The 57,671-nt window shown below is 58.8% G+C and carries 51 protein-coding genes and 1 tRNA gene (1 of these 52 running past the window's edge); 34 read left to right on the forward strand and 18 right to left on the reverse strand.

Annotation, left to right across the window (positions count from 1 at the left end):
• The first annotated feature begins 248 nt into the window (after positions 1–248).
• Entirely contained in the window at positions 249–2,933 is a 2,685-nt protein-coding gene (locus ENGE1_RS19370; RefSeq protein WP_048252842.1) for an AAA domain-containing protein, read from the forward strand.
• Positions 2,934–3,050: 117 nt separating this feature from the next.
• Here ENGE1_RS19370 and ENGE1_RS19375 read toward each other — a convergent pair whose 3' ends face one another.
• Both ENGE1_RS19375 and ENGE1_RS19380 read right to left on the reverse strand, forming a co-directional pair.
• On the reverse strand, positions 3,051–3,818 hold the full coding sequence (locus tag ENGE1_RS19375) for a sulfite exporter TauE/SafE family protein (protein WP_043083131.1): 768 nt from the start codon (positions 3,816–3,818) through the stop codon (positions 3,051–3,053).
• Between the two features lie 294 nt (positions 3,819–4,112).
• Entirely contained in the window at positions 4,113–5,090 is a 978-nt protein-coding gene (locus tag ENGE1_RS19380) for a hypothetical protein (RefSeq protein ID WP_048252969.1), read from the reverse strand.
• 215 nt (positions 5,091–5,305) lie between these two features.
• Here ENGE1_RS19380 and ENGE1_RS19385 point away from each other — a divergent pair, with 215 nt between their 5' ends.
• Entirely contained in the window at positions 5,306–6,196 is an 891-nt protein-coding gene (locus ENGE1_RS19385; protein WP_048252841.1) for a LysR family transcriptional regulator, read from the forward strand.
• 284 nt (positions 6,197–6,480) lie between these two features.
• Here ENGE1_RS19385 and ENGE1_RS19390 read toward each other — a convergent pair whose 3' ends face one another.
• On the reverse strand, positions 6,481–6,900 hold the full coding sequence (locus ENGE1_RS19390) for a hypothetical protein (protein ID WP_043083129.1): 420 nt from the start codon (positions 6,898–6,900) through the stop codon (positions 6,481–6,483).
• The gene (locus tag ENGE1_RS19395; protein WP_043083127.1) at positions 6,893–7,594 is read right to left on the reverse strand and encodes a hypothetical protein; all 702 of its coding nucleotides are present in this window, start codon (positions 7,592–7,594) and stop codon (positions 6,893–6,895) included. The genes ENGE1_RS19390 and ENGE1_RS19395 overlap by 8 nt, the downstream gene beginning before the upstream one ends.
• Positions 7,595–7,817: 223 nt before the next feature.
• On the opposite strand from ENGE1_RS19395, the gene ENGE1_RS19400 reads away from it, so the two are divergent.
• Together ENGE1_RS19400 and ENGE1_RS19405 are read left to right on the forward strand one after the other, a co-directional pair.
• The gene (locus ENGE1_RS19400; protein WP_043083126.1) at positions 7,818–8,207 is read left to right on the forward strand and encodes a DUF943 family protein; all 390 of its coding nucleotides are present in this window, start codon (positions 7,818–7,820) and stop codon (positions 8,205–8,207) included.
• Positions 8,208–8,443: 236 nt separating this feature from the next.
• Complete coding sequence (locus ENGE1_RS19405; RefSeq protein WP_048273040.1) at positions 8,444–10,159, forward strand: thiamine pyrophosphate-dependent enzyme; 1,716 nt, start codon at positions 8,444–8,446, stop codon at positions 10,157–10,159.
• A 64-nt stretch (positions 10,160–10,223) separates the two neighbouring features.
• Here the strand turns inward: ENGE1_RS19405 and ENGE1_RS19410 are convergent, their stop codons facing one another.
• From ENGE1_RS19410 to ENGE1_RS19420, 3 genes are all read right to left on the reverse strand, one after another.
• On the reverse strand, positions 10,224–11,180 hold the full coding sequence (locus tag ENGE1_RS19410; RefSeq protein ID WP_048252839.1) for an aldo/keto reductase: 957 nt from the start codon (positions 11,178–11,180) through the stop codon (positions 10,224–10,226).
• 27 nt (positions 11,181–11,207) lie between these two features.
• Positions 11,208–12,287: a malate/lactate/ureidoglycolate dehydrogenase gene (locus ENGE1_RS19415; protein WP_043083122.1), complete on the reverse strand. Its 1,080-nt coding sequence runs from the start codon at positions 12,285–12,287 to the stop codon at positions 11,208–11,210.
• Positions 12,288–12,359: 72 nt separating this feature from the next.
• Positions 12,360–13,385 (reverse strand): LLM class flavin-dependent oxidoreductase, encoded by a 1,026-nt coding sequence (locus tag ENGE1_RS19420; protein WP_048252838.1) that lies wholly within the window; start codon positions 13,383–13,385, stop codon positions 12,360–12,362.
• 205 nt (positions 13,386–13,590) lie between these two features.
• Here ENGE1_RS19420 and ENGE1_RS19425 point away from each other — a divergent pair, with 205 nt between their 5' ends.
• The 5 genes from ENGE1_RS19425 (at position 13,591) to ENGE1_RS19445 (ending at position 20,100) form a co-directional block, all read left to right on the forward strand.
• Positions 13,591–14,721, forward strand: a complete 1,131-nt coding sequence (locus ENGE1_RS19425; RefSeq protein ID WP_072065260.1) for an NAD(P)/FAD-dependent oxidoreductase — start codon at positions 13,591–13,593, stop codon at positions 14,719–14,721.
• Between the two features lie 9 nt (positions 14,722–14,730).
• A complete protein-coding gene (locus ENGE1_RS19430; protein WP_048273041.1) occupies positions 14,731–16,374 on the forward strand; it encodes a nucleoside recognition domain-containing protein in 1,644 nt (547 codons plus the stop codon).
• Entirely contained in the window at positions 16,371–16,592 is a 222-nt protein-coding gene (locus tag ENGE1_RS19435) for a hypothetical protein (RefSeq protein WP_048252836.1), read from the forward strand. Before ENGE1_RS19430 ends, ENGE1_RS19435 begins: the two co-directional genes overlap by 4 nt.
• Positions 16,593–16,829: 237 nt before the next feature.
• Positions 16,830–19,118, forward strand: a complete 2,289-nt coding sequence (locus tag ENGE1_RS19440; RefSeq protein ID WP_048252835.1) for an FdhF/YdeP family oxidoreductase — start codon at positions 16,830–16,832, stop codon at positions 19,116–19,118.
• A gap of 91 nt (positions 19,119–19,209) precedes the next feature.
• On the forward strand, positions 19,210–20,100 hold the full coding sequence (locus ENGE1_RS19445; protein WP_043083115.1) for a LysR family transcriptional regulator: 891 nt from the start codon (positions 19,210–19,212) through the stop codon (positions 20,098–20,100).
• Here the strand turns inward: ENGE1_RS19445 and ldtA are convergent.
• From ldtA to nac, 3 genes are all read right to left on the reverse strand, one after another.
• A complete protein-coding gene (gene ldtA, locus ENGE1_RS19450; protein ID WP_045287913.1) occupies positions 20,097–21,032 on the reverse strand; it encodes a L,D-transpeptidase in 936 nt (311 codons plus the stop codon). The two genes, ENGE1_RS19445 and ldtA, sit on opposite strands and share 4 nt — an antisense overlap.
• A 92-nt stretch (positions 21,033–21,124) precedes the next feature.
• Positions 21,125–22,075 (reverse strand): HTH-type transcriptional regulator Cbl, encoded by a 951-nt coding sequence (cbl, locus tag ENGE1_RS19455; RefSeq protein WP_043083111.1) that lies wholly within the window; start codon positions 22,073–22,075, stop codon positions 21,125–21,127.
• 102 nt (positions 22,076–22,177) lie between these two features.
• Entirely contained in the window at positions 22,178–23,095 is a 918-nt protein-coding gene (gene nac / locus ENGE1_RS19460) for a nitrogen assimilation transcriptional regulator NAC (RefSeq protein WP_043083109.1), read from the reverse strand.
• A 341-nt stretch (positions 23,096–23,436) separates the two neighbouring features.
• Between nac and ENGE1_RS19465 the strand changes: the two genes are divergently transcribed.
• A tRNA-Asn gene (locus tag ENGE1_RS19465) sits at positions 23,437–23,512 on the forward strand.
• Positions 23,513–23,580: 68 nt separating this feature from the next.
• Here the strand turns inward: ENGE1_RS19465 and ENGE1_RS19470 are convergent.
• Both ENGE1_RS19470 and ENGE1_RS19475 read right to left on the reverse strand, forming a co-directional pair.
• A complete protein-coding gene (locus ENGE1_RS19470) occupies positions 23,581–23,913 on the reverse strand; it encodes a type II toxin-antitoxin system PemK/MazF family toxin (protein WP_048252834.1) in 333 nt (110 codons plus the stop codon).
• A complete protein-coding gene (locus ENGE1_RS19475; RefSeq protein ID WP_048252967.1) occupies positions 23,914–24,171 on the reverse strand; it encodes an AbrB/MazE/SpoVT family DNA-binding domain-containing protein in 258 nt (85 codons plus the stop codon).
• Between the two features lie 747 nt (positions 24,172–24,918).
• On the opposite strand from ENGE1_RS19475, the gene ENGE1_RS19485 reads away from it, so the two are divergent.
• Together ENGE1_RS19485 and ENGE1_RS19490 are read left to right on the forward strand one after the other, a co-directional pair.
• Complete coding sequence (locus ENGE1_RS19485) at positions 24,919–26,322, forward strand: purine-cytosine permease family protein (protein WP_048252966.1); 1,404 nt, start codon at positions 24,919–24,921, stop codon at positions 26,320–26,322.
• 13 nt (positions 26,323–26,335) lie between these two features.
• Complete coding sequence (locus ENGE1_RS19490; protein WP_048252833.1) at positions 26,336–27,949, forward strand: GMC family oxidoreductase; 1,614 nt, start codon at positions 26,336–26,338, stop codon at positions 27,947–27,949.
• Positions 27,950–28,006: 57 nt separating this feature from the next.
• On the opposite strand, the gene ENGE1_RS19495 is transcribed toward ENGE1_RS19490, so the two are convergent.
• The gene (locus ENGE1_RS19495) at positions 28,007–28,909 is read right to left on the reverse strand and encodes a LysR family transcriptional regulator (RefSeq protein WP_048252832.1); all 903 of its coding nucleotides are present in this window, start codon (positions 28,907–28,909) and stop codon (positions 28,007–28,009) included.
• A 442-nt stretch (positions 28,910–29,351) separates the two neighbouring features.
• Here ENGE1_RS19495 and ENGE1_RS19500 point away from each other — a divergent pair, with 442 nt between their 5' ends.
• The 7 genes from ENGE1_RS19500 to ENGE1_RS19530 all read left to right on the forward strand — a co-directional run bounded on the left by ENGE1_RS19500 (position 29,352) and on the right by ENGE1_RS19530 (position 37,792).
• A complete protein-coding gene (locus ENGE1_RS19500; RefSeq protein ID WP_048252831.1) occupies positions 29,352–30,014 on the forward strand; it encodes an RraA family protein in 663 nt (220 codons plus the stop codon).
• Between the two features lies 1 nt (position 30,015).
• On the forward strand, positions 30,016–31,227 hold the full coding sequence (locus ENGE1_RS19505; RefSeq protein ID WP_048252830.1) for a pyridoxal phosphate-dependent aminotransferase: 1,212 nt from the start codon (positions 30,016–30,018) through the stop codon (positions 31,225–31,227).
• 34 nt (positions 31,228–31,261) lie between these two features.
• Positions 31,262–32,533, forward strand: coding sequence for a cation:dicarboxylate symporter family transporter (locus ENGE1_RS19510; protein WP_048252829.1), 1,272 nt, complete (start codon positions 31,262–31,264; stop codon positions 32,531–32,533).
• A gap of 408 nt (positions 32,534–32,941) precedes the next feature.
• On the forward strand, positions 32,942–34,396 hold the full coding sequence (locus tag ENGE1_RS19515; protein WP_048252828.1) for a DASS family sodium-coupled anion symporter: 1,455 nt from the start codon (positions 32,942–32,944) through the stop codon (positions 34,394–34,396).
• Positions 34,397–34,507: 111 nt separating this feature from the next.
• Complete coding sequence (locus tag ENGE1_RS19520) at positions 34,508–34,756, forward strand: hypothetical protein (protein ID WP_048252827.1); 249 nt, start codon at positions 34,508–34,510, stop codon at positions 34,754–34,756.
• A gap of 311 nt (positions 34,757–35,067) precedes the next feature.
• Complete coding sequence (locus tag ENGE1_RS19525; RefSeq protein ID WP_045287899.1) at positions 35,068–36,015, forward strand: AEC family transporter; 948 nt, start codon at positions 35,068–35,070, stop codon at positions 36,013–36,015.
• A 91-nt stretch (positions 36,016–36,106) separates the two neighbouring features.
• A complete protein-coding gene (locus ENGE1_RS19530) occupies positions 36,107–37,792 on the forward strand; it encodes an NAD-dependent malic enzyme (protein ID WP_048252826.1) in 1,686 nt (561 codons plus the stop codon).
• 55 nt (positions 37,793–37,847) lie between these two features.
• Here ENGE1_RS19530 and ENGE1_RS19535 read toward each other — a convergent pair whose 3' ends face one another.
• Both ENGE1_RS19535 and ENGE1_RS19540 read right to left on the reverse strand, forming a co-directional pair.
• Entirely contained in the window at positions 37,848–38,990 is a 1,143-nt protein-coding gene (locus tag ENGE1_RS19535) for an FUSC family protein (protein ID WP_053075563.1), read from the reverse strand.
• A 110-nt stretch (positions 38,991–39,100) separates the two neighbouring features.
• Positions 39,101–39,436 (reverse strand): ArsR/SmtB family transcription factor, encoded by a 336-nt coding sequence (locus ENGE1_RS19540; RefSeq protein ID WP_048252825.1) that lies wholly within the window; start codon positions 39,434–39,436, stop codon positions 39,101–39,103.
• Positions 39,437–39,520: 84 nt separating this feature from the next.
• Here ENGE1_RS19540 and ENGE1_RS19545 point away from each other — a divergent pair, with 84 nt between their 5' ends.
• From ENGE1_RS19545 to ENGE1_RS19585, 9 genes are all read left to right on the forward strand, one after another.
• A complete protein-coding gene (locus tag ENGE1_RS19545) occupies positions 39,521–40,243 on the forward strand; it encodes an NAD(P)H-dependent oxidoreductase (protein WP_053075562.1) in 723 nt (240 codons plus the stop codon).
• 304 nt (positions 40,244–40,547) lie between these two features.
• A complete protein-coding gene (locus tag ENGE1_RS19550; protein ID WP_052097903.1) occupies positions 40,548–41,342 on the forward strand; it encodes an HpcH/HpaI aldolase/citrate lyase family protein in 795 nt (264 codons plus the stop codon).
• Positions 41,343–41,362: 20 nt separating this feature from the next.
• Positions 41,363–42,112, forward strand: a complete 750-nt coding sequence (locus ENGE1_RS19555) for an electron transfer flavoprotein subunit beta/FixA family protein (protein ID WP_048252824.1) — start codon at positions 41,363–41,365, stop codon at positions 42,110–42,112.
• Between the two features lie 10 nt (positions 42,113–42,122).
• The gene (locus tag ENGE1_RS19560; protein WP_048252823.1) at positions 42,123–43,064 is read left to right on the forward strand and encodes an electron transfer flavoprotein subunit alpha/FixB family protein; all 942 of its coding nucleotides are present in this window, start codon (positions 42,123–42,125) and stop codon (positions 43,062–43,064) included.
• An 18-nt stretch (positions 43,065–43,082) separates the two neighbouring features.
• Positions 43,083–43,940 (forward strand): HTD2 family dehydratase, encoded by an 858-nt coding sequence (locus ENGE1_RS19565; RefSeq protein ID WP_080964501.1) that lies wholly within the window; start codon positions 43,083–43,085, stop codon positions 43,938–43,940.
• A 9-nt stretch (positions 43,941–43,949) separates the two neighbouring features.
• Complete coding sequence (locus ENGE1_RS19570; protein WP_048252822.1) at positions 43,950–45,113, forward strand: acyl-CoA dehydrogenase family protein; 1,164 nt, start codon at positions 43,950–43,952, stop codon at positions 45,111–45,113.
• A gap of 22 nt (positions 45,114–45,135) precedes the next feature.
• On the forward strand, positions 45,136–46,332 hold the full coding sequence (locus ENGE1_RS19575) for a CaiB/BaiF CoA transferase family protein (RefSeq protein ID WP_064360673.1): 1,197 nt from the start codon (positions 45,136–45,138) through the stop codon (positions 46,330–46,332).
• A gap of 52 nt (positions 46,333–46,384) precedes the next feature.
• Positions 46,385–47,755 (forward strand): MFS transporter, encoded by a 1,371-nt coding sequence (locus tag ENGE1_RS19580; RefSeq protein WP_048252821.1) that lies wholly within the window; start codon positions 46,385–46,387, stop codon positions 47,753–47,755.
• A gap of 36 nt (positions 47,756–47,791) precedes the next feature.
• Complete coding sequence (locus ENGE1_RS19585; protein WP_048252820.1) at positions 47,792–49,471, forward strand: electron transfer flavoprotein-ubiquinone oxidoreductase; 1,680 nt, start codon at positions 47,792–47,794, stop codon at positions 49,469–49,471.
• On the opposite strand, the gene ENGE1_RS19590 is transcribed toward ENGE1_RS19585, so the two are convergent.
• The 3 genes from ENGE1_RS19590 to ENGE1_RS19600 form a co-directional block, all read right to left on the reverse strand.
• Positions 49,456–50,367 (reverse strand): LysR substrate-binding domain-containing protein, encoded by a 912-nt coding sequence (locus tag ENGE1_RS19590; RefSeq protein ID WP_048252819.1) that lies wholly within the window; start codon positions 50,365–50,367, stop codon positions 49,456–49,458. The genes ENGE1_RS19585 and ENGE1_RS19590 overlap by 16 nt on opposite strands.
• Positions 50,368–50,488: 121 nt before the next feature.
• A complete protein-coding gene (locus ENGE1_RS19595) occupies positions 50,489–51,067 on the reverse strand; it encodes a thiamine pyrophosphate-dependent enzyme (RefSeq protein ID WP_197737245.1) in 579 nt (192 codons plus the stop codon).
• Between the two features lie 11 nt (positions 51,068–51,078).
• On the reverse strand, positions 51,079–51,612 hold the full coding sequence (locus ENGE1_RS19600) for a thiamine pyrophosphate-binding protein (protein WP_043083075.1): 534 nt from the start codon (positions 51,610–51,612) through the stop codon (positions 51,079–51,081).
• A 123-nt stretch (positions 51,613–51,735) separates the two neighbouring features.
• On the opposite strand from ENGE1_RS19600, the gene ENGE1_RS19605 reads away from it, so the two are divergent.
• From ENGE1_RS19605 to ENGE1_RS19630, 6 genes are all read left to right on the forward strand, one after another.
• Complete coding sequence (locus tag ENGE1_RS19605; RefSeq protein ID WP_052097902.1) at positions 51,736–52,683, forward strand: LysR family transcriptional regulator; 948 nt, start codon at positions 51,736–51,738, stop codon at positions 52,681–52,683.
• A 79-nt stretch (positions 52,684–52,762) separates the two neighbouring features.
• Positions 52,763–53,695, forward strand: a complete 933-nt coding sequence (locus ENGE1_RS19610) for a nucleoside recognition domain-containing protein (RefSeq protein WP_045287888.1) — start codon at positions 52,763–52,765, stop codon at positions 53,693–53,695.
• 119 nt (positions 53,696–53,814) lie between these two features.
• Positions 53,815–54,420: a glutathione S-transferase family protein gene (locus ENGE1_RS19615; protein ID WP_048252817.1), complete on the forward strand. Its 606-nt coding sequence runs from the start codon at positions 53,815–53,817 to the stop codon at positions 54,418–54,420.
• Positions 54,421–54,639: 219 nt separating this feature from the next.
• The gene (locus ENGE1_RS19620) at positions 54,640–55,980 is read left to right on the forward strand and encodes a cation:dicarboxylate symporter family transporter (protein WP_048252816.1); all 1,341 of its coding nucleotides are present in this window, start codon (positions 54,640–54,642) and stop codon (positions 55,978–55,980) included.
• A gap of 238 nt (positions 55,981–56,218) precedes the next feature.
• On the forward strand, positions 56,219–56,656 hold the full coding sequence (locus tag ENGE1_RS19625; RefSeq protein ID WP_048252815.1) for a DUF2231 domain-containing protein: 438 nt from the start codon (positions 56,219–56,221) through the stop codon (positions 56,654–56,656).
• Positions 56,649–57,671, forward strand: the 5' portion of a protein-coding gene (locus ENGE1_RS19630) for a PQQ-dependent sugar dehydrogenase (RefSeq protein ID WP_045287885.1). It continues 282 nt past the right edge of the window; 1,023 of the gene's 1,305 nt are visible here — the first part of the coding sequence; it begins with the start codon at positions 56,649–56,651; its stop codon lies off the right edge, out of view. Before ENGE1_RS19625 ends, ENGE1_RS19630 begins: the two co-directional genes overlap by 8 nt.

The raw sequence follows: 57,671 nt of genomic DNA on the forward strand, positions 1-57,671 counted from the left end.
CATGATAGGTGACCTTTCATGCTTACGGCAACGTCTCCTCCTGGCACAAACCAAACCATCAGCTACTTTAAGCATAATCAATATAAAGAAAGTATGAATCTGGTCACGGTAAACACAACGGTATACAACTCAAATACAGCCACTACGTCGAATTACTGACGCCGCCTGAACCTCTACCCACCCAGGCTTCACCCTCCCCCACAGCCAAGGTATAGTGTTGCGCACTACGACACTCATGGAGCTGAGACATGGCCACCATTCTGGTCGACGGCGTGGATAAGACCGCGCAGATCCGCGACTGGACGCTTTTCTGGTCAGACCGGGAAGCCTGCGTCAAACTGACCTGTCACTTTCCCTCCGGGAAAACGTTCTCCCGTCCGCTCAGCGAATGCCGGGTAACGCCGGCTGCGCAGGCTGAGGGAAATTTGCTTATCAGACGGGGCCAGCCGAACGCGCAGCAGATCTCCAGCGCGCAGCGCGTTGGCGACAAATATCTGCTGGTTAACTTTAAGCCGGACGAACGGCCCTGGATCTATAAGTGCGAGGATGTCGAGCTGCGCACTGAGTCGGCTCTGAAGGAGAGTGACGTATTCGGCTATCTGCGCAGCATTGCTCAGGAGCGGGTCAGCCAGGCAGCTCCGGGCAAAAAAAACATCGCTGAAAATACGCTTCGCCAGTTAGACAACATTATTGCCCATCCGGATACGGTCCTCGACGCGTACTGCCGGGGAGAAAATGCTTCCCGCGCTGCGCCTGCTCGCCTTATCTACCCCTTCGGCCTTAATGAAAGCCAGATGCGGGCCGTAGAGAGCGCCTTCAGCAAGCAGATTTCCGTTATTGAAGGGCCGCCCGGTACCGGAAAAACGCAGACTATCCTCAATATTGTCGCCAATATCCTGCTGCAAAACAGCAGCGTGGCTATCGTCTCCAATAACAATACCGCCGTGGAAAATGTCTATGAGAAGCTTGCCCGCGCCGGACTCAATTATGCTGTTGCGAAGCTTGGCAGCGCCGAGAACCGGGAGCATTTTTTCGCCGAACTTCCCGCCCGGCCCGAAATAGCGCACGTCGCGGCAGCAGAAACAGAGGATGACCTGGCGCAACTTAAAAAGCATCTCGGGGCCCAGAATGCCGCCGCGCGCCTGCGGGCGCTGATTGATGAATTAAGCATTGAGCATAAGTATCTGCAGCAGTGGGCCGAGCGCGAAAAGCCGGGACCGCTGCCCGATGCCGGGCGCTACGCCTCGGGAAAAGAGAAAATAGCCGAACTCATGGCACGCATTCGGCAGATGCGTGAGGAGAAACTGCGCTGGCGAAACAGGCTGGCGCTGCTGCTGAGGTTTGGCATTATCAATACCGCCCCGTTTAATAGCGCAGAAAAAAGAACGCGTCTGTTTTTCGCCCTTCAGCTGCACTATTACAACGTGCGCCTGCAGGATGCCCGCCGCGAGCTGGCCGAACAGGAGCAGATACTGCAGGCCAATAACGTCAGTGAGCTGCTGCAGCGCGTGACGTCTGAGTCGATGAACGTGCTTCACCAGCATCTGGCACAATCCATTGGCGCTGATTCAGACTTTACTCACGACAACTACCGCCGCCGCTTCTCCGACTTTATCCGGCGCTATCCGGTGATTGGCAGCAGCACGCACTCTATCGTTAACTCGCTGGCCCCGAATACGCTGCTCGATTACGTCATCATCGATGAGGCTTCCCAGCAGGATATTATCCCCGGCATTCTGGCTCTGGCCTGCGCCCGAAATATCATTGTCGTCGGGGACCGCAAGCAGTTGCCCCACGTCCCGGAACCCACGGACGTCCTCCCCCCAGCGCGCCATTACGACTGCACCACGCAAAGCCTGCTGGACTCGCTGTTCAGCCTCTACGGCGAAGCGCTGCCGGTAACGCTGCTCAAGGAGCACTACCGCTGCCATCCCAAAATTATCCACTTCTGCAATAAACAGTTTTATGACAATCAGCTGGTGGTCATGACCCGGGATGGCGGCGAAGAGGCGCTTTCGCTGGTGGTCACCGCCAAAGGTAACCATGCGCGGCGCTACAGTAACCTGCGAGAGCTTGAATCATTCCTCGCCGTAGAGGATGCCAGCGGGGCCAGCCGCGGCTTTATCGCGCCGTACAATGCGCAGATATCGCTCTCCGAGCGGGTTCTTCCCGCCGATTTCGTTAATCTGACGGTGCATAAGTTTCAGGGCCGGGAGTGTGAAGAGATCGTATTCTCCACGGTCATTGATAAAAAAGCCGACGCCAGAGCGCTCGACTTTGTCGACGATCCCCACTTGATCAACGTTGCCGTATCGCGGGCGCAAAAACAGTTTACGCTGCTCACCGGCGACGGGGTATTTAGCGGTAATAACAAACATGTCGCCGCCCTGGTCCGCTACATGACCTACTACGCCAGTACGACTCAGGTGCATCACAGTCCGGTTATCAGCGCCTTCGATCTTCTCTATGAGGAGTACGACCGCCGTCTCGAAAGCCTGCGCGCCAGGCTCGATCCCGCAGACTCCCGCCACCGCTCGGAGCAAATCGCCATGCGCTTAATCAGAGATGTGCTTAGCCAAACGGCCTATGCCGGGGTCGTTGTACACCAGCAGATCCTGTTAAGACAGCTGGTAACCGATGTCGATAACCGCTTCGACACGCGGCAGCGGGAATTAATGGCCCAGGGCAGCAGCTGCGATTTTGTATTCTATTTCCGCGTAGGCAAGCAGCCGTTCGCGGTTATTGAAGTTGACGGTGGTTCCCACGACGCCCCGGAACAGCAGGAGCGTGATGCGCGTAAAGATGAGATTCTGGCCGCCTGCGCTCTTCCCCTGCTCAGGCTGCGGACTATCGACAGCAGAATCGAGGAAAAGATCGGCGCATTCCTGCTGAAGAGCATGCAAAGCAGTTTGGTTACTGCAGGGGAGGTATGAGGGACATTCCGTGAAATCACCACGCTGTCTGAAGTTGATCCTACCCACGTATTATTGCACTCATACTGCCTTGCGGGCCATGTGGCCCTTAGCAGGGCCTGACAATCTGCTCTTAAACTACCAGAAAATCGAAATCCCCATCCGACCGATGAGAAACAGTAAGAGTAGTAGAAAAAAAATCCTGATAAATCCACTACCGTATCTCAAGGCTAAGAAAACTCCTGTCATAGCCCCCGCAACATTGCAAATACCAACAATACATCCAGTTATCCATAATACGTTCCCCGACGGCACAAAAAACAGTAATGCGGCAGTAAAGGTTCCAAGATTAATTAACTTGGCTGAAGCCGATGCATTCAAAAAGTCAAAACCAAAGCATTTAACAAAAGCAAATAGCAAAAGACTTCCGCTACCCGCACCGAATATGCCATCATAGAAGCCGATAAAAGCGCCCAGCACGACACCCAAAAGAACTTCTTTTCGACCTATTCTGATATCGGCATGAATCCTCCCGAGGTCTTTTTTCATAAACGTGTATACTGCCATAACAATAAGAACTACAAAAACCAGATACTCCATAACTGCCCTTGGCACCAGAGATACGGCATATGCACCAGTAAATGAAAAAACAAATGCGGCCATCATTGTTGGAATAATAAGCTTCCATACAATATTTACCCGCCGAAGATAGCCTGATATAGAAACTGAATTACCTAGCAGCACTGCCAATTTGTTGGTGCCAAAAACAGTCGCCAGACTGTATCCGGGTAACGCATGGATCAGAGCCGGAATTTGAACAAGCCCGCCACCGCCAACTGCGGCATCAATAAGACCACCGCAGAAAGCAAAGCTCCCCAGTGCAAAAAGAGAAAAATCAATACTCATGGCTTATTACAGACCTCTCATAAGCAATAAACATCATTTTAAAACCGAAACACCTATCGGCTTAAGATATAATTAACTTCCTTATAAGAGAAAACTGCAACACATTTCAAAAAATCTATTACAGCTTTCCAGAAGAAAAAAATGATTAACACACAACCCAATCATTTAAAATAAAATCTTTTAACACACTGATAAAGTTCTGCTTTTGAGACTATTGCATGGCGAAAAACATAATAACTGAACTTACATTACAAATTATAATAAAACCCATCAAACTTTGGACATTACAGTATCTTAGTGAGTCAGTACGCTTTGTAATGCAGAAAAAGCGATGCCAACTCTTCGGTTATAATCGAGCATAATATTTTTAAGTCGCTCTATGTCGAATGATAGTTCAGCTATACGACCAAAAGCCTGTACTGCGGCCAGCGCATGCAAACCATGCCTGCTTTCAACCTCACCGGCATGACCCATGACGTAGCCTTTAGCGTTACGCAAAGTTTTAGCATCCTCGTCAAGTAACGGATTAAAGGATAATAGTTTCCTCTCTATAAACTGGGCAATAAAATTGTATTCGCGTCCGTTCCAAAGCTCAGAAGCAACAGATACCATTATAGCATCCATAATCGACTGCAAGTGTTCAGTTGAACTCATTGCAGACCTATATTTTGCAATGCCTATGTTATAGAGAAAATCAGAAAATTCATTACATGCATTAATTTTATATTGTTCATCAACACACGCGGAAGCCCCGAACGCACCTGTCATATATTGATACATTCCATCATGCCCTTTTTGCCCAAGACCAAAGTCATCTTTTGTAACTTCATGCATATGAGCCAGCACCTTATGATAGATATCATGTTTTTCACGTGAAAGATGAAGACTATCAGCGGACAGGCGCATAATTATTTTCCCGGATACCAAACTCGTTGTTTTATGCGTTTCATTCCAGCCATTGAAGAAACTGAGGACTCCAAAATCAACTTTCTCTTTGTTCAAAAAAGCAAAAAAGGCCCCTTCTGTATATGCCTGAGCCTCTTGTGTTATCTCGTGATAAAGAACCTCATACATCATATCCTGAATATCTTTAACATGATCAATATGGGCTGGAATGGCTGCTCTGCGAACATCTCCTGCTAACCAACGGCTCGGGATTTTCAACATTGAGATATGTTTAGGCAAACCATAGATGAATTCCTCTCCCAGCTCCAGCATAGAGGAGTTTTTTTTCGATATGCCATCATAGTATTGCAATGATAATGAAGTCATAAGTTCACTTCTGTTATCCACAGGCTTAAAGTATTTAAATGCTCCTGATATTCATTGGTAAGTGGATGAATATGAACTACTTTCTAGTTCCATCACGTTATTTTACAAAGTGATTTCTAACTCCACTTTATTCAGGTGATTCTAGGATGATTGATTGATACACTTCAACTGACTTATAGTGAGTTAATTATTCACTTTTAATGAGGTATGTAGGGATGGATTTATCTCAGCTGAGAATGTTTAAAACAGTCGCCGAACAGGGCAGCATCGCCAGAGCATCTGAAATACTGCACTGCGTTCCCTCAAATATTACAAACAGAATCAAGCTTCTGGAAGCGGAGATGGGTGTTTCTCTTTTCATCCGCAAAGGTCGCGGACTTATCATCACGCCTTCGGGGAAAATACTGCTGGAATACGCCAGCAAAATTCTGTCTTACTGCCAGGAGGCCCGCAGAGCGCTCGAACCCTCGTCAGAACCTGCGGGGATATTGCGGATCGGGGCCATTGAATCTGCTGCAACGGGACGGCTACCAATGGTTCTCTCAAAATTCCACCAGAACTATCCCGCAGTCCGGGTAGAGTTCTCTACCGGAACCTGGCAACAGTTAGTCATTGATGTTGCCGATCATAAACTTGATGGCGCTGTCATTGCGACAAAGAATGACCACCCCAATATCACTTATGTGAATGTTCATAAAGAATCACTGGTATTGATTGCATCTCCTTATGCGGGAAAGATATCGTCCCCTCAGGACCTGAAAGGCAAAAGCATTTATATGTGGCCTCATGGATGCCCTTATCGACAGGCTCTGGAGCATTGGATGAATCAGCATCAGGTCACGTTCGATATCATCGACATTGCAAGTTACGGAACGATCCTTGGGTGCGTTAGTTGTGGATCGGGTGTTTCGCTGGTACCTGCTGGCTTTTTTGAGCAGTTCAAAGGAGCGAGTAATATCAGCGGATACACATTTAGCGAATTACTCCCCGTGCAAAATTACTTTATAAGAAATAGTATAATAGAATCTCATTACGCGCGTAATGCGTTTGAAACGCTGTTACGTGCTGAATTAAATGAAGCCAGACACTCTTATCATTGTATTTAATATAGTGCCTGGCCCGATCCTGACCGAGAACAGTAGGCACACAACTAAGTGAATAAATTTGCAGCCGGAAGTGATTCACATGACTAAACCAGCAACGATAAGTAAGAAATCACGTCAACGGCATTCGCCTCAATCTCGCAGCGCCCCGGTGCTTGCATAACGCTTCGGCATCACCACTGCCGCCGGAGAACTCCGTCTTTCAGGCTCATCGCATACTCATGGTGCCTGTCAGTCAGAGCGTTAGTTCAAGAGAAAATGCGTTAAACCATATACAATTCAGAAAATCAGAAATGATAGACAACCTGTACAATTACCGTTTCCTCACCTGTTAAGGCATCTATATAGATAGATTCCTTAGGATCGTTTTTGCGCCAACACGTCGTATCAAAGTCACACTTATACCGCCTGTATCCAACGCCGGACAGATAGCCTTCTATTTTACCTGTATCCAGTGAGCCATAGAACTTGACCGAGTGAACATGCGCTGCCGGCCCGGTTATGTTTGCGAAATCAAAGGAATACCTGGGAGTTATCCTCGGTATTTTTTTTAGCACGTCAGGAGTATAAAAATTATACTCACGCTTATCTGACTCGGTGTAATGAGCGCTCCCGGCGAACTCCATTTTAATCCAGGACCAGGCGTAGATAACAGTTACAAAAAGAACGATTACTACACCTCCGAGTAGCATAAGTGACTTACGCATAGGGCAACCTACCCCCTTTAGCCGTATCGATAAATGAACCCTCTTTGCTGGCAATACCCACTATGCCTGAACGAAAATCACTCCAGGGTCTTATGGTCGTCATAAAATTCGGTAGATGACTTTTTCGGGGTCTGGCATGTGGAAATTTCTCAGGATCGGGAAATAATATAGGTGAAAATGATGCATTTTTCCATGAGCCCAGTTTTCCGTAAAAGTCCCATCTTTTAAGCGCCTCCTGTTTGCTGACTGGGCGAAGAAGTTCAAATGGATTGGAGATGCTTACCACGCGGTAAAAACCTAGCAGATCTGATACCAAATCCTCCCCGCTAAAGCCACTGTCAGTCACCAGATTAATGGGAAAAGACGCCTGTAATCCTTCAAACTTCAGCGCGAGCGACATCATCATCGCCAGAGCAATGCTTCTGCGTTCGTTGTATGAACGGCCGCGCTTGATACGCCATTTAATAAATTTCCCCATTTTCAAGGTCCTGGTTGGGTCGACCATCGATTGAGAATAAGTCACATCATAACGACCAGAGCCTGACGATTCTCCAGCATCAATATCCATCAGTAGCTTTCTTATGTCGGTACCCTGAGCATGTCCGAGATCAATCCATCCAAGGACCTCAGTATAAATAAGCCCGTACTTAACGTGTGAATTTCTGCCATCAATAATATCATCTCTTGTACTCATCCTGAGGCCTTTTCCATTTGATTAATTTAATAAAAACTAATCTTTTCCTTACTAACTGTAAATATCCTTAATCAGACATACTGGTATTACAATAGAGAATTGAGTAGATTTAATACTTGCTCGTCATCGTTGGGTGGTTAGAAATCATCTATATCATGGCAGGGGGTTGGGGCTATCCGGGCGGCCCGGTAGTGACCGGCGAAACGCAGGGTAAGGAACCAACATGCGTAAATTAATCGTTTTTATATTCATCATCCTGTCATGCACCTTATCTTATCGACTTACCGGAAAGCATAACGTTTCCATCATTGATGCCCATTATGACAGCAGCACCGCGCAAATCATTGTCAATAAACTCCCGTTAACCAAGGCAGAAAAAATCGACTGGTGGCAGAAAAACCAGCGCAGCGTGCTGGAAAAATATAATATCCCCACCGGCGACAAATCTCCCTTTCTGATTGCCATCTACGCCTTCGGCAACGGTTATCGGGTCGAGGGTAAGGAAGACAGGCTTTGCTTCTCCGATATTGAGCCGCCAAAGAACTGCATCGACAAAAATATCCTGATGACGATCTGGCGCACCCGCGACGGCGGCGTGAAATATCAATTTTAGATACCAGTGCCCATCATTTCCCCCACCTTTCCGAAACATCTGAATTTTCCCTGTTTCCCTCTTTATGCCAATCGTCGCCCCGGCGCGTGTCCTACGTTTATTCTCTGCATTACGTTTTGTTAACACACCACGCCGTATCGCGACGCCGCGGTGCCGCCGCCAGGGACGGGATCAACGAGGCAAGCGCCCCGCTTCTCCCCCACCGCATACGGTGAAAAACATCTACGGAGAAAATCATGTCAAAAACCGTTGCAGAGATTGTCGTTGATACGCTGGTCGACGCCGGAGCCCGGCGCTGCTGGGGCATTGTCGGGGATACCATCAACCACTTTACCGACGCCGTTCGCCAGTCGGACCTGCGCTGGATCCACGTTCGCCACGAGGAGGCGGGCGCGATGGCCGCCGGCGGCGAGGCCTACATGACCGGCGAGCTGGCGGTGTGCGCCGGCACCTGCGGGCCGGGGAGCCTGCACTTCGTCAACGGTATCTTCGAATCCCACCGCAACGGCGCGCCAGTGGTGCTGATCGCCTCCGATGTGGCGCGCACCGAGGTCGGGCTGCGCTTTCCCCAGGAGGTGGATCAGCGCAAGGTCTACGAGCAGACCAGCGTGTTCTGCGAATACATCAGCCATCCGGACCAGGCCCGGCGGATCGTCGCCCTCGCCGCCCAGGCGGCGATCAATAAGCGCGGCGTGGCGGTGGTTATCGTTAACGGCGATATGTTTACCGAAAAATCAGACGACAAGCTTCACTGGGCCGTACACCGCCCGTCGCCGGTGATGCGCCCCTGCGATGCGGAGCTGGCCGAACTGGCGAAGGTGCTCAACGAGGCCGGGACGGTGACGATATACGCCGGGATCGGCGCGCGCCGCGCCCACGACGAGGTGGTGAAGCTGGCCGAAACCCTGCAGGCGCCGGTGGTGCATACCACCCGCGCCAAGGAGTTTATCGAGCCGGATAACCCCTACAACGTCGGGATGACCGGCATAATCGGCAACCGCGCCGGCATGGAGGCCATTGACGCCGCCGACATTATGCTCTGCCTCGGCACCGACTTCGCCTGGACGCAGTTCTACCCCGAGGGCAAACGGGTGGTGCAGATCGACCGCGACCCCGCCCATCTCGGCCGCCGGGCGCCCGTTGCCCTCGGGCTGGCCGGCGACGTCGGCGATACCATCGCGGCGCTGCTCCCCGCCCTGACGCCGCGCCAGGACCGCGGCCATCTGGATAAGGCGCTCAAAATGTGGGAGGAGGACAAAGAGGGCTACGCAAAATCCGGCGAAGGCCGCGATCCGGCGCTGATCCATCCCCAGACCGTCACCCAGATGCTCGACCGCCTGGCCGCCCCGGACGCGCTGTTTACCGCCGACGGCGGCTCGCCGATGGTATGGCTTCTGCGCCACCTGACCGCCAACGGCCAGCGCCGCTTCCTCACCAGCCTCCTGCACGGCACCATGGCCAACGCCTATCCGCAAGCGATGGGGCTGGCGGCGGCCTATCCGCAGCGCCAGACGATTGCCCTGTGCGGCGACGGCGGGATGACCATGCTGATGGGCGATCTGCTGACCCTGGTGCAGGAAAAGCTGCCGGTGAAGCTGCTGATTTTCAACAACGGCAGCCTCGGCTTCGTCGAGATGGAGCAGCGGGTCGAGGGGCTGCTTGATGCCTTTACCGGGCTGAAAAATCCCGACTTCGCGCAGCTGGCGTCCGTCTGCGGGCTGGCGAGCTGGAAGGTGGAGAGCGCCGACGATCTGGAAGCGGCGATGACCAGCTGGCTGGCCGCCGACGGCCCGGCGCTGCTCGACGTGAAGGTGAACCGGGTAGAGCTGGTGATGCCGCCGAAGATCACGGCGGGCGAAGTCGCCTCGACGGCGCTGTTCGGCCTTAAGGCGGTGATGAACGGCCGCGGCAGCGAGGTGGTCTCGCTACTGCGGGACAACTTCCTCAAGTAGCATCGCCTTTAAAAAAAAAGCGGCCCCGGCAAACTTGCCGGGGCCGCTTTTTACTTTCTGAGGGTTACTCCGCGCTCGCCCTCTCCAGCGCCGCAAACTCCTCCGCGCTCAGGGTCAGCGCCGCCGCCTTCGCAAAACTCTCCACCTGGGCCACGCTGGTAGCGCTGGCGATCGGCGCGGTGACGCCCCGGCGGCCGATAAGCCACGCCAGGGCTACCTCAGCCGGTGTCGCCTGCTGCTGGTCGGCCACCGCGCGCAGGGCATCGACGATGCGCTCCCCGCGCGGAGTCAGGTATTTGGCAATGCCCTCGCCGCGCTTGCTCTGGGCCAGGTCGTCTTTGGTGCGGTACTTGCCGGCGAGGAAGCCGGAGGCAAGGCTGTAGTAGGTGACAACGCCGATATTATTCTCCACGCACAGGTCGCAGAGCGGGCCTTCGAAACTCCAGCGGTCGTAGAGGTTGTACTCCGGCTGCAGCACCTGATAGGCGGGCAGGCCGCGCTGTTTCGCCGCCGCCAGCGAATCGGCGAGCTGGGCGGCATCCAGGTTCGAGGCGCCGATGGCGCGGATTTTACCGGCCTTGAGCAGCGTCTGGTAGGCTTCCAGCGTCTCTTCGTACGGGGTTTCAGGATCCGGCCAGTGGGAGAAATAGAGATCGATATAGTCGGTGTTCAGGCGGCGCAGAGAGTCCTCCACCGCCCGTTCGATCCACTTCTTCGACAGGCCCTTGTGGCCGGGCACGCCGAGGTCGGCGCCGACTTTGGTGAACAGCTTAAAGTCGTCGCGGCGGCCCGGGTTGGCCTTCAGCCAGTTGCCGATAATGGTTTCCGATTCGCCGCCCTTATTGCCCGGCGCCCACAGGGAGTAAACGTCGGCAGTGTCGATGGCGTCAAAGCCGCTGTCGAGGAAAGCGTCAATCACGCTGAAGCTGGTTTTCTCGTCGATGGTCCAGCCGAAGACGTTGCCGCCGAAGACCAGCGGGGCGATGGAAAAGCCGGTGCTGCCAAGAGGACGTTTATTCATGCGTTTTTCTCCTGTTGAATGATTCTGTTAGCGATAGCGCGCGAGTTCGTCGGCGGGAACGCCCGCCTCCAGCGCGGCATTGAGAATTTCGTTCCAGCTGCTGCGGTCGATGGCAATACCGTTCCGCTCCCGGTGGCGGCGGTTGCTCTCTTCCCACTCGCCGGGAACCTGAATGGCGGCATCGCCGCTCTGCGGGGAGGCTTTTACCCACTCGACGAAGGCTTCGGCTTCGGCCTGCATCTGCGGCGCATCGAAGGCCTGCGGGTCGAGGATGATGGTGGTCATGCAGTTGAAGATAGCATCGTGGCTGGTCTGCAGCGTTTCCGTATATGTGGTCCGACCGCCGGAGAGCGCGCCGCCGAGAATTTCGCACATCGCCGCCAGGGCGTAGCCCTTGTGCAGGCCGAAGGGCAATAGCGAACCGTAGGGCGCTTCGTGCATCACCGCCGGATCGTTAGTCGCCTGCCCGGCGGCGTCAATCAGGGCGTTATCCTGCACCGGCACGCCCTTATGCCAGGCCACGCGGGTTTTGCCGAAGGCGATGGCGCTGGTGGCGAAATCCAGCAGCAGCGGCGCCCGGCCGGGGCGCGGGAAGATGGCGCAGAACGGGTTGGTACCGAAGCGGCGGTCGCTGCCGCCGAAGGGGGCGACCATCGGATCGCCGGTGACGTTGACGAAGTGAAACGAGACCAGCCCGGCGCGGGCGCAGGCTTCGGCCCAGAAGCCGATGCGCCCGATATGGTGCGAATTATGCAGCCCCACCGCCGCCAGCCCGAGCCGCTGCGCGCGTTCGATACCGGCGTCAATCGCCTCGCGGGCCGCCACCTGACCGAAGGCCTTCTGGCCGTCGAAGGTGAGCACCGCCCCGGCGTCTTTGGTCAGCCGGGCGTGCTGGTTTATCTGCAGATGGCCGCCGGCGATAGAGCGGATATAGGTGGGGATCATGCCGACGCCGTGGGAGTCGTGGCCGGCCAGGTTGGCCGAGACCAGGTGGTCGGCAATCAGGCGGGCCTCCGCCTCGGCGCTGCCCGCGCAGCGCCAGAGGCGGACGACAAACTCATGTAACTCACCGGCGGGAAGGATACGTTCGTGACTCTCTGAACTCATTGCGCTTTTCTCCTGTGATTTACCCCATCCTGCGAGCATTCGGGATAAATAACAAGCCGCGCGCCGGACAGATTACTCGCGCCAGCCCATCGCCGGGGCCACGTGCTTAAGAATCGACTCGATAACGTGGACGTTATACTCGACGCCGAGCTGGTTCGGCACGGTCAGCAGCAGCGTATCCGCCTCGGCGATGGCCTCGTCCTGCTTAAGCTGTGCAATCAGTTTGTCCGGCTCCGCCGCGTAGCTGCGCCCGAAGATCGCCCGGGTCTGCGGCTCGATATTGCCCACCTGATCCGTGGAGTCGCCGCTGCCGCCGAAGTAGTAGCGGTCGCGGTCGTTCATCAGGGCGAAGATGCTGCGGCTCACCGACACGCGCGGCGTGAAGCTGTGCCCCGCCTCGGCCCAGGCGGCGCGGTAGGCGCGGATCTGCTTCGCCTGCTGGACGTGGAACGGCTCGCCGGTTTCGTCGCTCTTCAGGGTCGAACTTTGCAGGTTCATGCCGAGCTTTGCCGCCCACACGGCGGTGGCATCGGAGATAGCGCCCCACCAGATGCGCTCGCGCAGGCCCGCGGAGTAAGGCTCTACGCGCAGCAGCCCCGGCGGATTAGGGAACATCGGCTGCGGGTTCGGCGTGGCGAAGCCCTCGCCGCGCAGCACCTCCAGCAGCGCCACGGTATTTCTGCGCGCCATTTCAGTGTCGTTCTCGCCTGCCTGCGGCTCGATGCCGAAGTAGCGCCAGCCGTCGATCACCTGCTCCGGGGAGCCGCGGCTGATCCCCAGCTGCAGACGGCCGCCGGCGATGAGGTCCGCAGCGCCTGCGGTCTCCGCCATGTAGAGCGGGTTTTCATAGCGCATATCGATGACGCCGGTGCCTATCTCAATCCTGCTGGTTTTGGCGCCGATGGCCGCCAGCAGCGGAAACGGCGAAGCCAGCTGGCGGGCAAAGTGGTGCACGCGGAAATAGGCGCCGTCCGCGCCCAGCTCTTCGGCGGCGACCGCCAGGTCGATAGACTGCAGCAGCGCGTCGGCCGCCGAGCGGGTGCCCGATTGCTGCGAAGGGGTCCAGTGGCCGAAGGAGAGAAAACCAATCTTTTTCATAGAAAATCTTCCTGTGCTGAAAACAGTGGACAGGCGTCACCTGCCGCGCGTGATTACCACCATACAGCTTTATGAATGAGAATAAATATCATTTATTTAACGCAATGCTTCAAATTTCCTGAACCTCTGCCGCACCTTTCGTCGGGGTAAACGCCTTCCCTTTTGCAATTGTTATATTATAACATAATGCAAAAGTGAGGAATCTATGAACCCTACCCGAGAAGTCATTATTGTTGGCGCTGGCCCCGCCGGCGTGGGCGCTGCCGCCATGCTGCGGCGCAGCGCCGTGCAGGATCTGCTGGTGGTCGATAGCCACGAGGTCGGCGCCTCTTTCCGCCGCTGGCCCGCCGAAACGCGCTTTATTACGCCGTCGTTTTTCTCCAATCCTTTCGGGCAGATTGACCTCAATGCCGTGACGCCGGACAGCTCGCCGGCGCTGTTCAGCGGCGAGGAGCATCCCGGCGGCGAGCGCTACGCCGGCTACCTGCGCGCGGTGCTGGAGGAGTACCGCATCCCGGTGCTGGCCCCGGCGAAGATCGTTAAGGTGGCGCTGCTGGCCTCCGGCAACTACCTGCTGACCACCGACAGCGGCCAGCGGCTGGAGACAAAAGCCCTGGTGTGGGCCACCGGTGAATTTCAGTTTCCGGACCGGGAGGGCTTTCCCGGCGCCAGTCTCTGCCGCCACTATGCCGACATCGGCAGCTGGCGGGAGCTGGAGCTGGATGCCCACGTGGTGATCGGCGGCTACGAAAGCGCCGTCGATGCGGCGGTCAATCTGCTGGAGGGGGGCGCCGCGGTGAAAATGCTCACCCGCTCGGCGCCCTGGTCAACCAATCACATCAGCGATCCGAGCATTTCGCTGTCGCCGTACAGCCGCGAGCGGCTGGCGAAGGCGATGAACAATCCCCGCCTCGAGGTGTACGAGGATGCCGATGTCTGCGGCGTCAGCCGCCTTAAAGCGCCGGAAGTGGGCTATCTGGTGCGCGCCCGGGACGGCCGGGCGTGGCGCGCGGACCACCCGCCGGTGCTGGCCACCGGCTTTCGCTGCGGCGGCGGCGCGACGCAGATCGCGCCGTTCTTCGCGTGGAGCGAGGACGGCTATCCGCGGCTGACGCCGGAGGACGGCTCGACGCTGTTCCCCGGCCTCTACCTGGTGGGCCCGCACGTCCGCCAGGCGCAGAACATCTACTGCTTTATCTACAAATTCCGCCAGCGCTTTCCGCTGGTGGCGGCGGCGATATCGCGCCACCTCGGCCTGCCGGTTGAGGGGCTGCTGGCGCCCTGGGCCGACGTGCCGGACGCGGTATGCTGCCCCGACGTCGGCTGCGACTGCTGAGGTATCGCGATGTCCTCTTTTGTACTGATGGGCATGGAGAGCGCCGGAAAATCGACGCTGTTCAATCTGCTGACCGCCAGCGGCGCCAGCGACGAGCGCAACTTTCGCGGCTCGACGGTGGTCTGCCGCGAGGGCCGGATTGCCGATATCAACGCCGGACTGGTGGACACGCCCGGCATCCGGGTGCGCAGCGACAGCGAAACCACCCGCCTGGCGCTGGCGGCGCTCGACGGGCGCGACGGCATCGTGATGATCCTGCGCGCCACCCACGCCGGCGAGGAGTGGGAGGCGCTGCGCGACCTGCTCCCCGCGCGGCCGGGGCGGCTGCTGGTGCTGCTGACCTTCGCCGACAAGGTGAAGGCCGGGCTGGAGTCGGCGATAGACAGGATTGCCGCCGCCTCCGGCGCGGCGGTGCTGGCGGTCAACGCCCGCGAGGCGGACGGCGGCGTGCGCGGGGAGATCCTCTCTCTGCTCGGCCAGCCCGCTTCACCGCCGCGCGCCCGGCAGGCGATCCCGGTGGTCAATATTGTGGCCGACGCCCCGCCGCTGACCCTGTTCGAGCGGCCTTACCTCGGCAGGCCCGCCGCCGTCGCCTGCCTGTTTTTGCTGTTCGCCATTCCGGTATGGCTCGCCTGGCTGCTTTCCGACCTGCTGCAGCCGGTGGCCGATGCGCTGATCATCGGCCCGCTCGCCGCGCTGACGGCCCGCTTCCCGCCGCTGCTGCAGAACCTGCTCACCGGCAGCTACGGCCTGTTCAGCCTCGGGATCTATTCGTTTATCTGGGCCTTTCCGGTGGTGCTGCTGGTGGGCGTCTCAATTGCCGCCACCGAAGAGAGCGGGCTGAAGGCGCGGATCACCGCCGCACTCGATCCGTGGCTGCGGCGGGTGGGCCTCAGCGGCCAGGATCTGATCCCGGCGCTGAGCGGCTTCGGCTGCAACGCGGTGGCGGTGTTCCAGAGCCGCGCCTGTTCGCGCTGCTCGCGGAAAGCCTGCGTCAGCATGATTAGCTTCGGCTCCGCCTGCAGCTACCAGACCGGGGCGACGCTCTCCTTGTTCAACTCGGCCCACCAGCCGTGGCTGTTCGCCCCCTGGCTGCTGCTGTTGTTTATCACCGGCGCGCTGCACACCCGCCTGTGGCACCGGGCGCTGTCGGCGGACGAAAGCGCGCGGGTGGCGGAGCTGACCTGGCTGCAGCGGCCGCGCTGGCGCAGCATCGGCCGGCTGTTGAGAAATACCCTGCGCCAGTTTCTGCGGCAGGCGATGCCGCTGTTTCTGCTGATCTGCCTCGTCGCCGGGGCGCTGGACTACGCGGGCGCCACACGCTGGCTGAGCGGAGCCGCCGCCCCGCTGCTCGGCGCCGTTCACCTGCCGCCGGACCTGATGCCGGGGATTATTTTCTCTCTGCTGCGCAAGGACGGCATGATGGTGCTCAATCAGGACGGCGGCCGGGCGCTGCAGGCGCTCTCGACCCTGCAGCTCCTGCTGCTGGTGTGGATTGCCTCAACGCTGATGGCCTGTCTGGTCACCGTGTACACCGTCGCCCGCGAAATCGGCTGGCGCTTTGCCCTCTCTCTGGTTGCCAGACAGGCCCTGAGTTCGCTCTCGGCGGCGCTGGCCGTCACCCTCCTTTTTCACCACGGAGCCGGATTATGATCCCGAAGACCTACCCGCAGTGGTTCGACTGCATCACCCGCGAGTGCGGCATTACGCTGACCGGGGACTTTATTCGCGAGCGCCTGAGCGTGCTGGAAAATGACGCCCATCAGGAAACGCGCCGCTTTATTGCCTGCTACGGCCGGCCGCACCTGCGGAATATTATTCAGTGGTATCGGCGGGCCGCGGCGGAAATAAGCGCCGGGCAGCGCGCCTGATATTTACCGGCCCCGCGGCGGGGAGATAGATAGCGCTGACCGGGTAATAGAGACAATTTATTATTAAAATGATAATGCGATGTTATAATTTCATTAAATTATTCTACGAGGCCCTCTGACGGAGGGCCTGCGCTTTTTTGCGCGGCGGCCGCCTGCCGATCATTCACCGCCCCGCAAAACCTCCGGGTAATAAAGCGCCTTTACCTATTGAAGTAAGACCGCAGGTCAGGAGCACGAATGAAAAATACGAGACGATCCGTTCCCGGCATCCGCTACTACGGCGGCCCGGCCGGCGGCTGGGGCGCGCTGAAGGCCACCGCTATCGCGGTGCGCACCCAGATGGATACCTTCGAAGCCCCGGCGACGCTGCTGCGCACCAATCAGCCGGACGGCTTTGACTGCCCCGGCTGCGCGTGGCCGGATAAAGAGCACAAGTCCACCTTCCAGTTCTGCGAAAACGGCGCCAAGGCCGTCACCTGGGAAGCGACCACCAAACGCGTCACGCCCGCGTTTTTAGCCAACAATACGGTCACCTCCCTGCTGGAAAAAAGCGACTTTGAGCTGGAGGGCTACGGCCGCCTGACCACGCCGCTGGCCTATCATCGGGAGAGCGATACCCTGCGCCCGGTCACCTGGGAGGCGGCCTTCGCCCGCATCGGCGAAGTGCTGCGCGATCTGGCGCCGGATTCGGTAGAGTTCTACACCTCCGGGCGCGCCTCCAACGAGGCCGCCTACCTGTTCCAGCTGTTTGCCCGCGAGTTCGGCACCAACAACTTTCCCGACTGCTCCAACATGTGCCACGAGGCGACCAGCGTCGGCCTGCCGCGCTCCATCGGCATCGGCAAGGGCACCGTTTCGCTGGACGACTTCGAGAAAACCGAGCTGGTGATCTCCATCGGCCACAACCCCGGCACCAACCACCCGCGGATGATGGGCACCCTGCACGAGCTCTCCCGCCGCGGCGTGCCGATTATCGTCTTCAATCCGCTCAAGGAGCGGGCGCTGGAGCGCTTCGCCGATCCGCAGAACGTGGTTGAGATGGCCACCTACCGCTCGACGGATATCGCCTCGACCTACTTCCAGGTCAGGGCGGGCGGCGACGCCGCCGCCCTCAAGGGCATTGCGAAGCATCTGCTGGCGCTGGAGGCGGAGCGCGGCGGCGTGCTCGACCGTGACTTTATGACTGAACACACTCAGGGCTTCGACGCCTTTGCCGCCGATATCGCCGCCACGTCCTGGCAGGATATCGAGCGCGAGTCGGGCCTCACCCGCGAGCAGCTGCTGAGCGTCGCCGAAGCCTACGCCAAATCAAACGCCACCATCATTACCTACGGCATGGGCATCACCCAGCACAATAAAGGTACCCGCAACGTGCGCCTGATTGCCGACCTGCTGCTGATGCGCGGCAATATCGGCAAGCCTGGCGCCGGGATCTGCCCGCTGCGCGGCCACTCCAACGTGCAGGGCAACCGCACCGTCGGCATCACCGAGAAGCCCGGCGCGCCGTTCCTCAAGCGCCTTGAGGAGGTGTTCGGCTTCACGCCGCCGGCAAAACACGGCCACGACGCGGTGCAGGCCACCCAGGCGATGATCGCCGGAACGGCGAAGGCGCTGATCTGCCTCGGCGGCAACTTCGCCGTCGCCATGCCCGACCACCGCCGCGGCTTCCCGGCGATGCGCGCCCTCGAGCTCGGGGTCCACGTCGGCACCAAGCTCAACCGCACCCACCTGCTGGTGAGCAAAGAGACCTTTATCTTCCCCTGCCTCGGGCGCACCGAGCTGGATGAGCAGCGCACCGGCAGGCAGTCGGTGACGGTAGAGGATTCGATGTCGATGGTCCACGCCTCGTCGGGCAAGCTCAAGCCCGCATCAAAAGAGCTGCGCTCGGAGCCGGCCATCGTCGCCGGGATGGCGCTGGCGACGATACCCGACAGTAAAGTGGACTGGCAGACGCTGGTGGACGACTACGATCTGATCCGCGAGCTTATCGAGCAGACCATTCCCGGCTTTGAGGACTATAACGCGCGCATCCGGGTGCCGGGCGGCTTTCGCATGCCGCTGCCGCCGACGGAGCGGGTGTGGCCTACCGCCAGCGGCAAGGCGATGTTCTCGGTGTTCGAGGGCGTGGATGAAAACGCCCCCGGCGTCGGGGAGAATCCCCTGCGGCTGGTGACCCTGCGCAGCCACGACCAGTACAACACCACCATCTACGCGCTGGACGACCGCTATCGCGGCGTATTCGGCCGCCGGGACGTGCTGTTTATGAATAAAGGCGACATGGCGCAGCTGGGGCTGGAGCACGGCGACCGGGTGGATCTCCACACCGCCCTGCCCGGCAGCGATCTGCGCCTCGACGATATTACGGTCGTGGAGTACGACATTTCGGCGGGCACGGTGGGCGCCTATTACCCGGAGGCCAACGTGCTGGTGCCGCTGGACTATACCGACAAAGAGAGCGGCACGCCCTCTTACAAGTCGGTGCCGGTTGGCATTACCCTGCGCTCGAAGGAGATCCGCCCGCTGTAATCATCCGCGTTACAAAGGCGCTACATCCGTGCAATAATGCGCCCCCGCGCGCATTATTGCCCTCTTTCGACGGCCCGTTACCGGGATCACCATGGATATCAAGCAGCTTAAGTATTTAATCGCCCTCGACCAGACCCGCCACTTTGGCCGGGCCGCGGCGCAGTGCAACATCACCCAGCCGACGCTGTCGATGCGCATCCGCAGCCTGGAGGAGGAGCTTGGCCTGGTGCTGATCGCCCGCGGCCAGCGCTTTGAGGGCTTCACCCCGGAAGGGGAGCGCATTCTCGCCTGGGCCCACTCGCTGATGGCGGCCCACAGCGGCCTGCAGGCGGAGGCGGCGCTGTGCCGGGGCCAGGTGGTGGGCGAGCTGCGCCTGGGGATGGTGCCGCTGGCGAGCGTCGATCCGACGCGGCTGATTCAGCACCTCTCCGGCCACTACCCTGAACTCAAGTACAGCCTCTTCGCGCTGTCCTCGGAACAGATCCTCGACGGCATCAGCAGCAACCGGCTCGATCTCGGCATCGGCTATCTCAACACTCTCGACAGCGACGTTTTTGACGCCATTCCCCTGCCCCGCACCCGCATGGGCCTGCTGCACGATACCCGCCACTTCACCCTCGGGCGCGACGCGCTGAGCTGGGCGGCGCTGGCGGACTATCCGCTGGGCTTTCTCAGTAAAGGGATGCACTACCGGGAGTCGATGGACGTGCGCTTTAAGGCCGCCGGCGTTTCGCCGAACCGGGTGCTGGAGAGCGACTCGGCGTTCCAGATCCTCCAGGCGGTGCAGAACGGCATCTGCTGCGCGGTGATGCCGCTCAACAACGGCCTGGAGGCGCTGAATGACCATTTCGCCATCGTCCCCATCGAGGGCGCGGAGATGAGCGCCGAAACCGGGCTGATTATTCGCAAGCAGGCGCCGGTCTCGTCCCTCGCGCTGCGCTGCTTTGCCGACGCGAAGGCGTTCTACGCCGCCGGCGGCTAATCGGCGTTGCTGGCGGTAAGCATTCCGCTGCCGCCGCTGAGCTGCACCGGCATTCCGGAGCGGCGCTGCATTTCTGCCGCCGCCCGGCTGTCGCCGTCGGTAAAGGTGCGCAGCGCGGCGGTCATCGGCAGCGGCACCTTGCGGTCCGACTCAAACTCCGCCCGGTTGCGCGACAGCGGCTCGTGCACCTCCAGCCAGCGCGAACCGTCCGGCTCGGCGGTGTACTTCACCGGCTGGTCGATAATCTGCACCCTTGTGCCGACCGGCACATTGTCGAACAGGTACTTGATATCGGCATCGCGCAGGCGAATGCAGCCCTGGCTCACCCGCAGGCCAATGCCGAAGTTGGCGTTGGTGCCGTGGATGGCGTACAGCCGCCCGATGTAGATGGCGTACAGCCCCATCGGATTATCCGGCCCGGCGGGCACGAACGCCGGCAGGGTTTTGCCCTCTTTAGCGTATTCGCGGCGGGTGTTGGCGGTCGGCGTCCAGGTGGGGCCGTCCTGCTTGCGCTGGACGCTGGTCACCCAGTTGCGCGGGGTTTCTCGTCCCGCCTGGCCGATGCCGATAGGCAGCACCTCAACGGTCGCACCGCCCGGCGGATAGTAGTAGAGGCGCATCTCCGCCACGTTGACTACCACGCCCTGCCGGGGGGTGTCGGGGAGGATCAGCTGCTGGGGAATGGTCAGGGTGGAGCCGCCGCGGGGCAGATAGACGTCAACGCCCGGGTTGGCCTCCAGCATATTGCTGAGACCCTGCCCGTACTGCGCGGCAAACTCCTCGAGGGGTTTTTTATTATCAACGGGCACGGTAATGTGCTGTACGCTGCCGACCAGGCGACTCCCTTCCGGCGGCAGCGGGTAGCTGACGGCGTGCGCGTTAACGCTTACCAGCGCAGCAAAAAGTGAACAGAACAGCTTGACATGACGCATCACTTTCCTTCCTTTGTCGCAACCATGGTGGATTAACTATAGCGGTTCGACAGAAAAGAAGGCGAATAATCCCGCGCGCTTTGGGGTGGAATTCAGATCTGAAAGTCGATAGCCACCTCTTCCGGCTCCATCACCTGGCGCTTGATCTCCTCCACCGACAGCCCGGCGTTGCACAGCTCGATAAAGCGCCAGACGTAGTTGCGCTGCAGCTGGCCGCGCTTGAGGCCCAGCCAGACGGTGCTGGCGTCAAACAGATGGTGGGTGTCGAGCCGGGTCAGCCTGCCCGCTTCCTGGGCATCTCCCGACTGCTCGGCCACCAGGCCAATGCCCAGCCCCAGCTCGACGTAGGTTTTAATCACATCGGAGTCCTGGGCGCTCAGCACCACATCCGGCTCCAGCCCCTTGCGGCTGAAGGCCTCGTCGATGCGCGAGCGGCCGGTAATGCCCTGGCGGTAGGTAATGAGCGGCCATTTGGCGATGGCCTCCAGCGTCAGCGGCGCGGCGCGGGTCAGCGGATGCCCCTCCGGCACCAGCAGGCTGTGGTGCCAGCGGAACCAGGGGAACGCCGCCAGGGTCGGATCGTTGCTCAGCCGCTCGCTGGCGATACCGATATCGGCGCCGCCGTTGTGGAGCAGCGCCTCTATCTCCTGCGGCGTCCCCTGGATAAGCTCCAGGCGCACGTCCCTGAACAGCTCGCGGAAGGCCTTGATCACCGGCGGCAGGCTGTAGCGCGCCTGGGTGTGGGTGGTGGCGATGGTAAGGACGCCGCTGGCGTCGTTGGTAAACAGATCGGCGAGGCGGCGCACGTTGCCCGCTTCGTTGAGGATGCGCTCGGCAATCACCAGCAGCGCCTTGCCGGGCTCGGTCATGCCGAGCAGGCGCTTGCCGCGGCGGATGAAGATCTCGATCCCGAGCTCCTCCTCCAGCTCGCGGATATGGCGGCTTACGCCCGACTGCGAGGTGTACAGCATATTAGCGACTTCGGTCAGGTTGTAATCCTGCCGCGCCGCCTCGCGAATAATTTTAAGCTGCTGGAAATTCACCTTTCCCTCCAGAGACCATCAGACATAACGCTATTGTTAAGTTCTGCGGCTCTGGCAAACAAATAATAAAAACCAGCAGCTTATTCCATAGTGGAATAACGCTCAGCTTACCAGCTGCAGCTCGCGATTCTCCAGCGACGGACGGCTCACCAGCGACATCAGGATCTCTTTTACCGCGTGGGCCTGCGGCGTGAGCTGGCGGCGGGCGGAGATATTGAGCGACAGCGGCAGGCTCATGGACGGCGTGGTGATCCGCGCCATCCAGCCGTTAGAGGCGCTGCACAGGGAGCGCGCGGCGGACTCCGGCAGCACGGTGACGCCCATGCCGCTGGCGATGGCCGCCGTCAGGGTAGAGATAGATTCAATTTCGCCGATGATTTTGGCGGTCAGGCGGCGCAGGGAGAAGGCCTCATCAACCCGGGCGCGCACGGCGCTGTAGTCGCGGGGCAGAAACAGATTCATTTCGGCAATCGCCGCCAGGTCAACGCTCTGGCCGGGGCAGTCGCGGGTGCCCACCAGCCAGAGATCTTCTTTCAGCAGCTGCTGGCTGGCAATGCCGGCCACCGGCGAGCGATCGTAGAGCACCGCCATATCCAGTTCGCCGCCCAGCAGCTTATCGTTCAGCTGGGAGCCGCTGCTCTCGTGCAGGTAAACCACCACTTCCGGCAGTTCGTTGCGCACCGCCTGCAGCAGCGGCATGGTCACGGACGACGCGGCGGTACCCGGAGCGAGGCCAATAGAGACCTGTCCGCTCAGCACCTGGCCGATGCTGTTCACCGCCAGCTGGGCCTGCTCGCACTGGCGAAGGATGGTGCGGGCGTGGGTATAGAGAATTTTGCCTGCTTCGGTCGGCGTTACGCCCCGCTTGGTGCGGATCAGCAGCTGCTGGTCCATCTCCCCTTCGAGGGTCGCTACCTGCTGGCTCAACGCTGGCTGAGCAATATGCAGTACTTCGGCAGCCTGAGTCAGGCTGCCGATATCGACGATTTTTACAAAGTATTTCAGTCGTCTTAAGTTCATGTTGCCTCCATTTCCTGATGCCACGGCCACGGCCGGTAAGTGAATAAGCGAGTTAGCGGAATAATTGCAATATGCTTGCCACTTTTGAGGTATGTGCTAAAGCGCGGCTTAAAGCGGCATGAAATAAGGAATTCTAATAATTTCCGCCGCGCCGTTAATCTGACACAGCTTTACGTTATTGCCCCACCACGAGGAGCGCGCGCACTAATGCGGTGCAATCTGGCGCGTTTATGCGCGAATGCGCGCCTTTTGCTGAAATAGTCAGCAGTTGAACGCAGAGAACGCATTGAGGCTTTGACAGCGGCAGGGCGCGCCGTTACTATGCGCCCCGTTCAAGCGATTCCTCTGTAGTTCAGTCGGTAGAACGGCGGACTGTTAATCCGTATGTCACTGGTTCGAGTCCAGTCAGAGGAGCCAGATTTAAAAAAGCCCGCCTCAGGGAACTGAGGCGGGCTTTTTGCATTTCTACTCTACGCTGCTGATGATTAACTCAGAATCGCATCCAGCCTGGCAAGTACCTCATTAACAACGGCGTCCGGTATGCGTTCCAGACGCTTGCCGTTCCGGGCCGCGATATCGATAGTTCTGGGCTGGTCGCAGCGAATAACGCCCATTGTTTTGGTCCCCGCTTCTTCCAGTGAAACAGTGAAACCTGCCGTACGTGCAAAGTTTCCGCCGCTGGTGACGGGAACCACTACCGGTAGCCGGGTCAGCTTGTTAAACGATGCCTTCGATACGATGAGTACCGGACGTTTTCCACTTTGCTCGTGGCCAGCAATCGGATCCAGTGAAACAAGCCAGATTTCCCCTCTGTCCATTTACAGGATCTCCTTGCCCACCGCAGGCGCATCAATCCATTCCCGGTCCTCTTCGCTCATTTCAGCATGCGGATCGCACTGCGCCAGCAGCTCCTCAAGCGAATAATGAGGCCGTTTCTGCGGTTCGATTATCAGGCAACCATTATTAATGGTCATGCCGACTTCGCTGTCCGTCGTCAGCGCCAGCGTTTTCAGCACGGCGGGAGGAACCGCCAGCATGATGGATCCGCCAACCTTTTTCAGGCGAGTTGTATACATCGCGCACCTCCTAATATTATATTTTAATATAACATCCATGGCAGAAGGTGCGCAATTATTCATCAGATTCATGATGATTTCCTTTGCGTATTAAAGCGTGAATAAAGCCGTTATCATCGAAGGACAGGTCCAGTCGTTTTCGAAGGCGGCGTTGCTGTAAAACAGACATAATCCAGGTACGTCAGTCGTGTCTCGCAACGCATTAAGCATTTTGTGCAAGTGGGAACGACGTGCATAACCAATGAAGGCTGATAATAGAAAACAGTTTTTGCGGTTCAAAGGATTAAGGCAGATCGGATAAACAAAATGCGAGGCAACTTCCGGATCGGGGCTTGTATAGGGTCAATGTCAGCGTCCGCACACCTCACCCGGGATCCGCCTGCGCCGCTTCACAGCGCTGCGCCCGCCGCCGGGAAGGGATAAATAGCCCTCTCCGGCGCGCCGCACGTGCACCGCTGCCGCAATAATAACCATCCAATAAAAGCGCCTATTACCCACGGCGTGGCGTTAATCGTTAAATATCAGAAAGGTAATCAATGAATATTCTGCACTATTTTCGGGCCCGGCAGCCCCGTTTATGTGCAGATATTTTTTATCGTTCGTTTGTATAATTTTAGTCGTTTCTCACTGGTGATCATTTATGCAACATTAGGCGAAACTACAACATCCCTGCAACATCATGTTTGCCCGGTACGGTTAATGTCGCCCAATAATAGCTTTTCGCAGACTCTTCAGGTGAGAGAAAACATGAGAAAGAACGATCAGCATAATAGCGCTTCAGTCACCGCTGTTGAGCTAAGCACCATTCAGCCGATTGCCAACAGTGAGCGGCATGGTAAGCCAAAGGATTTATTCACTATCTGGTTTGGCTCGAACATCATGTTACTGACCGTCATAACCGGGGCGCTTTCGGTCACTATTTTCCATCTCTCATTTTGGTGGGCTTCTTGCGCTATTTTGCTCGGTAACCTGGCCGGCGGTGTTTTTATGGCGCTGCACTCCGCCCAGGGACCGCAACTTGGCGTACCGCAGATGGTGCAAACCCGCGGCCAGTTTGGCTCCTACGGCTCCATATTAATCGTGGCGCTGGTAGTAATAATGTATATCGGTTTTTTGGCATCAAACCTGGTGCTGGCGGGACAGTCCCTGCATATTATCTTTCAGCCGATATCTACTGATGCCGGAATTATTGTATCGGCGCTGCTCAGCCTGGTCGCCTGTGCGTTTGGCTATAACCTGATTCACACTTATACCAAAATCATGTCCTGGGCCTCCGGCCTCATTTTACTGGCGGTGTTTATCTGGGTCGTGTTTGTTCACGGTTTACCCGCTGATTTTCTGCAGCGCAACGGGTTTAATTTTAGCGGATTTCTTGGCGCCGTCTCAGTCGCCGCGCTCTGGCAGCTCGCGTACGCACCTTATGTTTCGGATTACTCAAGATATATGCCTCATGACATCAGCGAGAGCCGCGTATTCTGGAACAGCTATGCCGGCTGCGTTATTGGATCGTTTTTTCCGATGATGCTGGGTATCGTCGTTTCTGTTGCGGTTGTCGACGGCGACCTGATTACCAACCTCGTCAGTATGACGAGCGGTTTATCGTTGCTTTTCATCGTCGTCTTTTCCATTGGTATGGCGGCAACGAATGCGATGAATTTATATTGTGGCGTACTTTGCACGTTAACCGTAGGGCAAACATTCTTCCCTAAATGGTCCCCTCTCTCCAGAGACCGTATTATCGTCGCAATAATCACTATAATGATTGAAATCGCCATTGCAATTTATGGTCAGGAAAACTTCCTGGTCAATTACACTAACTTCATTTTAATTCTGCTTTATGTACTGGTGCCGTGGACAGCCATTAATTTAGTGGACTATTATCTTCTTGCCCACGGCAGCTATGATATTGCCTCTTTCTTTCGCAAAGATGGCGGCATCTACGGATACGTTAACTGGCTGGCGATATTTTGTTATGTCCTCGGTATTATTGTAGAAATTCCCTTTATGTCTACGGCTATTTATACTGGCCCGATCGCCAGAATGCTCGAGGGGGCGGATATTTCCTGGATAGTCGGCCTGGCTGTCGTTTCGCCTGTTTATTATTTCTTAGGGAAAAATGTCGCTGTCGCTCAACCTTTAGTGTCTGAATAAAAGTGGAAAGACGATGAATCAACGCACGGATTACGATTATATTGTGATTGGCGGAGGCTCGGCAGGCTGCGTGCTGGCCGCCCGCTTATCAAAACACAATAATGTCAACGTTTGCTTAGTGGAAGCGGGAAGCCATGATAAGAGCCCACGCATACAAACGCCCGCAGGAACAATTACGCTGTATAAAAGTAAAAAATACAGCTGGAACTTCCACTCTGCTCCCCAGCAGCGCCTGAAGGGACGCCAGATCCATATCCCCCGGGGTAAAGCCCTGGGCGGGTCTTCATCCATGAACAGCATGATTTATATTCGCGGCCTGCCTGCGGATTACGATCGCTGGGAGGCATCGGGTTGCAGAGGATGGGGATGGAAAGCGGTCCTGCCCTGGTTTCGCTTTTCTGAGAACAACCAGTTAGCGCAATCGGCCGAGTTTCACGGCGTTAGCGGAGAACTCTTCGTGGACAGACCCCGGGATCCTAACCCGCTATCACAGGTATTTATCAACGCCGGAAAGCGTTCCGGGCTGCCTGAAAACGGTGATTTCAACGGTGAGCGAATGACCGGCGTCGGCATTTATAACGTCACGCAAAAGGACGGAATGCGCCAGTCAAGCTACCGGGCGTTTCTCCATCCGCACCGCCAGCGCAGCAACCTTACCGTCATCACCGACAGCGAAGTGGACGAGTTGCTTCTCGAGGGTAATAGCGTCACCGGCGTCAGAATCAAAAAAAACGCCGGCGGCGAGGTCATTGAGTTAAAGGCCAGCAGGGAGGTCATTCTTGCAGCCGGCGCCATTAACTCACCGCTTATTCTGATGAAATCAGGTATTGGACCCGAAGATGCGCTGCGCCGCGCGGGTATCGAGACGCGGGTTAATCTTCCCGGCGTTGGCAGGAATCTTCAGGATCATCTCGATGGCCTGGTAACCGTCAGATCGCCCAGCCCGCTGACGCTCGGCTTTTCCCTTAAAGCGTGGAAGGCGATCCTTTTATCACCGCTTAAGTATTTCTTTATCAGAAAAGGCTGGCTGACCACTAACTATGTCGAAGCCGGCGGGTTCGCGTCAACGGCGCTAAGCCCGGACGTTCCTGACGTTCAGTTCCACTTTGTACCGGGCTATCGAAGCCACCGCGGACGCCTGTTTGAGTGGGGCCACGGGTATGCCATCCACACCTGCGTACTGCGGCCAAAATCCGTCGGTTCACTCACCCTGAACCGGCAGAAAGAGGCGGTCGTGGACTTTAATTTTCTGTCTGACGGCGGGGATGCCGATGTCCTGGTGGAGGGCATTAAGCTTGCCAGACGCATCCTGGCCCAGCCGGAGTTCGCGCCCTACCGCGGAAAAGAGATGCTGCCAGGGGCTGAGGTGCAGACGGATGAAGAGTTACACCGCTATGTGCAGGCGCACTGCGCGACGGTGTTTCACCCGGTGGGAACCTGCAAAATGGGGACCGATGCGATGAGCGTTGTCGATCCGCAGACGCTGAAAGTCTACGGTGTTAACCGGCTGCGCGTTGCGGATGCCTCGATTATGCCTTCTCTGGTCAGCGGGAATACCAATGCCCCGGCGATCATGATCGGTGAACGCGCGGCCGCGATGATCTTAAATCAGGGCAGCGCAGCGTGAAATACGGGCAGTAACGGCGGGCCTGCGGCGACTCTCTCATGAATCGCCCAGCGCGCCCTACACCGCCAGTAGGAACTTATCGAAACAGCAGCAGGATTTTGCTATTTCCGCCATGTGCGGAATAATGCCCTTTTCCCGGTCAGTGCGATAAATGGCGCTGTAACGTATCAGAGGCAGCCGGGGCTTAAACGCCAGCTCGCGCAACACCCCGGCCTCTAATAGTGGCTTAAGCGGATTTCGCGGCAGATAGGTAATCCCCATCCCCGCCACCGTCAGGCCAATCTGGGCATTGAGGTTATTACACACAATATTTTTATTCACTCTGATCTCCCGCATCGTAAAATACCGTTCAAAAATCAGCCCGGTTCCTGATTTCGGCCCCTGGACAAAGAAAGAGTATTTACCGGCCTCTTCAAGAGTGATTTTTTCATTCGCCGCGATCAGCGAGGTCGAGCACATCCATACATTTTCAACGCTATGCAGAAGGCAGGAGTTAAGGCGAACGTCATCGTACATATCAGGCGCGATAATAATATCCAGCTTGTCATTAATCACCTGATCGTAAAGCACCGGGGAGTCATCAATCGTCGGTATAATTTGAATTTTAGGATATACATCTCTTATTTTCTCAATCAAAACAGGTAACCAGGTCATCGCCGTCAGCTCGGTAACGCCTATTCTGAGCTGGCTGATTAACACCTTTTTATCGCTGACCCTTTCCAGCATCTGATTCCGGCGTTCGACAATTTCCTGACAGTACATCAGGAGCTCCCGGCCCTTCTCCGTTAACCTTGCGTTTCTGCTCTTGCGATCAAAAACGTCAATATCAAATGATTCCTCAAGCTCGCGGATACGCTTGGAAATTGCCGACTGCGTCATATTCAATTTCTCTGCCGCGGCCTCGAAGCTGCCCAGATTAACAATCCAGATCAGCGCATCCATCTGTTTAAAAGTAATCACACGTTAACCCCGTCAGACATCATTCCGCCGATATAAGCATCTTTTGCTGAGTGATACAACCTTGCGACTTGAGCTCCCCGCCGTTCCGGACGGCAACGCTACAACCCTCCGCCTTTAATAAAAATAACGGCGATATATGCTACCCGCCAGATGGCAACCAGCATGACGAATTAAATGATGATATTTATTCATTATAAGCGCCACCTTCGACGGTGATGATAAGCAAAGGTTATCGTTAACGATGACTAAAAAATAAAACATACAAATCAATAGCATAATAAGAAAAAACGTTTTTTACGCCCTTTAATCAACCCCATTTTTTCATGAAAAAAAGTCATGATTTTTTATCTCTAAATATCGCTAAAAAAAACAGTTCCGCCCGGATAGTATCCTTTGGCAGCCCATTATCAGGTACATCCGTGAATTCCCAACGAGGCTAACTATGACTTTGCCAGGCAGTTTTATAAATCCGTCAATTAAACCACTGACCCAGGATGAACGTCTCTCTTTTTACGATGTTGTTACTCCCCACCTCAGCGACAACATGTCCAGAAATATTGGCATCAGCGGGCTGCAGCGGTTTAATAAAACCGGCAAGCTTATCGGTACGGCGCTGACGGTAAAAGTTCGCGGCGGCGATAATTTACTTGTTTATAAAGCGATGACGATGCTTGAAAAAGGGCATGTGCTGGTCATTGATGCTCAGGGCGACACGAATAACGCGATTATCGGTGAACTTATTAAACTGGATTGCGTTCGCCGGGGCTGCGTCGGGTTCGTGGTCAATGGCGCAATACGCGATGTGGCAAGTTTTGCCGATACGCCGCTGTATGCCAAATGCGTTATCCATAAAGGACCGTTTAAAACCGGCCCCGGCGAAATTAACGTCCCGGTGAGCATTGGCGGTCAGGTTATTAATCCTGGCGATATTATTATTGGTGACGAAGACGGGCTTGTCAGCTTCCCCTATGAATATAAAGACGAGCTGCTGACGCTGGCGGCCAGGAACGCGGAAAAAGAGAATGCGATTAAAGAGATGATCGCCTCCGGCGCCGAGGATCAAACCTGGTACACCGCCCTGCTTCGTGAAAAAGGATATCTGTAAGATGCCGAATTTGACCTTTATTTCCGAGCGGCTGAAAACCATTAAGCCCTCTCCGAGCATCGCCGCCAATGAGCTGGTCACAACGTTACGCGCTGAGGGTAAGGATATCGTCAACTTCACCATCGGCGAGCCGGACTTCGATACCCCGGAACACATTATTCAGGCGGCCATCGCGGCGTTAAAAAACGGCGAAACGCACTACACTCCCGCCGCCGGCACGGTCGCGCTGCGTAAAGCGGTCTGTGAAAAATTGGCGCGGGATAACGGCCTGACCTATGCCCCGAACGAAATTGTCTGCGGAAGCGGCGGCAAGCACATTATTTTCCATGCCTTTGCCGCCACGCTGAATAAAGATGATGAAGTTATCATTCACGCCCCTTACTGGGTCTCATATCCGGACCTGGCGATACTGAATGAAGCCCGCCCGGTTGTGGTCGAAGGCGATGAAGCTAACGGTTTTAAACTGACGCCGGCGCAGCTGGCAAACAGCATTACCGCCAGAACGCGCTGGGTGGTCCTGAACTATCCCAACAATCCCACCGGCGCCGTCTACACCGCGGCGGAACTTGCGGCGCTGGCCGCCGTTCTTCGCCAGCATCCCGGGGTACTGATCATGCTGGATGAGATTTACGAGCATTTCGTCTATGACCAGTATGAGCACACCTCCCTTGCGGCGGTTGCGCCCGATCTTAAGGACAGGATCCTTATCATCAACGGCGCGTCAAAAGGCTATGCCATGACGGGATGGCGCCTGGGCTTTGCCGCCGGCCCCCGGTGGCTGGTTGACGCAATAACCAAGCTTATCTCGCAGACCACCACCTGCCCCAGCTCCGTCAGCCAGGCCGCAGCGGCGGCCGCGTTCGCCGGCGATCAGCGCCCGGTCAAGGAGATGCTCAGTATCTATGCCGCCCGCCGGCAGAAAATTGTTGAACTGCTCAGCGATGTACCGGGCATCCGATTTACCGCCCCCGCCGGCGCCTTTTATCTGTTTATCAACGTCAGCGGCCTGATCGGTAAAACGCAGCCGAACGGCCGCGTTTTGCATTCCGATGATGACGTAGTGGAGTATCTGCTACGGGACGCCGGGGTGGCCACCGTCACAGGCAAAGCCTATGGTCTGTCGCCTTACCTGCGAATTTCATTCGCCAGCGCAATCGAAGCCATTGAGGAAGGATGCCGGAGAATCACGTCAGCACTTAAACAGCTGCAGTAATAACCCCATTTTAACCAGCGCCAGGTGAGCAATTATGTACAGGCCCAAAATATCCTTAGTGTGGCAGATTGTTATCGGTTTAGTCGCAGGTATTGTCGTCGGTTATCTGCTGAATATTTACCCGGAACACAGCCAGTGGTTCGTTTCTCAGGTATTCAAACCGGCGGGGGACATCTTCATCAAGCTGATGAAAATGATCGTCATACCGGTTGTTTTCTCCTGCCTGGTCGTGGGCATTGCGGGTCATGCGGACAGTAAAGCCGTCGGCAGAATGGGCGTTAAAACTATCGTCTATTTTCTGTGCGTGACCACCACCGCGATTATTATCGGCCTGGTGGTCGGCAATATTGTCCAGCCCGGCGCGGGTGCGGATATGTCGGCAATGGTGCGCCATCAGGTCAATGTTGCGACCCCGGTCTCCGGCGGCCACGGCGTCGGTCAGGTCATCCTCAATATTATTCCGGATAATATTGTGGCTGCGATGGCGAAAGGGGATCTGCTGCCGGTTATCTTCTTTGCGGTGATGTTCGGTATCGGCATCTCGTCGCTGGCGTCAGAAAAGAAAGCCAGCGTGGTGAATTTCTTTTCAGCCGTCGCCGACGGTATGTTTAAAGTGACGGCGATGATCATGGCCTACTCCCCCATCGGCATTTTCGGCATGATCGCCGTTACCGTGACGGATTTTGGCGTCGTCTCTCTTTTACCGCTGGTTAAACTCATCGCCACCACCTACATCACCGCGCTGCTTTTTGTCATTATTGTTTTCGGTCTGATTGCAAGGCTTGTGGGGATCAATATCTTCACGGTGATTCGTTTTATTAAAGATGAACTGATCCTCGCCTTCTCCAGCGCCAGCTCAACGTCCGTGCTGCCGCAGCTTATTCAGAAAACGGAGAGATTCGGCGTCGACAAAACCGTTTCCGGATTTGTTATCCCGACCGGATACTCGTTCAATCTTGACGGTGCGTCTTTATTCCTCGGTATTGGCACCCTGTTTATCGCGCAGATCTACGGCATTCACCTCTCCCTCGCCGATCAAATGATGCTGGTCGTCACGATGGTGGTGACCTCAAAAGGCGCAGCCGGCGTACCGGGCTTTATGTTCGTTATCCTTTCGGCGACGCTGTCGAGTGCGGGGATCCCGCTAGAGGGTATCGCCTTTATTGCCGGCGTCTACCGGCTGATGGATATGCCGAATACCGCTCTCAACGTGCTGGGCAACACCCTCGCGCCGATCGTGATTGCCAAGTGGGAAAACAAATTCAGTGAGCCTCGCTACCGGCAGACTCTGCAGCAGTTGGGTTAACCGTTAGCGGCTCCCCCTTGCCCGCAAGGAAAGGGGGATTTACCCCGGTTAAGCCCACCGCCCTATTTTTTGCCTGCGGCAGTTCTCGCCAGCATCCACGGCTGGCGAGAGCTGCCGCAGGCTTTAATATCGTCAGAAAGTCACCCGATTAATGAGCGTTAATTTCAAAACACTTTATTTAGTTACTTAACTCAGAACCTTTATTCGTAATATTATAAGTCGTTATCCGGATCACGTTTTACCCCCTACCCGCGCGCTATTTTAATCCCCTGCCGCCCCCTGCCCGCTCGGTGAAATGACGTATTACGGCCGCCTGAGAATAAATTAAAATAGGCTACGCCGTTTCTCCTGACTTAATGCAAACTGAAATATTTATGCACAGAGAATATCTCTGGTGAGGAACAGAAAATGAAATTTCGCACGTCATATGGACTCAATTGGTTACCATTGTTAATTATATCGGCGATTGCCGTTTTACTCTGGCATCTGAATCCCCCCTCCGGCTTAACCGCCCCCGCCTGGCATACCGCCGTCCTTTTTGTGGCCACTATCGTTGCTATCGTCGCTAACGTGCTGCCCATCGGGGCGATAGGGATTATCAGTATTACCCTGTTTGCGCTGACCTTCGCCGCCGGCGACAACACCGCCAGCGGCGCGATCCAAACGGCCCTGAGCGATCTCAACAGCGCATTAATCTGGCTCATCGTTGTGGCATTTATGATAGCCAGAGGTTTCATAAAAACCGGACTTGGCCGGCGCATTGCGCTGCATATGATCCGCCTGCTGGGAAAGCGCACCCTCGGGCTGGCCTACGGGCTGGCCTTTGCGGACCTGGTGCTCTCGCCGGCAATGCCCAGCAACACCGCCCGCTGCGGGGGCGTTATCTATCCCATCGCCGACTCGCTGGCGCGTAATTTTGGCTCCAGCCCGGACGACGCCTCGCGCAGTAAAATCGGCACCTTTTTAGTGACCTGCATTGGGAACGTCAACGATGTTACCGCGGCAATGTTTATGACCGCCTACACCGGCAACCTGCTCGCGGTTAAGCTGGCGGCCAACGCGGGCATCGCCATCACCTGGGGCAGCTGGTTCCTGGCGGCGGTAGTGCCCTGCCTGATTTCGCTGATTATCGTTCCGCCTCTGGTGCTGCTGCTGACGCGCCCTGAAATCCGCCGCACCCCGGATGCGCCGCGGCTGGCCGCCGCCGATCTAAAAGCGATGGGGCCGATGACCCGCGGCGAGTGGCTGATGGCCCTCACCGTGGTGCTGCTGCTGGTGCTGTGGATTTTTGGCGACCGGCTCGGGGTGGACGCCACTACCGCCTCTTTCATCGGACTTTCCGTACTGCTGTTATGCGGCGTTCTGCGCTGGGAGGATATCAAAAGTGAAAAAGGCGCCTGGGACACGCTTATCTGGTTCGCCGCCCTGCTGATGATGGCCAATCAGCTTAAGCGGCTGGGGTTCACCACCTGGTTTGGCGATCTGATCGGCGGCAATATCAGCCATTTAATGGCAGGTACCAGCTGGATCCTGGTGCTGCTGCTGCTCAACGCCGCCTATTTTTATACCCACTACTTCTTTGCCAGCGGCAACGCGCAAATCGCCGCGCTGTACGCCGTGTTCCTGAGTGTGGGCGTCAACCTCGGCATCCCCCCGGTTCCCATGGCGTTTATGCTGGCGTTTACCAGCAGCCTGTACTGTTCGCTCACGCAATATACCCATGCCCGGGGGCCGATACTGTTTGGCGCGGGCTACGTGCCGACCGCCGTCTGGTGGCGGACCGGCTTTATTGTCAGCCTGGTCAATCAGGCCGTATTCATGACGGCCGGGCTGGTCTGGTGGAAAATCATCGGATTCTATTAACACCGGCGAGCGAATTGCCCTCTCAGGGCAGGCTATTGCAGGCCCTGGCGCGGCGATTCGCCCGGTAATGCGACGGTTTATCACCACGTCTCCACATTCAGGAGGACGATCATGGATAATTTCCAGCAATCCTGCGAAGCAGCCTATCGCTTTATTGCGCAACAAAAGCGCACCACCGCGAAAGAAATTCGCCGCACCGAACACTTTAAATTTCATGAGTGGGGGGACATTCTTTTCTATCTCAGACATGCTTATGGCGTCGTCAGCATTCGCGGCAAAGGGATTTTTATCAATGAGGAGACGTATCTGCAGTGGCTAAAATCGCCAACCGGCCCGCTGGTACGCAGTTCCACAAAATAGTGGCGAAGTCCCCCGTCCGCAGGTCGCGATACACCATTTTTCACCGCCCGGCGCAGGGCCACTTGCGGTTAGCGAAAATCCCCCTGCGCCGCCTTTTATCTTTATCGCGCACGTCCTCATTTATTTATCGGCGTTATTAACGGGCCGGTGAATTATTATTTCAGTTACGTGACGGAAAGAAACTAAATTCACTATTTAGAAACTAATTAAACAGGAGTGAATGTGATCGCAATCACCCCCGGAAGTATTCTTTAGCGGTTAGATTAATTTATAAATAAAACCCAATAACCCCTCACCCTACAGGACCGCGTATGTCTTCATTACTCCTGCAATCACTGTTTCCGCTGGTATTTGTTATGCTGCTCGGCTGGCTAAGCGGAAAATTAGGTTATATCCGACGCGAGGATAGTAGTATCCTCGCCAGCGTGGTAATAAAATTCGCGCTGCCCTTTCATCTTTTTATTGGCGCCCTGAATACCGATCCGGAAAAAATAAAGAATATCTCTTTTATGGCCGTCCTGGTCATTGGCCTGATGGGCGCCTGGCTGTTCACGCTGCTTCTCTCGCGCTACGTCTTTAAGCACGATATTCGCACCAGCGCCATTCAGTCCCTGGTCTGCGCCTTCCCCGATATGGCCTATTTCGGCGCTCCGGTCCTGGCGGTGCTGATCGGCCCGGAGGGCTTTCTCGGCGTGCTGATAGGCAATCTGGTCACCAGCATTTTAATGATCCCGCTGACCATCGTGCTGATTCGCATGGGAGAAAAAGAGCCCGAAGAGCGCTTTTCCACCCAAAGCCCGCTGCAGATGATTATGCATAACCTGGTCAAATCGGTGCAAAATCCCATCGTCTGGATCCCGGTAACCGGCGTGGTACTGAGCCTGCTGGGGATAAAGATACCGCACCTGCTGAGTATGCCGATCGAAATGGTCGGCAAGGTCGCCGGCGGCCTCTCGCTGTTCACTCTCGGCCTGCTGTTTTACGGCGAAAGCCCGAAACTTAACCTCCAGACCTGCACCAATATCGGCATTAAAAATCTGCTTCAGCCGGCGATCATGGCCTGCGCGGGGCTGGCCTTTGGCCTCAGCCATACGCTGCTGCAGCAGGCGGTAATTATCGGCGCCACCCCCACGGCCATCGCCGCAGGGATGTTTGCCTTACGCAGCGACACCTATATCGAAAACGCGTCATCGACCATTTTAATTGGCACCGCCATCGGCGTGCTGACGGAGGGCATTATGATCTATTTAATCTCATAGCGGTAAATTTTCATCTGTCATATGGCAAAGACTTTTTCCCTGGTGAATTAACGCCTGCGTTAATCCACAGCTGTTAATCCTGGAGTAACATATGTCACACCAAGAGGTTCTGTATACTCCCTATAATGGTCCGGTACTGCTGGACACACCATTATTAAATAAGGGCTTAGCCTTCACCGACCGTGAACGCGACAGCCTGAATTTACACGGGCTGCTGCCACATAATATTGAAACCATAGAAGAGCAGACCCAGCGCGCCTGGCAGCAGTTTTGCCATTTTAATCGTGAGATTTCACGCCACGTCTTTTTACGCAATATTCAGGACACCAACGAGACGCTGTTTTATCGGCTGGTGCGCGAGCATTTAAAAGAGACGTTACCCATTATTTATACGCCAACCGTCGGGGATGCCTGCGAACACTTTTCTGAAATCTATCGCCGGGCGCGCGGGCTGTTTATCGCCTGGCCAAACCGCGATCACATCGATGAGATGCTGCAAGGCTTCTCCCGCCACGATATCCGGGTCATTGTAGTGACCGACGGAGAGCGGATTCTCGGCCTCGGGGATCAGGGGATCGGCGGCATGGGGATCCCCATCGGCAAGCTGTCGCTGTACACCGCCTGCGGCGGGATCAATCCGGCATCAACGCTGCCCATTATGCTCGACGTCGGCACCAATAACCCGCAGCACCTCAACAATCCGCTGTATATGGGCTGGCGCCACCCGCGCATCAGCGACGATGAGTATCTGGCGTTTATGGATATGTTTATTGAGGCGGTGAAGCAGCGCTGGCCGGACGTGCTGCTGCAGTTCGAAGATTTCGCCCAGCGCAACGCCACCAGGCTGCTGGAGCGCTACCGCGACCGTCTCTGCTGCTTCAATGATGATATTCAGGGCACGGCGGCGGTCGCCACCGGGACCCTGATGGCCGCCGTTCATGCCGCCGGATCGCGCCTGCGGGAGCAGCGGGTGGTCTTCGTCGGCGGCGGCTCCGCCGGGTGCGGCATCGCCGAGAAAATTATCGCGCTGATGGTGGAGGATGGCCTCAGCGAAAGCGAGGCCCGGGATCGTATCTTTATGGTCGATCGCCACGGCCTGCTGACTGAGGAGACGCCCGACCTGCTGGACTTCCAGCGCCGGCTGGCGACCCGCAGGGAGATCCTCTCCGGATGGGGGCTCGGGGCCGGGTCCGCCTCTCTGATGGACGTCGTGCAGCAGGTGCGCCCCACGGTCCTGATTGGCGTTTCTGGCCAGCCGGGCCTGTTCAGCGAGGCGCTGATTAAAGAGATGCACCGCCACTGCCCGCGGCCGATCGTCATGCCGCTGTCGAACCCCACCTCGCGGGTGGAAGCGCTGCCGAAGGATCTGATTATCTGGACCCGCGGCGCGGCGCTGATTGCCACCGGCAGCCCCTTCGAGCCGGTGCAGTTCGACGAGGCCACCATTGAGATAGCCCAGTGCAACAATGCCTACATCTTCCCCGGTCTCGGGCTGGGCGTGCTCGCCGCACGCGCCAGGCGGGTCACCGAGGGGATGCTCTCCGCCGCCAGCCGCAGCCTGGCGATGCGCTCCCCGCTGATGAACAATCAAAAAGGCGGCCTGCTGCCGCCCATTGAGCAGATACGGGAGATCTCCCTGGACATTGCCCTGAGCGTCGCCCGGGCCGCAGTGGCGGAAGGGATCGCCCCTCCGTGCGAGGAGGCGGCCCTGCAGCAGCAGATCGAGGAGACCTACTGGCAGGCGAACTATGCCACCTACCGCCACTCGGCGCTGTAGAAAACCGCGCGCGGCGCCGGCCGCGCGCTATCCGCATCTTCCCGCCCGGCGCGCGCTACGCCGAATTCTCACCCGACCGTTTATCAAACAGCGCCGCGATTTTGTGATAAAGCCAGGGCACGTGGCGCACCGGCTCCAGGATCACGATGCCGAACAGAATGCCCAGCAGGCGCTCAATGCCGGGATCGACGCTGATGGCCGCGTAGTGGTCCGGCACGAGGATAACCAGCAGCGCGAGCGTAAACTGGGTACCAATGTATTTTATCTTCAGGGCGCCGTTTTCAATAATGCGCCCGATGACCACCCCGGCGGCAAGCAGCAGGGTTAGCAGCCAGATGTGCTGATGGCTGACGATCAGGGCGACAAAGCCGAGAAGCGCGCCGGACAGGCAGCCGATAAAGCGGTGAATGATCTTGGTGGTGGTCGGATGCTTCGGGCCGCTGAAAACGCTCAGGGGCACCATCATCACCGCCATAATCGTGATACAGGTTTGCGACACCGAGACAATATCAAACCGCTGCCAGATGAAGGGCAGAAACGCCATGGCAATGGCGGCCTGCACCGCGTGCCAGAACGCCGACTTGTGCCAGTAGATCTTTTCACTTTTACTCAGCGGTTTTCCCGGCGCGGCGCGCAGATGCAGCGCAAATCGCGGCCGCACAAGCCAGGTGGAGAGGGCGCTTATCAGGATACAGGCGACGGTTCCCACCGCCACCTCCTCGATGCGCGAAAGGGCATATGCCTGAAAGTTGCCCCCGTTCTGAATGCCGTCCATCACCACCATGGCAAAGGTGATCCCCATAAACAGCCAGGCATAGCTGTGGCGAAACAGCAGCGCGTTATAGAGCGTCACGCCGGTCATCGCCGCCAGTATCAGGCTGCTGAGCACCATATCGGGAAACAGCTTTTCGACCTGCACGGCGAGCAGCGCGCCGAGAACGGTGCCCGCGACCCGCAGCCCGCCCCGCTGGAGGCTGTCCAGCACGTGGCCGCGCATCACCATATAGCCGCTGAAGGCCGCCCAGCCCACGTACTGGACGTGGAGCAGATGGGAAAAAACAATCGCCAGCAGTACGGCGAGCACCGACTCCCCGCAGTCGATAAGGCGCGCCGGAGAGCGAAAACCGGTGCGAAAATCGTCGAAGATGTCGTGAAAGAGCTGCGGGAGTGAACGGAGTTTTGCGATAAATCCAGGCATGTGAACGCTGTGTTATTAAATAAATGTTATAAAAATTATACGCAATTTAGGCTTTTCCGGATGTGTCAGAAGATAAAATCGCATTTCAGGACAACCCGCCGCGTCCGGAGTCACGCCCCGGCTTCGGGCGCGCGCTCCTCCCGCCACGCGCCGAGCACCATCCCCACCAGCCCCGGAAACTTTGCCTCCAGCTCCTGATGGCGAATCTGGGTGTGCAGATCCCGGCCAATCATCGTTGCCCGGATCAGCCCGTTCTCCCGCAGAATGCGAAAGTGGTGCGAGGCGTTGGTTTTGCCGATCCCCAGCGCGGCGTATACGTCGGCGCAGGCGGTCAGGCCGCGTTTATCCAGAATGAGCAGGATATTCAGGCGCACCGGCTCAGAGAGGGCGTGCATCAGCATGTCGATGGTGACGGCGGACATCTCGGGGTGAAATCGTTGTTTCATCGCTTCAGGCAAATTCTCAGTGACAAAGGGGCCAAATGGTACAATGATTATTGTACCATTTAACGGTTAATAACGGAGTCCGCCATGCACGTTCTCGTTGTTTACGCCCATCCCTCACGCCGCTCGTTCAACGGCGCCCTGCTGGATGCGGTGATTGAAGAGGTTAACAGCCTCGGGCACACAATTGAAGTTTCCGACCTCTACGCCGAGGGCTTTAACGCCTGCGGCGGTCCGCAGGATTTTATCGAGCTGCAGGAGCCGGCGCAGTTTCACTATCAGAGCGAGCAGAAAAGCGCCGCCCTCAGCGATAACTTTGTTCCGGAGATCGCCCGCGAGCAGGCGCGCCTGCGCCGCGCCGATCTGCTGATCCTGCAGTTTCCCCTCTGGTGGGGCGGCGTACCCGCCATTCTGAAAGGCTGGTTCGATCGCGTCGCCACCTACGGAGTGGCCTACGCCGACGGTATGCGCTTCGAGTCCGGCCTGTTTAAAGGCCGCCGGAGCCTCGTCAGCGTGACCACCGGCGGCACGCCGGCGCGCTTTTCCGAAGCGGGCGACTACGGGCCGATAGAGAAGGTTCTCTGGCCGGTACAGCAGCTGTTTCTTGGCTACCTCGGCTTCGCGCGGGTGCCGCCGCAGGTTGCCTGGGCGGTGGCGCGCGTTGAGGATGAGGCGCGGCGTGAGGCGGTCAGCGCCCTCAGGCTGCGGGTGCGGGAGCTGCTGGAGGCCCCCTACCAGCGCCGGGAGCTGCCCACTCCGCAGGCGCTGCTGGCCGCGGTCGGCAACCGCGACTGGCGGTACAAAGGGTAATCGCCAGGGCCGCGAGGCGGCGGCCCGCCCGCCGCCAGATCACAATTATGAAACATTATATATACAAATAATCAATAGCATTCCCCTCGTCATTCACTCCACCAATGTTTTTTAAAAGTCATTATTAATCAGTTTGATAACCGCATAACTGCTGCCCTGAATGCGCTGCCGGCCTCCCTTCCGGCCAGCGTCTCAATTCACGTTCGCTTAAGCGGGCGTTAGGCAATCCCTAATTCATGGCGAAGCGCTTTTCACATACTTCTGTTAGTCATCAGATGCACATGCCTAAGCAGGAGTGAACAGCATGGATTACGTTGAGCGATCGTTTTTATTCGTGCCGGGCGACCGGAGCGAGCGATTTGAGAAAGCGAAAAGCAGCGGGTCGGACGCCATCATCATTGACCTTGAGGATGCGGTTACGCCGGAAAATAAGCGCCTCGCCCGGGAGAATGCCCTTCGCTATCTGCAGGCGGGCAACCGCGCCTTTATCCGCATCAACGCCGCCGGCAGCGAGTGGTTTGAGGCCGATCTGCAGGTGATTGCCGACGGCCGCTGCGCCGGGGCGTTTTTGTCGAAGGCCGAAAGCGCGCAGCAGGTTGCCGCCGTTGCCGGGCGCTGCGCCAGCGTCTATCCGATTATCGAAAGCGCCCGCGGCTTCAGGAACCTGCAGGCCATCAGCCAGGCACCGGGGGTAAAGCGGCTGGCGTTCGGCACCCTCGACTTCAGCCTCGACACCGGCATGGCGGATAACGATCGGGTGCTGATTGCCGTGCGCACGGAAATTGTGCTCACCTCGCGCCTGGCCGGACTGCAGCCCCCCATCGATGGCGTCACCACCGAGTTTCGCAATACCGACCGCACCGTGCTCGACGCCACCCACTCCCGCGAAATGGGCTTCGGCGGCAAGCTCTGCATCCATCCGGCGCAGGTTCCCTGCGTCAATAACGTCTTCGGCTACTCCGACGAGGAGATAGCCTGGGCCGACAACATTCTGAGTCTGAGTCAGTCATCTTACGGGGCCGTCAGCGATAACGGGAAGATGGTCGATAAGCCGGTGCTTGAGAAAGCAAAGCGCATCCTCGCCCACCGTTTTTCGTAGCCCCGCAGCAGGAGAGAGAAATGAAAGCCTTAGTCTGTGTAAAACAGGTCGTTGACCACAAAGTCAAAATCCGCATCAGGCAGGACCGCTCCGGGGTTGATACCGCGGACGTTAAGCTGAGCATCAATCCGTTTGACGAAATCGCCGTCGAAGAGGCCGTGCGCCTGAAGGAGAAAGGGGCTATCGGCGAGATTGTCGCCGTCTCCGCCGGCGGCGCCGGGGTCGCCGACGTGCTGCGTACCGCCCTCGCAATGGGGGCCGACCGGGCCATCCACCTGCAGAGCGATGCCGCCCTCGCCCCGCTGACGGTAGCCAAAGCGCTGGCCGCCCTGTGCGACGAAGAAAACCCTGACCTGATCCTGCTGGGCAAGCAGGCCATCGACGACGACTGCAACCAGGTGGGCCAGATGCTCGCCGCCCTGCGCGATCTTCCCCAGGCCACCAACGCCAGCGAAATCACCCTTGCCGACGGCAGCGTAACCGTTACCCGCGAAGTGGACGGCGGGCTGGAAACCCTGCGGCTGACGCTGCCGGCGACGATCACCGCCGATCTGCGGCTCAACGCGCCGCGCAACATCAGCCTGCCCAGCATCATGAAGGCGAAGAAGAAGCCGCTGGAGAGCCGCAGCCTTGAAAGCCTCGGCGTCGCGACGACCTCGCGGCTGACGACCCTGCGCGTCGAGGAGCCCGCCGCCCGCGCCGCCGGGGTCATGGTGGACGATGTCGACGCCCTGGTAAGCAAACTCAAAAACGCCGAACAGCTGATTTAAGGAGAGAGTCATGACCAGTTTAGTCATTACCGAACTGAGCGGCGGCGCGCTGCTTCCCGCCACCCTCAATACCGTGAGCGCCGCAGCGGCCATCGGCAGCGAGGTGCATCTGCTGCTGGTGGGTGCCGAGGTAGAAGAGGCGGCGGTGGCCGCCAGCCGCCTGCAGCCCGTGTCGCAGGTTTTCGTCGCCTGCGGCCCGCAGTTTGCCGAGCCGCTGGCGGAAAATATGCAGCGCCAGGTGCTCGATTTCCTCGCCAGGCGCGAGGGGCAGTATCAGGCGGTACTCTTCCCCGCCACCAGCTTCGGCAAGAACTGCGCGCCGCGCGTGGCCGCGAAGCTCGACGTATTCCAGGTCAGCGACATCACCGGGGTGGTCGATGCCAGCACCTTTGAGCGGCCCATCTACGCCGGGAACGCTATCGCCACGGTGCGCAGCGACGACGCCATCAAAGTGATCACCGTGCGCCCCACCGCCTTCCCGCCCGCCGACAGCGGCGAAGCGTGCCGGATTGAACACTGCGAGGCGGTTGAAGGCACCGCCGCCGCCGCCTTCGTCAGCCGCCGGGTCACCCAGAGCGACCGGCCGGACCTGCAGTCCGCCGGCATCGTGGTCTCCGGCGGCCGCGCGCTGGGCAGCGCCCAGGCGTTCGACGAGATCGTCAACCGGCTGGCGGATAAGCTCGGCGCCGCGGTCGGCGCCAGCCGGGCCGCGGTGGATGCCGGCTACGCCCCCAACGATTACCAGGTGGGCCAGACCGGCAAAATCGTCGCCCCCAAACTCTATATTGCCCTCGGCATCTCCGGCGCCATCCAGCATCTGGCGGGCATGAAGGAGTCCGGGGTGGTGGTGGCTATCAATAAAGATCCCGATGCGCCCATTTTTTCCGTGGCCGATTACGGCCTCGCCGCCGACGTTTTCGACGCGGTTCCCGAACTTATCCGCAAACTCTGACCGCACAGGGCGCCTTTTATGCACGTACACGATATCCACGCACCCGATCTTCACCGCTGGCGGCCCGAAGCGCAGCGCCTGACCGATCTGCTGGTGCCCGGCCCGGCCCGCCGCCTGGCCGCTACCCTCGACCGCAGCGGCGACGATCTGCGCAGCGGCGCGCCGCTGCCGCCGCTGTGGCACTGGCTCTACTTCCTGCCAGCGGACCCGCAGTCGGCCCTGGCCGCCGACGGCCATCCGCAGAAAGGGGCCTTCTTACCGCCGGTATCGCTACCGCGCCGCATGTGGGCCGCCGGAACGCTGACCTGGCACAGCCCGCTTCGCCTCGGGGAGAGCGTTGAGCGCACCTCGCAGGTGAAGGGCATCGAGGAAAAAGAGGGCGCCAGCGGCCGGCTGGTTTTCGTCGAGGTAGAGCACCGCTACCGCGCCGGCGAGCGGGATCTGCTCACCGAGGTCCACACCATCGTCTATCGCGAGGCGGTGACCGGAGCGCCGGCGACCAGACGGGCCAGCGCCCCGCTGCCGGAGGCGCAGTTCAGCCGCGAGATCCTCCCCGATCCGCGGCTGCTCTTTCGCTACTCGGCGCTGACCTTTAACACCCATCGCATTCACTACGACCTTGATTACGTTACCCGGGAAGAGCACTACCCCGGCCTGGTGGTACACGGCCCGCTGACCGCCACCCTGCTGATGGACCTGCTGCGCGAGCACGCGCCGGCGGCAGAGATCCGCAGCATGGCGTTCCGCGCCCTGTCGCCGCTGTTCAGCCCCGCTCCCGTGCGCCTGAACGGGCGCATTGATGGCGATACCGCCACCCTGTGGGCCACCGGCCCCGACGGCCAGACGGCGATGAAGGCCACGGTACAGATTAACTGAGGAAAAAAGATGAAAAGCATTGAACAGGATAACTACCAGGATATTCGCGACGCGGTTCGCGCGCTTTGCAGCGAGTTTCCCGACGAGTACCACCGCAAAATTGATGAAGAGAAGGCCTATCCGGAAGCGTTTGTTGACGCCCTGACCGCCGCGGGATGGCTGGCGGCGCTGATCCCGGAAGCCTACGGCGGCTCGGGACTGGGGCTCACGGAAGCGTCGATTATCATGGAGGAGATTAACCGCTCCGGGGGCAACTCCGGCGCCTGCCACGGCCAGATGTACAACATGAATACCCTGCTGCGCCACGGCTCGGAAAAGCAGAAGGCCTTCTGGCTGCCGCGCATCGCCAGCGGCGAATGGCGCCTGCAGTCGATGGGCGTCACCGAACCCACTACCGGGACGGATACCACCAAAATCAAAACCACCGCGGTCAAAAAAGAGGGCCGCTACGTCATCAACGGCCAGAAGGTGTGGATCTCCCGCGTCCAGCACTCGGACTGGATGATCCTGCTGGCCCGCACCACCCCGCTGGCGGAGGTCAGGCGCAAGTCGGAAGGGATGTCCATCTTTATGGTCGATATTAAAGAGGCCATGAAGAGCGGCATGACCGTGCGGCCGATCGCCAATATGGTGAACCACGAAACCAACGAGCTGTTTTTTGAAAATCTCGAAATTCCGGAAGAGAACCTGATCGGCGAAGAGGGTATGGGCTTTCGCTACATCCTCGACGGTCTGAACGCCGAGCGGACGCTGATCGCCGCCGAGTGCATCGGCGACGGCTACTGGTTCCTCGACCGCGTGACCCGCTATGTCTCCGAGCGCGAAGTCTTTGGCCGCCCCATCGGCCAGAACCAGGGCGTGCAGTTCCCGATTGCCGAGGCCTTTATCGAGGTGGAAGCCGCAAGCCTGATGCGCTTTAAGGCCTGCGAACTCTTCGATAAGCACCTCAACTGCGGCGCGCAGGCCAATATGGCCAAATATCTGGCCGCCAAAGCCAGCTGGGAAGCGGCCAACACCTGCCTGCAGTTCCACGGCGGCTACGGGTTTGCCACCGAATATGACGTGGAGCGCAAGTTCCGCGAAACCCGCCTCTATCAGGTGGCGCCGATCTCCACCAACCTGATCCTGAGCTACATCGCCGAGCACGTGCTGGAACTGCCGCGCTCCTTCTGACCGCAACCGCCGGAGAAAGATCATGAAACAGCTACCGCTATCCGGGATCACCGTGGTGTCTATCGAACACGCGATCGCCGCCCCCTTCTGCACCCGGCAGCTCGCCGACTTCGGCGCCCGCGTCATTAAGGTCGAGCGTACCGGTACCGGCGACTTTGCCCGCGGGTACGACGAGCGCGTCAACGGCATCTCCTCCCACTTCGTCTGGACCAACCGCTCGAAGGAGAGCATCGCCCTCGACCTGAAGTCGGACGAAGGCAGCGCGGTGCTGCACCGGCTGATCGGCAGCGCCGATGTGTTTATCCAGAATCTCGCTCCCGGCGCCGCCGCGCGCATGGGGCTGGACTGGGAGAGCCTGTCGGCGCAGTATCCCGGGCTTATCGTCTGCGATATCTCCGGCTACGGTGACAGCCCGGCCGCGCCGGGCCCCTACCGGGACAAGCGCGCCTACGACCTGCTTATCCAGAGCGAATCCGGCTTTCTCAGCGTTACCGGCAGCGCCGATACGCCCGCCAAAGCCGGGATTTCGATTGCCGATATCGCCGCCGGCATGTACAGCCTGACCAATATCCTGGCGGCCCTGAACCTGCGCAGCCGCACCGGCCGGGGACAGCGCATTGATATCTCAATGCTGGAGAGCATGGCCGAATGGATGAGCTTCCCGCTCTACTACACCTTTAACGGCGCCGAGCCGCCGGTGCGCACCGGCGCGTCGCACGCCACCATCTATCCCTACGGCCCGTTTCCGGCGCAGTACGGCGAATCGGTGCTGTTCGGGGTGCAAAATGAGCGCGAGTGGCAGCGCTTTTGCGCAACGGTATTACGCCGCCCGGCGCTGGCGGACGATCCGCGCTTTATCAGCAACTCGCTGCGGGTAAAAAACCGCGAACTGCTGAATGAAATTATTATTTCCGTCTTTCGCGATTATCCGGCGGCAGATATTTTGCAGCGCCTCGACGCGGCGCAAATCGCTAATGCCAGAATGAATGAATTAAAAGACCTGTGGCAGCATCCGCAATTACGGGCGCGCCAGCGCTGGGTCACCATTGATACCCCGGCAGGGCCGGTGCCGGCCCTGCTGCCGCCCGGCATCGCCAGCGCGGACGATGCGCAAATGACCGCCGTTCCGGCGCTCGGCGAGCATACGCAAAAAATACTCGCCGAGCTGCACTATGCGCCGGAACAGATTAGCCAGCTGAAAAAAAATAACATTATCTGACCCTTAAAAAATAAAAACATCTTACCCTGACGACTAATGTGGAGCATCCCCTATGTCCAGAGAACTGCCCGTTCCCGAGGGAACCCATGCCCTGAGTAATAAAAACCGCATCACCTCTATTATCAGCGCCTGCGCGGGTAATTTAGTGGAGTGGTACGACTTTTTTATTTACGCCTATACCGCCATCTATTTTGCCTCGCTCTTTTTCCCCGACGGCAATCAGACGACCCAGCTGATGGCGAGCGCCGGGATCTTTGCGGTCGGCTTTTTTATGCGCCCGATTGGCGGCTGGATCTTTGGCTATATCGCCGACAATAAGGGACGCAAGGTGGCGATGGTCCTGTCGGTATTTCTGATGTGCGGCGGCTCGCTGCTGATCGCCGTGATGCCGGTGTATTCCAGTATCGGCGTCGCCGCCCCGGCGCTGCTGCTGGTGGCGCGGCTGATGCAGGGGCTCTCCGTCGGGGCCGAGTACGGTACGGGCGCCACCTACATCAGCGAAATCTCGCGCAAGGGCACCCGCTGCTTCTTCGGCTCCTTCCAGTATATGACCATTATTGCCGGCCAGCTGCTGGCGCTGCTGACCATCTCGCTCCTGCAGCTGCTGCTGACCGCCGAACAGATGCACGCCTGGGGCTGGCGTATCCCCTTTCTCATCGGCGCCTTCAGCGCGCTGGCGGTGGTCTACGTTCGCCGCCACATGGCGGAAACGCTGGTGGCGAAAAAAAGCGCCCACACCAAAGCGGGGTCCCTGCGCGAGCTGATGAAATATCCGCGCGCCATCACCGTGACCCTGTTCATCACCATGGGCTGCTCGCTCTACTTTTACACCTTCACCAGCTATATGCAGAAGTACCTGGTGCTCTCCGTCGGCATGTCGCCGGAGAGCGCTGGCCTGATCATGACGTCGGCGCTGGTGCTGTTTATGGTCGTCCAGCCGCTGTTCGGCGCCCTGGCAGACCGCATCGGCTCCCGCACCAGCATGATCATTTTCGGCGTGCTCGCCACCCTGTTTGTGATCCCCCTGATGACCCTCCTGCGCGGCGCGACGGACGTCTGGTCGGCGCTGCTGCTGGTGGCCGCCGGGCTGCTGATCGCCAGTTTCTATACCCCCATCACCGGCGTGCTGAAGGCCGACCTCTTTCCGGCGGGCATCCGCGCGCTGGGGGTATCGCTGCCCTACGCGGTAGGCAACGCCCTGTGCGGCGGCACGGCGGAGTACGTCGCCCTCTGGACCCGCTCGCAGGGCATTGAGAGTAACTACTTCATCTACGTGGCGGTGATGACCTGCCTGTCGCTGATTGCCGCCCTGCTGCTGCCCAACCTGCAGAAACACGGCTGGCTTGACGGCGACGGCAAAGTTGAAGATCTGACGCAAATAAGAAGCCGCAAACCGGCCCTGATATCCGATAGCCAAAACTGACCTCTGCGCACCTTGCGCAGAGTACGGGAGCAAGAGATGAACGAAAAACACCCGCAAGCACAGCCGCCGCGAGAAACGATGGCGTGCGATGTCCTGATTGTTGGCGCCGGTCCGGCGGGACTTGCCGCCGCGATCCGCCTGAAATCGCTGGCCAACGAGGCCGGGGCCGACCTGTCGGTAATGGTCATCGACAAAGGCTCCGAGCCGGGGGCCCATATCCTGAGCGGCGCGGTGATGGATCCGCGCGCCCTCGACGAGCTTATTCCCGACTGGCGCACGCGCGGCGCCCCCCTGACCCAGGCGGTAACGCAGGATGAGGTGCTGTTTCTCACCCGCGGCAGGGCGCTGCGCACGCCGGACCTGCTGGTGCCCGACAATCTGCGCAATCACGGCAACTACATCATCAGCCTCGGCAATCTGGTGAAGTGGCTTGCCGGCCAGGCGGAAGCGGCAGGAGTGGATATCTTTCCCGGCTTTCCGGCAACCGAAGTGCTCTATGACGACAGCGGCAGCGTGGTTGGGATAGCCACCGGCGACATGGGGCTGCACCGGGACGGCACGCCGAAGGAGAATTTCGAGCGCGGGATAGAGATCCGCGCCCGCTATACGCTGTTTGCCGAAGGCGCGCGGGGTCAGCTCGGCAAGGCGCTGATTGCCCGCTTTCACCTTGACGACGGCAAAGCGCCCCAGAGCTTCAGCCTCGGCATCAAAGAACTGTGGGAGGTCCCGGCAGCCTGTTCCCAGCCGGGGCTGGTTATCCATACGGCGGGCTGGCCGATGGATAAAGAGACCTTCGGCGGCGGCTTCCTCTACCACCTGAACGATAACAAAGTGGCCCTCGGCCTGGTCGTCGGCCTGGACTACCCCAACCCGACCCTCAGCCCCTACCAGGAGATGCAGCGCTGGAAAACCCATCCCGCCATCCGCCGCCACATTGCGCAGGGCAAACGCCTGGGCTACGGCGCGCGGGCCATCAACAACGGCGGCATCCCCTCCATGCCGACGCCCTGCTTTCCCGGCGGACTCTTGATCGGCTGCAACAGCGGCACCCTCAACGCCAGCCGCATCAAGGGCAGCCACGCGGCGATGAAAAGCGGCGAGCTGGCCGCAGAGGCGGTCTTTGAGGCTCTGCAGAGCGGCAGGCAGCACGACAGCCTCAGCGCCTACCAGACCCGGCTGCAGGAGAGCTGGCTGTGGCAGGAGCTGGAACAGGGCAGCAATTTTAAACCCTGGTTCAAGAAGGGCCGCGCCGTGGGAATGATGATGACCGGCGTTGAGCACTGGCTGCTGCCGAGGCTGGGCGTGAAAAAGGCGCCGTGGCGGGTCAAAAACAGCGTCGCCGATCATCTGACCCTGCGCCCCGCCGACCGCTGCAGCGCGAAGATCTACGACAAACCCGACGGTAAAATCACCTTCGATCTGCCCTCATCGGTCTACCTGAGCAACACCTGGCACGACGAGGATGAGCCGGTCCATCTGCGCCTGAGCGATAGCGCCATTCCGGTGGCCGTCAACCTGGAGACCTACGCCGGCCCCGAGGCGCGCTACTGCCCCGCCGGGGTCTACGAGTATGTGAACGAGGGCGATGCACCGCGGCTGCAGATTAATGCCCAGAACTGCGTCCACTGCAAAACCTGCGACATCAAAGATCCGCGGCAAAATATCACCTGGACCGCGCCGCAGGGCGGAGAAGGCCCCAACTACACGGGAATGTAGCCCGCGCCCTGAGAAGGCGGCATCAACAGCGTCACCAGCTGCCGGGCGTAGCCGGGCAGCCTGTCGAAGCGGCGGGCGCAGAGATGGAGCCTTCGCAGGGACCAGAGGTCGTTAAGATCGATAATGGCAAAGCGGTGCAGCTGCCCCAGCCGCGATGCCGCCGAGAAGGGCATCACGCCGATCCCCACCTGCGCTTCAACCATTCTGCAGAAGGTTTCGAAGTTACCCACCTGGATGCGGATCTTGAGCGCGCTGCCGGCCTGCTCGGCCTGGCGGCGGATAAACTCGTACATGCCGGTCCCCTCCGGCAGACTTATCTGCGCATACGCCATCGACTCCGCGAAGCTGACGCTCTTTCTCTCCGCCAGCGGATGATCGACCGGCGCCACCAGCACCAGCCGGTCGGTGCGAAAGGGCAGAAGCTCAAGGCTGTCGGTGGTAATGCTGCCGGCGACAATGCCGAGATCGGTCTTCCCCTCCAGCACCGAGCGCACGATCTCCGGGCTGGGGTACTCCCGCAGATCGATATCCACGTCGCTGTACTGCGCCAGGTAGCGGCTCAGCAGCGGCGGAAGGTATTCGGCCACGGCGGTAATGCTGGCAAAGATCCGCACCAGCCCCTTAATGCCCTTCCCGTGCTCCTGCATATCGCTGCGCATCACCGCCATCTGGTTGAGCAGCTGGCGGGCGTGGTGGCGAAGGGTCTCCCCGGCGGGCGTCAGCGCCACGCCCTGGCTGCTGCGGTAAAGCAGACGGGCGTTGATGCTCTCTTCAAGATTGCGGATGCGCACGCTGGCCGAGGCGGCGGAGAGGTGCGTTTTTTCTGCGCCGCGCGTCAGGCTGCCCTCTTCGCTGATGGCGAGAAAAAGTTTCAGGTCGGTAATATCAAAATGCATCAGGCAGCCCCGCGGTATTGTTATGCGCACTAAACCTGGCACACCTGCGCGCCGGCGGCGGGGCCAGATGTGCACTCTGTACGCCGCCGACGGCCGCCGGGGAGGCGGCCGCGCAGAACGGTTAAAATGGACTCAGCCCCAGGGCGCGCCGGAAGCGGTTTTTCACAAAGCTGCCGTCCCGGGGCGGCAGCCTGCGCGGCGGCTCATCCACCGCAATCAGCACATCGGCAAACACCGCGCCGGAGCGGGCCTGGATCTGCGCCACCAGCGCCGTCAGCCCGTCGATGCTCTCCAGCGTCAGGGTATGGGCAATCCCGAATCCCTGCGCCACGCTCTCCAGCCGCGTGCCGCAGCTGGTGTGGCTCGGCTGCATCCCGGTCTCGCCGAAGTGGCCATTATTCAGCACCACCACGCTGAGATTATCCGGCGCCCGGGCGGCGATGGTGGCGAGAGTACCAATCCCCATCAGCATTTCGCCATCGCCGGTGACCACCACCACCGTGCGCTCGGGCCGGGCGAGCGCCAGCCCCAGACCGGTAGCGGCGGCACCGCCCATCGCCCCCCACAGATAGAAGTTCTCATCCCGGTCGCCGGCGGCGAAGACGTCATAGGCGGCGGATCCCAGGCCGGTGACGATCAGCGCATCCGGGATCTGCGCAATCAGTCCGGCAACAAATTGCCGGCGGTCAATGTGGCTCATATTCCCCTCCCTCAGCGCAGCCATTTTTTACGGCCAATCAGACTCTGGGACAGCAGGACGGCAATCTGCGCCCCGCCCTCAAATACCGCATCCACGGCGGCGCTGACGATCTCCTGCGCCTCCTCCGGACGGCTGACGCGCATCACGGTGATGCCCATCAGCTCCAGCGCCGCCTGGGTTTTCAGCCCCATCGCCGCCTGCCACTGGTTAAACTCGGCGTACTCGCCGCGCATGGTGATAAGGGTCAGGAACGGAAACTGGCAGTTGGAGAGCAGGGAGAACATGTTTATGCAGTTGCCAACGCCGCTGCTCTGCATCAGCAGCGCCGCGCGCTGCCCCCCGAGCCAGGCCCCCGCCGCCACGCCGATGCCCTCTTCCTCGGTGGTCAGCACCACATCGGCAATATCGGGATCGGCCTTCGCCGCGAGAATCGCCTTGCTGTGCCCGGCATCGGGCACGTAGGCAATTTGCGCAATACCGCCCTGCTTCAGGGCGTCAAACACCGCCTGCTGCCAGTCCGCCCTCTCTCTGTTTTCTGCGATCATGGTTATACCTTTCGCCGTCAGTTGTGGATCGCCAGCATAACCATCGATAACATGTGATTTACAATAGAATTACATCATAGCAGCAATCAGCTATCGGTATAAGGGGGGCTTCTGGACATCAAAATGCTCAAGGCGCTGCTGGCCGTCGCCGACACCGGCAACGTGACGAAGGCCTCGGCGCAGCTGCACCTCGTCCAGCCCGCCGTCTCGCGCCAGATAAAGCTGCTTGAGGAGGCATTTGGCGCCCGCCTGTTCGACCGTTCCCCGCACGGAATGGTCCTTACCGCGGCGGGCGAGATCCTGGCCGGACACGCCCGCCGCATCCTCGATGAGCTGAGCGAGGCCCGGTATAAGATAAGCGCCAGCGTCCAGCAGGTGTCCGGCAGCGTCACGCTCGGCATGTTGCCCAGCCTCTGCGACCTGCTCTCGGCGCCGCTCTATGCCCGGGTCACCGCGGCCTTTCCCGCCCTGCGTCTGAATATCGTCAGCGGCTACGCGGGCCACCTGCGCGAAGGGCTGAGCCGGGGCAGCATCGACTGCGCCCTGGTCTACGCCGACGACGAGGAGCACCACCGCTTTATCCCCAGCCTGGAGGAGGCTCTCTGGCTGGTGGGCCCGGGCAATGCGGCGCTGCCGGCGGGCGGCGTAAGCTGGCAGACGCTGGCGCGAACGCCGCTGATCCTGCCGCCGCTGCCCCACGGCATCCGCAGGCTGGCGGAGCGCGCGGCCCGGCGGCAGAACGCGGCGCTGAAGGTGGTGACGGAGACCGATAGCCTCAGCGTCCAGAAACAGCTGGTGCTGGCCGGGGCCGGGATGACCCTGCTTCCCGCCATCGCCATTGAGGAGGCGCGCGCCTGCGGGACATTCTGCTGCGCGCCGGTAGGCGATCCGCCGCTGACGCGTACCCTCGGCTTTGCCCTGCCGCTGGCGGGCGAATCGCCCGCCGCCAGACACGTGCTGGGGCTGTTCGACGCCTGCCTGCGCGAGCGCATTGGCGACGGCGGCTGGCCCCACGCGCGGCTGTTAACGCCCCCGGCGGGCGAAGCGTTGTGCAGCCTGGTTAGCGGGTAAAGGCGCAGTTCCGATTGTGCGGCTGCCGACGGCAGCGCTATGATGGCGCCACGCTTTGACCTGATTACTGTGATTATCCATGGACGTTATTGGCATCATCATGTCGGCGGGAAAGTCCTCCGTCGACGTTGCGCTTTATACCCTTTTACCGATCATGGTCGTGATGCTGATCGTGATGAAGTACCTCGAAGTCCGCGGCATTCTCGATGCCATCGTCCGCTGGCTGGCGCCGCTACTCAAACCGTTTGGCCTGACCGGCATGAGCGCCTTTGCGCTGATCCAGATTAACTTCGTCAGCTTCGCCGCCCCGCTCGCCACGCTGGCTATCATGGACAAGCGCGGCGTCTCCGACCGCCAGATGGCGGCCACCCTGGCGATGGTGTTTGCCATGGGCCAGGGCAACGTCTTCTATCCGCTGACCCCTTTTGGCCTGCACTGGTCGGCGGCCATCGCTATCTCAATCATCGGCGGCCTGGGCGCGGCGGCGTTCTGCTGGTACGTCAGCGGGCGCCGGCTCTCCCTCGCCGAAAACGCCCGCGCCGAAGTGCTGCCCGATAACGAGCAGAGCGGGCGCGGGCTTATCGCGGTGATCAACAGCGCGGGAGCGGATGCCATCCGCCTGGCGCTCGGCGCGGTGCCGATGCTGATCCTCTCCTTAACGATTGTCGGGCTGCTGCAGGCGGCGGGCGCTATCGAGATGCTGCAGCGCCTGCTGATGCCCCTGCTCTCGTGGCTGCAGATCCCGCAAAACTTTGTCCTGCCGGCACTGGTGAAGTGCGTGGCGGGCGGCACAGCCTATTTCGGCATTATTTCGGAAATGGCGCAGCACGGAAAAGTGACCGTTCAGCAGCTTAACGCCTCGGCGGGGCTGCTGGTGCAGACCTTTGACCTGCCCGGCATCGGCATTTTCCTCGGCGTCAGCGCCCGCTTCGTGCGCCTGTTCCGCTTCGTGGTTCCTGCCGCCATTGCCGGGATTGCCCTGCGCGGGGTGCTGCATATGGTGCTGTTTTGAGGGCTAAACGCCCGACCGCCGCTGTTTTATTGCCCTCTCCGCTCTGTTCAGGGGAGATAATATGCAGGCACAATGAATATTTCTGAAAGACGCCAATAACCCTTTGCAAAGGAGCAGGAATGAAGCTTATCGGTATGCTCGACTCGCCGTACGTCCGGCGCACGGCAATCTCGCTTGCGCTCTATGAGGTTGAATTTGAACATTTACCGCTGTCGGTGTTCAGCGACATGGAGGCCTTCTCCGCGCTCAATCCGCTGGTGAAAGCGCCCACCCTGCTGCTCGATGACGGCACGCGCCTGATGGACTCGACGCTGATTATTGACTACTTCGAATCGCTTGCCGGGCCGCAGCACAGGCTGATGCCGTCCGAGCCTGCAGCGCGGGCCGCCGACCTTCAGCTGCTGGGGGTGATGCTGGTTGCCTGCGAAAAGGCCGTGCAGTACGTCTACGAACACCGGCTGCGCCCGGAAGAGAAGCGCCATCAGCCGTGGATTGACCGCGTCAGCCGCCAGCTGCTGGCCGCCTGCGGCGAGTGGGAGACGCTGCTCGCGGGCCGCCCGACCGCCGGGCGGGCCGATCAGGTAGCGGTGACCGCCGCCGCGGTCTGGGACTTTATTCAGCGTATGCTGCCGCAGGTCGTAGAGGCGCAGGCGTTTGCCCGCATTCAGGCCTTCAGCGCCCATTTCAACGGCCAGCCTGCCTTCAGACAGTATCCGCTCCCTTAACCGCCCCGGAAGCAGATCTTCTGCTTCCGGCAAAGCTCCTCGCCGCCAATACATGCCTGATATCGCGCCGCTTGCCGGATAATACACTTATTAAAAGTAGTGATTAAGGCATTAACTCTCTATAATTCCCGGCGGCACCGGTCCCGGGCGGGATCGGGTTTTACTTTTCATCCTCTCTTTCCGGCATTTCAGGTGCTGAATGGGGCAAGAGGCTACATCATGTTTACCACCGCCGCGTATATCGCGCTCTTTCTGCTGTGCAGCTACGGCATCTTTACACTCGATCTTCGCAAAGACTCGCTCTCCAAAAGCGTTTTTATCGCCATGTTCCTCGGCGCGCTTATCGGCGTCTCGCTGCACTTTATCGGCGCCGACGCCGGACGCCGAGTGATCGACTGGTACAGCATCGTCGGCAACGGCTACGTTAACCTGCTCAAGCTGGTGGCCATTCCGCTTATTTTTATTTCGATCCTCTCGGCGATCAATAAGCTGGAGCACGCCGCCGGACTTGGCCGCATGTCGCTGACCATCGTCGGCTGTATGCTGCTGCTGGTGATGATCGCCGGCTTTATCGGCCTGCTCACCGCCCGCGCTATCGGGCTGGACGCCAGCGCCTTCGCGCACCTGCAGTCCACGCTTACCGCCGACGACGTGGCCAAAACCGCGGCCGTTTCGCTGCCGGCGCTGATAACCTCGCTTATCCCCACCAACCTGTTCCTCGACCTGACCGGGGCGCGCAGCGTATCGGTGATCGGCATCGTTATCTTCACCCTGCTGGCGGGCGCGGCGCTGCTGAAGGTGAAAAAGGAGGCGCCGGAAGAGGGCGAGAAGCTCAGCGCCGGGATTAACGCCGTGCAGATCTGGGTAATGAAAATGGTGCGCATCGTTATCGCCCTGACGCCCTACGGCGTGATGGCCCTGATGGCGAAGGTGTTCTCCTCTTACCGGATGGAGCAGTTCGTCAGCCTGCTGGGCTTTATCGCCGCCTGCTATCTGGCGGTGCTGATGATGTTTATCGTCCACGCGCTGCTGCTCACGCTGGCCGGGCGCAACCCGCTGCGCTACTACAAAACCGTGTGGCCGGCGCTGACCTTTGCCTTCGTTTCCCGCAGCAGCGCCGCGTCGATCCCGCTGGCGATTACCTCCCAGGAAAAACTCGGCGTGCCGAATACCATTGCCAACATCGCCGCCTCGTTCGGATCCAGCATGGGGCAGAACGGCTGCGCCGGGATCTATCCGGCGATTATGGTGGCGATGATCGCCCCGACCCTGGGCATCGATCCCTTCTCGCTCACCTTTCTCGCCGCGATGCTGCCGGCCATTGCGCTCGGCTCCATCGGCGTGGCTGGCGTCGGCGGCGGCGGCACCTTTGCGGCGCTGATCGTGCTGTCAACGCTCAACTTCCCGGTCGCGCTGGTGGGCATTTTTATCGCCATTGAACCGGTGGTGGACATGGCGCGCACCGCGCTGAACGTCAACGGCTCGATGATGGCCGGCGTGCTGGCAAGCCGCCTGCTGGAGAATAAAAACGACGCCCGGGCGCGCGCCATTCGCGATTAACCGCTCCCTCAACCTCACCTGCCCTATAAGGCAGGTGATCCTCTGCTGAAATTCCGCTTCGCTACCGCTATTTCGGGAAAACAGATTTCTCTGAATCGGCATACTGATTTTGTTAATGGAATGTATACTGCGATAGTTCCATACAACAAAAAAGCAACGCCTCCGATCCGCCAGTAAAAATGAATTACTGCCCTCGCCAGTTTCGTTAATTCTTTGCCATGAAGAGGACTCTGACACAATGCGTGAAAATAGTTATCCGCAGAAAAATCGATTCGCGGCGGTTATTTATAATCTGCTTAACCCTATTCCCTACGGGCTTTTTATCGCGGCCCTTATTTTCGACATTATTTATCTCTACAGCACCAACGTGATGTGGGGAAAAAGCGCCAGCTGGCTGATTGCCTTTGGCCTGATATTCGCCATCATTCCCCGGCTGATTAATCTGTTTCAGGTCTGGGTCGGCGGCCGCTGGCCGCAGCTGTCGGCGGTGAAAATTCACTTCTGGCTGAACCTGGTGGCGATTGTGGCCGCCATTCTCAACAGCTTCGTCCACAGCCGCGATGCCTACGCCATTGCGCCGCAGAATGTTATCTACTCCGCCATCACGGTCGGCTGCCTGCTGGTGGCCAACATCGCCCTTTCGCTCGGCCACGTCACGGAGGATCGTCATGACTAACCGCCTGCTCTTCATCCCGGCGATGATAACCCTCGCCCTCGCCCTCAGCGCCTGCGACGAAAAAGCGAAACTGACCCCGGAGCAGCAGATGGGCCCGGACCCGCAGCTGCCGAAAGCCCAGGATTTTCTGCTGCCGCCGATGCAGGTGCCGAAAGGCGTCGGCTGGCAGGGGGACGCTAAGCCCGAGGTGGCCCCGGGCCTGCGCATAGAGAAGATTGCCGACGGCCTGATGCACCCGCGCATGGTCTACGTCCTGCCCAACGACGACATTCTGGTGGTCGAAAGCAACAGCCCCGGCGAAGAGGCCACCACGACGCCGAAACAGCTGATCGCCGGCGTGGTCAAAAATCAGTCCGGCAAAGGGGCGAAAGGCGGCAACCGCATCACCCTGCTGCGCCGGGGCGACGGCGGCTGGGAGAAGCACATTTTTCTGCAAAACCTGCACTCGCCCTTCGGCGTGCAGCTGATTGGCGACAACCTTTACGTGGCCAATACCGATGCGGTAGTGCGCTATCCCTATAAAACCGGCGAAACCGAGATTCGCGAACCGGGCAGCGAGCTTGCCGACCTGCCGGGCACCATCAACCACCACTGGACCAAGAGCCTGCTCGCCGGCCCGGACGGCAAAAAGCTTTACGTCGGCGTCGGCTCCAACAGCAACATTACCGAAAACGGCCTCGACGTCGAGTACCGGCGCGCGGCGATCCTGGAGGTGGATGTCGCTACGGGGGCCAGCCGCATCTATGCCAGCGGCATCCGCAACCCGACCGGGCTCGGCTGGGAGCCGCAGAGCGGCAGGCTGTGGGCGATAGCCAACGAGCGGGATGAGATAGGCGCCGATCTGGTGCCGGATTATCTCACCTCGGTGCAGGAGGGCGGCTTCTACGGCTGGCCGTGGAGCTACTTCGGCCAGCACGTTGACCGCCGCGTGCAGCCCCCGCGCCCGGATAAAGTGGCGCAGGCGATTAAGCCCGACTACGCCCTCAGCTCCCACGTTGCGCCGCTGGGCCTGCAC

This window comes from Pluralibacter gergoviae ATCC 33028 = NBRC 105706 (assembly GCF_001598855.1).
Classification (GTDB): Bacteria; Pseudomonadota; Gammaproteobacteria; order Enterobacterales; family Enterobacteriaceae; genus Pluralibacter; species Pluralibacter gergoviae.

Bases quoted from the DNA above. Each gene is read 5' to 3' on its own strand.
- ENGE1_RS19575 (WP_064360673.1), top strand. From the start codon at position 45,136: ATGAAACAGCTACCGCTATCCGGGATCACCGTGGTGTCTATCGAACAC.
- ENGE1_RS19470 (WP_048252834.1), bottom strand. From the start codon at position 23,913: ATGGACAGAGGGGAAATCTGGCTTGTTTCACTGGATCCGATTGCTGGC.
- ENGE1_RS19540 (WP_048252825.1), bottom strand. From the start codon at position 39,436: ATGAAACAACGATTTCACCCCGAGATGTCCGCCGTCACCATCGACATG.
- ENGE1_RS19610 (WP_045287888.1), top strand. From the start codon at position 52,763: ATGGACGTTATTGGCATCATCATGTCGGCGGGAAAGTCCTCCGTCGAC.
- ENGE1_RS19555 (WP_048252824.1), top strand. From the start codon at position 41,363: ATGAAAGCCTTAGTCTGTGTAAAACAGGTCGTTGACCACAAAGTCAAA.
- ENGE1_RS19515 (WP_048252828.1), top strand. From the start codon at position 32,942: ATGAAATTTCGCACGTCATATGGACTCAATTGGTTACCATTGTTAATT.
- ENGE1_RS19505 (WP_048252830.1), top strand. From the start codon at position 30,016: ATGCCGAATTTGACCTTTATTTCCGAGCGGCTGAAAACCATTAAGCCC.
- ENGE1_RS19420 (WP_048252838.1), bottom strand. From the start codon at position 13,385: ATGAAAAAGATTGGTTTTCTCTCCTTCGGCCACTGGACCCCTTCGCAG.
- ENGE1_RS19390 (WP_043083129.1), bottom strand. From the start codon at position 6,900: ATGCGTAAGTCACTTATGCTACTCGGAGGTGTAGTAATCGTTCTTTTT.
- ENGE1_RS19435 (WP_048252836.1), top strand. From the start codon at position 16,371: ATGATCCCGAAGACCTACCCGCAGTGGTTCGACTGCATCACCCGCGAG.
- ENGE1_RS19440 (WP_048252835.1), top strand. From the start codon at position 16,830: ATGAAAAATACGAGACGATCCGTTCCCGGCATCCGCTACTACGGCGGC.
- ENGE1_RS19400 (WP_043083126.1), top strand. From the start codon at position 7,818: ATGCGTAAATTAATCGTTTTTATATTCATCATCCTGTCATGCACCTTA.
- ENGE1_RS19595 (WP_197737245.1), bottom strand. From the start codon at position 51,067: ATGAGCCACATTGACCGCCGGCAATTTGTTGCCGGACTGATTGCGCAG.
- ENGE1_RS19530 (WP_048252826.1), top strand. From the start codon at position 36,107: ATGTCACACCAAGAGGTTCTGTATACTCCCTATAATGGTCCGGTACTG.
- nac (WP_043083109.1), bottom strand. From the start codon at position 23,095: ATGAACTTAAGACGACTGAAATACTTTGTAAAAATCGTCGATATCGGC.
- ENGE1_RS19545 (WP_053075562.1), top strand. From the start codon at position 39,521: ATGCACGTTCTCGTTGTTTACGCCCATCCCTCACGCCGCTCGTTCAAC.
- ENGE1_RS19590 (WP_048252819.1), bottom strand. From the start codon at position 50,367: ATGCATTTTGATATTACCGACCTGAAACTTTTTCTCGCCATCAGCGAA.
- ENGE1_RS19620 (WP_048252816.1), top strand. From the start codon at position 54,640: ATGTTTACCACCGCCGCGTATATCGCGCTCTTTCTGCTGTGCAGCTAC.
- ENGE1_RS19490 (WP_048252833.1), top strand. From the start codon at position 26,336: ATGAATCAACGCACGGATTACGATTATATTGTGATTGGCGGAGGCTCG.
- ENGE1_RS19585 (WP_048252820.1), top strand. From the start codon at position 47,792: ATGAACGAAAAACACCCGCAAGCACAGCCGCCGCGAGAAACGATGGCG.
- ENGE1_RS19615 (WP_048252817.1), top strand. From the start codon at position 53,815: ATGAAGCTTATCGGTATGCTCGACTCGCCGTACGTCCGGCGCACGGCA.
- ENGE1_RS19525 (WP_045287899.1), top strand. From the start codon at position 35,068: ATGTCTTCATTACTCCTGCAATCACTGTTTCCGCTGGTATTTGTTATG.
- ENGE1_RS19430 (WP_048273041.1), top strand. From the start codon at position 14,731: ATGTCCTCTTTTGTACTGATGGGCATGGAGAGCGCCGGAAAATCGACG.
- ENGE1_RS19560 (WP_048252823.1), top strand. From the start codon at position 42,123: ATGACCAGTTTAGTCATTACCGAACTGAGCGGCGGCGCGCTGCTTCCC.
- ENGE1_RS19415 (WP_043083122.1), bottom strand. From the start codon at position 12,287: ATGAGTTCAGAGAGTCACGAACGTATCCTTCCCGCCGGTGAGTTACAT.
- ENGE1_RS19395 (WP_043083127.1), bottom strand. From the start codon at position 7,594: ATGAGTACAAGAGATGATATTATTGATGGCAGAAATTCACACGTTAAG.
- ldtA (WP_045287913.1), bottom strand. From the start codon at position 21,032: ATGCGTCATGTCAAGCTGTTCTGTTCACTTTTTGCTGCGCTGGTAAGC.
- ENGE1_RS19375 (WP_043083131.1), bottom strand. From the start codon at position 3,818: ATGAGTATTGATTTTTCTCTTTTTGCACTGGGGAGCTTTGCTTTCTGC.
- ENGE1_RS19550 (WP_052097903.1), top strand. From the start codon at position 40,548: ATGGATTACGTTGAGCGATCGTTTTTATTCGTGCCGGGCGACCGGAGC.
- ENGE1_RS19380 (WP_048252969.1), bottom strand. From the start codon at position 5,090: ATGACTTCATTATCATTGCAATACTATGATGGCATATCGAAAAAAAAC.
- ENGE1_RS19370 (WP_048252842.1), top strand. From the start codon at position 249: ATGGCCACCATTCTGGTCGACGGCGTGGATAAGACCGCGCAGATCCGC.
- ENGE1_RS19475 (WP_048252967.1), bottom strand. From the start codon at position 24,171: ATGTATACAACTCGCCTGAAAAAGGTTGGCGGATCCATCATGCTGGCG.
- ENGE1_RS19600 (WP_043083075.1), bottom strand. From the start codon at position 51,612: ATGATCGCAGAAAACAGAGAGAGGGCGGACTGGCAGCAGGCGGTGTTT.
- ENGE1_RS19510 (WP_048252829.1), top strand. From the start codon at position 31,262: ATGTACAGGCCCAAAATATCCTTAGTGTGGCAGATTGTTATCGGTTTA.
- ENGE1_RS19500 (WP_048252831.1), top strand. From the start codon at position 29,352: ATGACTTTGCCAGGCAGTTTTATAAATCCGTCAATTAAACCACTGACC.
- ENGE1_RS19445 (WP_043083115.1), top strand. From the start codon at position 19,210: ATGGATATCAAGCAGCTTAAGTATTTAATCGCCCTCGACCAGACCCGC.
- ENGE1_RS19425 (WP_072065260.1), top strand. From the start codon at position 13,591: ATGAACCCTACCCGAGAAGTCATTATTGTTGGCGCTGGCCCCGCCGGC.
- ENGE1_RS19410 (WP_048252839.1), bottom strand. From the start codon at position 11,180: ATGAATAAACGTCCTCTTGGCAGCACCGGCTTTTCCATCGCCCCGCTG.
- ENGE1_RS19535 (WP_053075563.1), bottom strand. From the start codon at position 38,990: ATGCCTGGATTTATCGCAAAACTCCGTTCACTCCCGCAGCTCTTTCAC.
- ENGE1_RS19625 (WP_048252815.1), top strand. From the start codon at position 56,219: ATGCGTGAAAATAGTTATCCGCAGAAAAATCGATTCGCGGCGGTTATT.
- ENGE1_RS19385 (WP_048252841.1), top strand. From the start codon at position 5,306: ATGGATTTATCTCAGCTGAGAATGTTTAAAACAGTCGCCGAACAGGGC.
- ENGE1_RS19485 (WP_048252966.1), top strand. From the start codon at position 24,919: ATGAGAAAGAACGATCAGCATAATAGCGCTTCAGTCACCGCTGTTGAG.
- ENGE1_RS19520 (WP_048252827.1), top strand. From the start codon at position 34,508: ATGGATAATTTCCAGCAATCCTGCGAAGCAGCCTATCGCTTTATTGCG.
- ENGE1_RS19605 (WP_052097902.1), top strand. From the start codon at position 51,736: ATGCTCAAGGCGCTGCTGGCCGTCGCCGACACCGGCAACGTGACGAAG.
- ENGE1_RS19570 (WP_048252822.1), top strand. From the start codon at position 43,950: ATGAAAAGCATTGAACAGGATAACTACCAGGATATTCGCGACGCGGTT.
- ENGE1_RS19565 (WP_080964501.1), top strand. From the start codon at position 43,083: ATGCACGTACACGATATCCACGCACCCGATCTTCACCGCTGGCGGCCC.
- ENGE1_RS19405 (WP_048273040.1), top strand. From the start codon at position 8,444: ATGTCAAAAACCGTTGCAGAGATTGTCGTTGATACGCTGGTCGACGCC.
- ENGE1_RS19580 (WP_048252821.1), top strand. From the start codon at position 46,385: ATGTCCAGAGAACTGCCCGTTCCCGAGGGAACCCATGCCCTGAGTAAT.